Source organism: Nocardia panacis (assembly GCF_003598715.1).
Taxonomy (GTDB): Bacteria; Actinomycetota; Actinomycetes; order Mycobacteriales; family Mycobacteriaceae; genus Nocardia; species Nocardia panacis.
Map to the genome: position 1 here is coordinate 54,299 of NZ_QZFU01000020.1, position 53,073 is coordinate 107,371.

71 protein-coding genes and 1 tRNA gene (1 of these 72 running past the window's edge) are annotated in these 53,073 nt (G+C 66.3%); 59 read left to right on the forward strand and 13 right to left on the reverse strand.

Translation table 11 applies throughout. The features are described from left to right. Positions 1-452, forward strand: the 3' end of a protein-coding gene (locus D5S18_RS18415; RefSeq protein WP_120042294.1) for a sensor histidine kinase. The gene continues 1,243 nt to the left of window position 1, outside the view; only the last 452 of its 1,695 coding nucleotides appear in the window; the start codon falls outside the window, past its left edge; the stop codon is at positions 450-452. Positions 453-488: 36 nt separating this feature from the next. Here D5S18_RS18415 and D5S18_RS18420 read toward each other — a convergent pair whose 3' ends face one another. Then, positions 489-839 carry a winged helix-turn-helix transcriptional regulator gene (locus D5S18_RS18420; RefSeq protein ID WP_239003861.1) on the reverse strand — a complete coding sequence of 117 codons (351 nt, stop codon included), beginning with the start codon at positions 837-839 and terminating at the stop codon, positions 489-491. Positions 840-975: 136 nt separating this feature from the next. Between D5S18_RS18420 and D5S18_RS18425 the strand changes: the two genes are divergently transcribed. The 3 genes from D5S18_RS18425 to D5S18_RS18435 all read left to right on the forward strand — a co-directional run bounded on the left by D5S18_RS18425 (position 976) and on the right by D5S18_RS18435 (position 4,051). Then, positions 976-2,202: an MFS transporter gene (locus D5S18_RS18425; protein ID WP_120042296.1), complete on the forward strand. Its 1,227-nt coding sequence runs from the start codon at positions 976-978 to the stop codon at positions 2,200-2,202. Positions 2,203-2,398: 196 nt separating this feature from the next. After that, positions 2,399-2,483 (forward strand) — tRNA-Leu (locus D5S18_RS18430). Positions 2,484-2,677: 194 nt separating this feature from the next. Next, entirely contained in the window at positions 2,678-4,051 is a 1,374-nt protein-coding gene (locus D5S18_RS18435; protein ID WP_147403993.1) for a tyrosine-type recombinase/integrase, read from the forward strand. A 562-nt stretch (positions 4,052-4,613) separates the two neighbouring features. Here the strand turns inward: D5S18_RS18435 and D5S18_RS18440 are convergent. Next, positions 4,614-4,892 carry a helix-turn-helix domain-containing protein gene (locus D5S18_RS18440; RefSeq protein WP_120042298.1) on the reverse strand — a complete coding sequence of 93 codons (279 nt, stop codon included), beginning with the start codon at positions 4,890-4,892 and terminating at the stop codon, positions 4,614-4,616. A 141-nt stretch (positions 4,893-5,033) separates the two neighbouring features. Between D5S18_RS18440 and D5S18_RS18445 the strand changes: the two genes are divergently transcribed. From D5S18_RS18445 to D5S18_RS18545, 21 genes are all read left to right on the forward strand, one after another. Next, the gene (locus D5S18_RS18445; protein WP_120042299.1) at positions 5,034-5,261 is read left to right on the forward strand and encodes a helix-turn-helix domain-containing protein; all 228 of its coding nucleotides are present in this window, start codon (positions 5,034-5,036) and stop codon (positions 5,259-5,261) included. Beyond that, entirely contained in the window at positions 5,258-5,584 is a 327-nt protein-coding gene (locus D5S18_RS18450) for a hypothetical protein (protein ID WP_120042300.1), read from the forward strand. The genes D5S18_RS18445 and D5S18_RS18450 overlap by 4 nt, the downstream gene beginning before the upstream one ends. A gap of 137 nt (positions 5,585-5,721) precedes the next feature. Continuing rightward, the gene (locus tag D5S18_RS18455; protein WP_120042301.1) at positions 5,722-5,970 is read left to right on the forward strand and encodes a hypothetical protein; all 249 of its coding nucleotides are present in this window, start codon (positions 5,722-5,724) and stop codon (positions 5,968-5,970) included. Between the two features lie 33 nt (positions 5,971-6,003). After that, the gene (locus D5S18_RS18460) at positions 6,004-6,360 is read left to right on the forward strand and encodes a hypothetical protein (RefSeq protein WP_147403994.1); all 357 of its coding nucleotides are present in this window, start codon (positions 6,004-6,006) and stop codon (positions 6,358-6,360) included. A gap of 169 nt (positions 6,361-6,529) precedes the next feature. Further along, positions 6,530-7,084: a hypothetical protein gene (locus D5S18_RS18465; RefSeq protein WP_120042303.1), complete on the forward strand. Its 555-nt coding sequence runs from the start codon at positions 6,530-6,532 to the stop codon at positions 7,082-7,084. After that, positions 7,077-7,319 (forward strand): hypothetical protein, encoded by a 243-nt coding sequence (locus D5S18_RS18470; RefSeq protein ID WP_120042304.1) that lies wholly within the window; start codon positions 7,077-7,079, stop codon positions 7,317-7,319. The genes D5S18_RS18465 and D5S18_RS18470 overlap by 8 nt, the downstream gene beginning before the upstream one ends. Further along, positions 7,316-7,525 carry a hypothetical protein gene (locus D5S18_RS18475; protein WP_120042305.1) on the forward strand — a complete coding sequence of 70 codons (210 nt, stop codon included), beginning with the start codon at positions 7,316-7,318 and terminating at the stop codon, positions 7,523-7,525. The genes D5S18_RS18470 and D5S18_RS18475 overlap by 4 nt, the downstream gene beginning before the upstream one ends. Then, positions 7,522-7,803, forward strand: a complete 282-nt coding sequence (locus tag D5S18_RS18480) for a hypothetical protein (RefSeq protein WP_120042306.1) — start codon at positions 7,522-7,524, stop codon at positions 7,801-7,803. The genes D5S18_RS18475 and D5S18_RS18480 overlap by 4 nt, the downstream gene beginning before the upstream one ends. Beyond that, the gene (locus tag D5S18_RS18485; RefSeq protein ID WP_147403995.1) at positions 7,800-8,261 is read left to right on the forward strand and encodes a hypothetical protein; all 462 of its coding nucleotides are present in this window, start codon (positions 7,800-7,802) and stop codon (positions 8,259-8,261) included. Before D5S18_RS18480 ends, D5S18_RS18485 begins: the two co-directional genes overlap by 4 nt. Further along, positions 8,258-9,100 (forward strand): hypothetical protein, encoded by an 843-nt coding sequence (locus D5S18_RS18490; RefSeq protein ID WP_120042308.1) that lies wholly within the window; start codon positions 8,258-8,260, stop codon positions 9,098-9,100. The genes D5S18_RS18485 and D5S18_RS18490 overlap by 4 nt, the downstream gene beginning before the upstream one ends. Then, positions 9,097-10,116, forward strand: coding sequence for a hypothetical protein (locus D5S18_RS18495; RefSeq protein WP_120042309.1), 1,020 nt, complete (start codon positions 9,097-9,099; stop codon positions 10,114-10,116). Before D5S18_RS18490 ends, D5S18_RS18495 begins: the two co-directional genes overlap by 4 nt. Beyond that, complete coding sequence (locus tag D5S18_RS18500) at positions 10,113-10,394, forward strand: hypothetical protein (RefSeq protein ID WP_120042310.1); 282 nt, start codon at positions 10,113-10,115, stop codon at positions 10,392-10,394. The genes D5S18_RS18495 and D5S18_RS18500 overlap by 4 nt, the downstream gene beginning before the upstream one ends. Next, a complete protein-coding gene (locus D5S18_RS18505) occupies positions 10,391-11,140 on the forward strand; it encodes a hypothetical protein (RefSeq protein WP_120042311.1) in 750 nt (249 codons plus the stop codon). The genes D5S18_RS18500 and D5S18_RS18505 overlap by 4 nt, the downstream gene beginning before the upstream one ends. 98 nt (positions 11,141-11,238) lie before the next feature. Next, on the forward strand, positions 11,239-12,099 hold the full coding sequence (locus D5S18_RS18510) for an adenine nucleotide alpha hydrolase family protein (RefSeq protein ID WP_239003867.1): 861 nt from the start codon (positions 11,239-11,241) through the stop codon (positions 12,097-12,099). Continuing rightward, the gene (locus D5S18_RS18515; RefSeq protein WP_147403997.1) at positions 12,089-13,252 is read left to right on the forward strand and encodes a hypothetical protein; all 1,164 of its coding nucleotides are present in this window, start codon (positions 12,089-12,091) and stop codon (positions 13,250-13,252) included. The genes D5S18_RS18510 and D5S18_RS18515 overlap by 11 nt, the downstream gene beginning before the upstream one ends. Next, positions 13,245-13,466, forward strand: coding sequence for a hypothetical protein (locus D5S18_RS18520; protein ID WP_120042314.1), 222 nt, complete (start codon positions 13,245-13,247; stop codon positions 13,464-13,466). Before D5S18_RS18515 ends, D5S18_RS18520 begins: the two co-directional genes overlap by 8 nt. Then, a complete protein-coding gene (locus D5S18_RS18525) occupies positions 13,463-13,723 on the forward strand; it encodes a hypothetical protein (RefSeq protein ID WP_120042315.1) in 261 nt (86 codons plus the stop codon). Before D5S18_RS18520 ends, D5S18_RS18525 begins: the two co-directional genes overlap by 4 nt. Positions 13,724-13,809: 86 nt before the next feature. Continuing rightward, entirely contained in the window at positions 13,810-14,136 is a 327-nt protein-coding gene (locus D5S18_RS18530) for a RusA family crossover junction endodeoxyribonuclease (RefSeq protein WP_239003862.1), read from the forward strand. Positions 14,137-14,138: 2 nt separating this feature from the next. Continuing rightward, the gene (locus tag D5S18_RS18535; RefSeq protein ID WP_120042317.1) at positions 14,139-15,071 is read left to right on the forward strand and encodes a hypothetical protein; all 933 of its coding nucleotides are present in this window, start codon (positions 14,139-14,141) and stop codon (positions 15,069-15,071) included. After that, positions 15,068-15,373: a DUF6221 family protein gene (locus D5S18_RS18540; RefSeq protein ID WP_120042318.1), complete on the forward strand. Its 306-nt coding sequence runs from the start codon at positions 15,068-15,070 to the stop codon at positions 15,371-15,373. The genes D5S18_RS18535 and D5S18_RS18540 overlap by 4 nt, the downstream gene beginning before the upstream one ends. A 4-nt stretch (positions 15,374-15,377) precedes the next feature. Further along, positions 15,378-15,650 (forward strand): hypothetical protein, encoded by a 273-nt coding sequence (locus tag D5S18_RS18545; RefSeq protein ID WP_120042319.1) that lies wholly within the window; start codon positions 15,378-15,380, stop codon positions 15,648-15,650. Positions 15,651-15,699: 49 nt separating this feature from the next. On the opposite strand, the gene D5S18_RS18550 is transcribed toward D5S18_RS18545, so the two are convergent. The 3 genes from D5S18_RS18550 to D5S18_RS18560 all read right to left on the reverse strand — a co-directional run bounded on the left by D5S18_RS18550 (position 15,700) and on the right by D5S18_RS18560 (position 17,239). Then, the gene (locus D5S18_RS18550; protein ID WP_120042320.1) at positions 15,700-16,104 is read right to left on the reverse strand and encodes a hypothetical protein; all 405 of its coding nucleotides are present in this window, start codon (positions 16,102-16,104) and stop codon (positions 15,700-15,702) included. Between the two features lie 115 nt (positions 16,105-16,219). Beyond that, on the reverse strand, positions 16,220-16,642 hold the full coding sequence (locus D5S18_RS18555) for a helix-turn-helix transcriptional regulator (protein WP_120042321.1): 423 nt from the start codon (positions 16,640-16,642) through the stop codon (positions 16,220-16,222). A 195-nt stretch (positions 16,643-16,837) separates the two neighbouring features. Beyond that, positions 16,838-17,239, reverse strand: coding sequence for a hypothetical protein (locus tag D5S18_RS18560; protein ID WP_120042322.1), 402 nt, complete (start codon positions 17,237-17,239; stop codon positions 16,838-16,840). 373 nt (positions 17,240-17,612) lie between these two features. Between D5S18_RS18560 and D5S18_RS18565 the strand changes: the two genes are divergently transcribed. The 31 genes from D5S18_RS18565 (at position 17,613) to D5S18_RS18715 (ending at position 43,558) form a co-directional block, all read left to right on the forward strand. Further along, positions 17,613-18,356 carry a DNA-methyltransferase gene (locus tag D5S18_RS18565; protein WP_120042323.1) on the forward strand — a complete coding sequence of 248 codons (744 nt, stop codon included), beginning with the start codon at positions 17,613-17,615 and terminating at the stop codon, positions 18,354-18,356. 313 nt (positions 18,357-18,669) lie between these two features. After that, positions 18,670-18,933, forward strand: coding sequence for a hypothetical protein (locus D5S18_RS18570; RefSeq protein ID WP_120042324.1), 264 nt, complete (start codon positions 18,670-18,672; stop codon positions 18,931-18,933). 1 nt (position 18,934) lies between these two features. Continuing rightward, entirely contained in the window at positions 18,935-19,276 is a 342-nt protein-coding gene (locus tag D5S18_RS36395) for an HNH endonuclease (RefSeq protein WP_158607901.1), read from the forward strand. Between the two features lie 146 nt (positions 19,277-19,422). Further along, on the forward strand, positions 19,423-19,866 hold the full coding sequence (locus D5S18_RS18580) for a phage terminase small subunit (protein WP_120042326.1): 444 nt from the start codon (positions 19,423-19,425) through the stop codon (positions 19,864-19,866). Between the two features lie 3 nt (positions 19,867-19,869). Next, positions 19,870-21,504 carry a terminase large subunit domain-containing protein gene (locus D5S18_RS18585; protein ID WP_120042327.1) on the forward strand — a complete coding sequence of 545 codons (1,635 nt, stop codon included), beginning with the start codon at positions 19,870-19,872 and terminating at the stop codon, positions 21,502-21,504. Positions 21,505-21,516: 12 nt separating this feature from the next. Continuing rightward, the gene (locus D5S18_RS18590; protein WP_147403999.1) at positions 21,517-23,106 is read left to right on the forward strand and encodes a phage portal protein; all 1,590 of its coding nucleotides are present in this window, start codon (positions 21,517-21,519) and stop codon (positions 23,104-23,106) included. Between the two features lie 28 nt (positions 23,107-23,134). Next, on the forward strand, positions 23,135-24,358 hold the full coding sequence (locus D5S18_RS18595) for a hypothetical protein (protein WP_147404001.1): 1,224 nt from the start codon (positions 23,135-23,137) through the stop codon (positions 24,356-24,358). An 86-nt stretch (positions 24,359-24,444) separates the two neighbouring features. Next, positions 24,445-25,056, forward strand: a complete 612-nt coding sequence (locus tag D5S18_RS18600; RefSeq protein WP_120042330.1) for a hypothetical protein — start codon at positions 24,445-24,447, stop codon at positions 25,054-25,056. Positions 25,057-25,068: 12 nt separating this feature from the next. After that, positions 25,069-25,797: a head decoration protein gene (locus tag D5S18_RS18605; protein WP_120042331.1), complete on the forward strand. Its 729-nt coding sequence runs from the start codon at positions 25,069-25,071 to the stop codon at positions 25,795-25,797. Between the two features lie 14 nt (positions 25,798-25,811). Continuing rightward, positions 25,812-26,849, forward strand: a complete 1,038-nt coding sequence (locus D5S18_RS18610) for a major capsid protein (protein ID WP_120042332.1) — start codon at positions 25,812-25,814, stop codon at positions 26,847-26,849. After that, entirely contained in the window at positions 26,849-27,196 is a 348-nt protein-coding gene (locus D5S18_RS18615) for a hypothetical protein (protein ID WP_120042333.1), read from the forward strand. The genes D5S18_RS18610 and D5S18_RS18615 overlap by 1 nt, the downstream gene beginning before the upstream one ends. Continuing rightward, complete coding sequence (locus D5S18_RS18620; RefSeq protein WP_120042334.1) at positions 27,196-27,603, forward strand: hypothetical protein; 408 nt, start codon at positions 27,196-27,198, stop codon at positions 27,601-27,603. The genes D5S18_RS18615 and D5S18_RS18620 overlap by 1 nt, the downstream gene beginning before the upstream one ends. Next, complete coding sequence (locus D5S18_RS18625; protein ID WP_120042335.1) at positions 27,600-27,926, forward strand: hypothetical protein; 327 nt, start codon at positions 27,600-27,602, stop codon at positions 27,924-27,926. Before D5S18_RS18620 ends, D5S18_RS18625 begins: the two co-directional genes overlap by 4 nt. Further along, positions 27,926-28,267 carry a hypothetical protein gene (locus D5S18_RS18630; protein WP_120042336.1) on the forward strand — a complete coding sequence of 114 codons (342 nt, stop codon included), beginning with the start codon at positions 27,926-27,928 and terminating at the stop codon, positions 28,265-28,267. The genes D5S18_RS18625 and D5S18_RS18630 overlap by 1 nt, the downstream gene beginning before the upstream one ends. Further along, on the forward strand, positions 28,264-28,761 hold the full coding sequence (locus tag D5S18_RS18635) for a phage tail termination protein (protein ID WP_120042337.1): 498 nt from the start codon (positions 28,264-28,266) through the stop codon (positions 28,759-28,761). Before D5S18_RS18630 ends, D5S18_RS18635 begins: the two co-directional genes overlap by 4 nt. Positions 28,762-28,844: 83 nt before the next feature. After that, positions 28,845-30,116 carry a phage tail tube protein gene (locus tag D5S18_RS18640; protein ID WP_120042338.1) on the forward strand — a complete coding sequence of 424 codons (1,272 nt, stop codon included), beginning with the start codon at positions 28,845-28,847 and terminating at the stop codon, positions 30,114-30,116. A 97-nt stretch (positions 30,117-30,213) separates the two neighbouring features. Beyond that, positions 30,214-30,609: a hypothetical protein gene (locus tag D5S18_RS18645; RefSeq protein WP_120042339.1), complete on the forward strand. Its 396-nt coding sequence runs from the start codon at positions 30,214-30,216 to the stop codon at positions 30,607-30,609. 56 nt (positions 30,610-30,665) lie between these two features. After that, positions 30,666-31,043 (forward strand): hypothetical protein, encoded by a 378-nt coding sequence (locus D5S18_RS18650; protein ID WP_120042340.1) that lies wholly within the window; start codon positions 30,666-30,668, stop codon positions 31,041-31,043. Positions 31,044-31,055: 12 nt separating this feature from the next. Next, positions 31,056-35,057 (forward strand): transglycosylase SLT domain-containing protein, encoded by a 4,002-nt coding sequence (locus D5S18_RS18655; RefSeq protein ID WP_120042341.1) that lies wholly within the window; start codon positions 31,056-31,058, stop codon positions 35,055-35,057. Between the two features lie 11 nt (positions 35,058-35,068). Next, entirely contained in the window at positions 35,069-35,950 is an 882-nt protein-coding gene (locus D5S18_RS18660) for a hypothetical protein (RefSeq protein ID WP_147404003.1), read from the forward strand. After that, positions 35,947-37,647, forward strand: coding sequence for a Gp37-like protein (locus D5S18_RS18665; protein WP_120042343.1), 1,701 nt, complete (start codon positions 35,947-35,949; stop codon positions 37,645-37,647). Before D5S18_RS18660 ends, D5S18_RS18665 begins: the two co-directional genes overlap by 4 nt. A gap of 8 nt (positions 37,648-37,655) precedes the next feature. Next, positions 37,656-38,150 carry a phage gene 29 protein family protein gene (locus D5S18_RS18670; protein WP_120042344.1) on the forward strand — a complete coding sequence of 165 codons (495 nt, stop codon included), beginning with the start codon at positions 37,656-37,658 and terminating at the stop codon, positions 38,148-38,150. Then, positions 38,147-39,019, forward strand: a complete 873-nt coding sequence (locus D5S18_RS18675; protein WP_120042345.1) for a glycoside hydrolase family 25 protein — start codon at positions 38,147-38,149, stop codon at positions 39,017-39,019. Before D5S18_RS18670 ends, D5S18_RS18675 begins: the two co-directional genes overlap by 4 nt. Continuing rightward, positions 39,019-39,249, forward strand: a complete 231-nt coding sequence (locus D5S18_RS18680; protein WP_120042346.1) for a hypothetical protein — start codon at positions 39,019-39,021, stop codon at positions 39,247-39,249. The genes D5S18_RS18675 and D5S18_RS18680 overlap by 1 nt, the downstream gene beginning before the upstream one ends. Continuing rightward, positions 39,246-39,596, forward strand: coding sequence for a hypothetical protein (locus D5S18_RS18685; protein WP_120042347.1), 351 nt, complete (start codon positions 39,246-39,248; stop codon positions 39,594-39,596). Before D5S18_RS18680 ends, D5S18_RS18685 begins: the two co-directional genes overlap by 4 nt. 14 nt (positions 39,597-39,610) lie before the next feature. Beyond that, the gene (locus D5S18_RS36135) at positions 39,611-40,756 is read left to right on the forward strand and encodes a glycine-rich domain-containing protein (protein ID WP_147404005.1); all 1,146 of its coding nucleotides are present in this window, start codon (positions 39,611-39,613) and stop codon (positions 40,754-40,756) included. Between the two features lie 3 nt (positions 40,757-40,759). Next, complete coding sequence (locus D5S18_RS18695; RefSeq protein ID WP_120042349.1) at positions 40,760-41,353, forward strand: hypothetical protein; 594 nt, start codon at positions 40,760-40,762, stop codon at positions 41,351-41,353. Positions 41,354-41,457: 104 nt separating this feature from the next. After that, positions 41,458-41,700, forward strand: coding sequence for a hypothetical protein (locus D5S18_RS18700; RefSeq protein ID WP_120042350.1), 243 nt, complete (start codon positions 41,458-41,460; stop codon positions 41,698-41,700). Beyond that, complete coding sequence (locus D5S18_RS18705; protein ID WP_120042351.1) at positions 41,697-42,023, forward strand: LtfC-like domain-containing protein; 327 nt, start codon at positions 41,697-41,699, stop codon at positions 42,021-42,023. The genes D5S18_RS18700 and D5S18_RS18705 overlap by 4 nt, the downstream gene beginning before the upstream one ends. A 71-nt stretch (positions 42,024-42,094) precedes the next feature. Then, the gene (locus D5S18_RS18710) at positions 42,095-42,439 is read left to right on the forward strand and encodes a phage tail fiber protein (RefSeq protein WP_120042352.1); all 345 of its coding nucleotides are present in this window, start codon (positions 42,095-42,097) and stop codon (positions 42,437-42,439) included. Between the two features lie 3 nt (positions 42,440-42,442). Then, the gene (locus tag D5S18_RS18715) at positions 42,443-43,558 is read left to right on the forward strand and encodes a hypothetical protein (RefSeq protein WP_147404007.1); all 1,116 of its coding nucleotides are present in this window, start codon (positions 42,443-42,445) and stop codon (positions 43,556-43,558) included. A gap of 106 nt (positions 43,559-43,664) precedes the next feature. Here the strand turns inward: D5S18_RS18715 and D5S18_RS18720 are convergent, their stop codons facing one another. Continuing rightward, entirely contained in the window at positions 43,665-43,913 is a 249-nt protein-coding gene (locus D5S18_RS18720) for a hypothetical protein (protein ID WP_120042354.1), read from the reverse strand. 677 nt (positions 43,914-44,590) lie between these two features. Here D5S18_RS18720 and D5S18_RS35375 point away from each other — a divergent pair. Beyond that, the gene (locus D5S18_RS35375; protein WP_203236803.1) at positions 44,591-44,803 is read left to right on the forward strand and encodes a hypothetical protein; all 213 of its coding nucleotides are present in this window, start codon (positions 44,591-44,593) and stop codon (positions 44,801-44,803) included. Between the two features lie 33 nt (positions 44,804-44,836). Here D5S18_RS35375 and D5S18_RS18730 read toward each other — a convergent pair whose 3' ends face one another. The 6 genes from D5S18_RS18730 to D5S18_RS34920 form a co-directional block, all read right to left on the reverse strand. Further along, on the reverse strand, positions 44,837-45,256 hold the full coding sequence (locus D5S18_RS18730) for an NUDIX hydrolase (protein WP_120042356.1): 420 nt from the start codon (positions 45,254-45,256) through the stop codon (positions 44,837-44,839). Between the two features lie 14 nt (positions 45,257-45,270). Beyond that, on the reverse strand, positions 45,271-47,424 hold the full coding sequence (locus D5S18_RS18735) for an aminotransferase class I/II-fold pyridoxal phosphate-dependent enzyme (RefSeq protein WP_120042357.1): 2,154 nt from the start codon (positions 47,422-47,424) through the stop codon (positions 45,271-45,273). Between the two features lie 38 nt (positions 47,425-47,462). Further along, a complete protein-coding gene (locus tag D5S18_RS18740) occupies positions 47,463-47,930 on the reverse strand; it encodes a hypothetical protein (RefSeq protein ID WP_147404009.1) in 468 nt (155 codons plus the stop codon). Then, on the reverse strand, positions 47,920-48,219 hold the full coding sequence (locus D5S18_RS18745; RefSeq protein WP_120042359.1) for a hypothetical protein: 300 nt from the start codon (positions 48,217-48,219) through the stop codon (positions 47,920-47,922). Before D5S18_RS18745 ends, D5S18_RS18740 begins: the two co-directional genes overlap by 11 nt. After that, on the reverse strand, positions 48,216-49,082 hold the full coding sequence (locus D5S18_RS18750; RefSeq protein ID WP_120042360.1) for a nucleoside hydrolase: 867 nt from the start codon (positions 49,080-49,082) through the stop codon (positions 48,216-48,218). Before D5S18_RS18750 ends, D5S18_RS18745 begins: the two co-directional genes overlap by 4 nt. Before the next feature lie 202 nt (positions 49,083-49,284). Then, positions 49,285-49,461 (reverse strand): hypothetical protein, encoded by a 177-nt coding sequence (locus D5S18_RS34920; protein WP_158607902.1) that lies wholly within the window; start codon positions 49,459-49,461, stop codon positions 49,285-49,287. A gap of 333 nt (positions 49,462-49,794) precedes the next feature. On the opposite strand from D5S18_RS34920, the gene D5S18_RS18755 reads away from it, so the two are divergent. Together D5S18_RS18755 and D5S18_RS18760 are read left to right on the forward strand one after the other, a co-directional pair. Continuing rightward, positions 49,795-50,961 (forward strand): helix-turn-helix domain-containing protein, encoded by a 1,167-nt coding sequence (locus D5S18_RS18755; protein ID WP_120042361.1) that lies wholly within the window; start codon positions 49,795-49,797, stop codon positions 50,959-50,961. A gap of 154 nt (positions 50,962-51,115) precedes the next feature. Beyond that, positions 51,116-51,862 carry a GntR family transcriptional regulator gene (locus D5S18_RS18760; RefSeq protein WP_120042362.1) on the forward strand — a complete coding sequence of 249 codons (747 nt, stop codon included), beginning with the start codon at positions 51,116-51,118 and terminating at the stop codon, positions 51,860-51,862. A 33-nt stretch (positions 51,863-51,895) separates the two neighbouring features. Here the strand turns inward: D5S18_RS18760 and D5S18_RS18765 are convergent, their stop codons facing one another. Continuing rightward, positions 51,896-52,858, reverse strand: coding sequence for a hypothetical protein (locus D5S18_RS18765; RefSeq protein WP_120042363.1), 963 nt, complete (start codon positions 52,856-52,858; stop codon positions 51,896-51,898). Positions 52,859-53,073: the final 215 nt, after the last annotated feature.

A 53,073-nucleotide genomic window follows, 5' to 3' on the forward strand; every position in this document is an offset into this window, starting at 1 on the left:
TCGACCTGCAATCCATCGCCCAGGAGATCCGGCACTCGATCTTCGACCTGCACAGCAACACCGGCGCGGACACCCCCACCTTCCGCAGGCGGCTGCACGACATCGTCGCCGAGATGACCGCCGACGCCGGTCTGCGCACCACCATCCGCCTGGCCGGTCCGGTATCGGTGCTGGAGCCGCCGCTGTCCGACCACGTGGAGGCGGTGTTGCGCGAAGCGGTCAGCAATGCGGTGCGCCACGCTCAGGCGGGCACCGTCACCGTCCGGCTCGCGGTGCACGACGAGGTCACCATCGAGGTCGCCGACGACGGCATCGGGCTGCCCGCCCACCTGCCCCGCACCAGCGGTCTGGCGAATCTGCGGGCGCGCGCCGAGAGTGCGGGCGGTTCGTGCACCGTCGCGCCCGTGCCCACCGGTGGCACGCTGCTGCGTTGGTCCGCGCCGCTGCCATAGGCCCGCTATTCGTGGATGCGGGACAGAATGTTTCGACTACACATGCACCCGGTCCGCGCCGATCCGCTCAATGCGCCGCCGCCCCCACGCCCCCAGCGGTTCCAGCGCCGCGTTCAACGCCGCACCCGACTCGGTGAGCCGATACTCCACCCGCGGCGGAACCTCACGATAGATCTCGCGCGCCACCACCCCGTCCTCCTCCAATTCGCGCAACTGTTGGATCAGCATCTTCTCCGAGATCCCCGGCAGGCCGCGACGCAACTCACCGAACCGCCGCACACCCCGCTCCGCCAACTCCCAGAGAATCAGCGACTTCCATTTCCCCCCAACCACATCCATCGCCGCATCGATCCCGCAGAAATACGGTCCGGTCCGTCTCGCGCCCACGCCTCGACCTCCCATTCATCCGCCACGAACCTACCCACACAACACCTGATTGTGGCGCGCCGGTCAGACCGTTGTTTGATCCGCCACCATCGGTGCGCTTCCATTCGGCCGACGAAACGACTGAACGGAGCCGTCAATGGGATCGCTGGGACGACAGTTCGAATGGTTGTGGGCGGCGTACGGAATCAGCGCACTCGGCACCTGGCTCGCGTTCGACGCGTTCGGGCTCGTCGCGATCCAAGTGCTGCACGCCGGTCCCGGCGCGGTATCCGGATTGGCGGCGGCCGGACTCGCGGTCGGCGCGGCGCTCGCGGTGCCGCTCGGACCGTGGCTCGAATTCCGACGCAAACGACCGACCATGATCGCCATGGACCTGCTGCGCTTCATTCTCCTGCTCAGCGTGCCCGCCGCGTATGCCCTCGACCTGCTCACCTTCGGCCAGTTGCTGATCGTGTCCGTCCTCACCGCCGCCGCCGACATCGCCTGCACCGCCGCAACCGGTTCCTACCTCAAAATGCTTGTCCCCCAAGAGAACCTCCTCGCCGCCAACGGTCGCTTCGAATCCACCGCCTGGACCACCACCATGCTCGGCCCCCCACTCGGCGGCGCGGCCATCGCACTCTTCGGCCCGGTCGTCACCGTCACCGCCAACGCGATCAGCTTCCTGCTCTCCGCCGTCGGCCTGCACGCCATCGGCGGACAAGAACCTTCCCCGCCGCCACGCACCACCACACCGCGAACCCGCGACCTGCTGACCGGCTGGCACTGCCTGCTGTCCCACCCGACACTGCGGCCCCTGCTGCTCAACGCGAGCCTCGTCAACGGGCTCATCATGGCCACCGCACCCCTCATGGCCGTCCTCATGCTCACCCAACTCGGCTTCGCCACCTGGCAATACTGCCTCGCCTTCGCCGCACCCTGCCTCGGCGGACTCCTCGGCTCCAGACTCGCCCGACCACTCGTCGGCCGATTCGGTCCGCAGCGGGTGCTACGGGGCGCAGGAGCGTTGCGGGCGTGCTGGTTGATCGGGCTACCGTTCGTTCAGCCGGGCGCGGTGGGGCTCCTGCTCGTAATGGTCGTCGAACTCGGGCTGATCACCTGCTGCGGGGTCTTCAATCCGGTGCTGGCCACCACCCGGCTCGAGCTTCTTCCCGCCGATCGGGTGGTGCGCGCGCTGTCGGCCTGGTCGATCACCACCAAGGCGGGAACCGCTGCGCTCACCGGCCTCTGGGGGCTGATCGCGACCCTTATCGGAACCCGCCCAGCCCTCGTCCTCGCCGGGCTGCTGGTGCTGGCGAGTCCACTGCTGCTTCCGCGCCGCAGCACAATGCTTCACCGGGAATCGGTCACGAGTCGCCCCTAGCGCGGTCCCCACTACTCAACTACTCGACGTGAGTGATGAACCTCACCCACCCATCCAACGGCCCCTCGCGGCGTCCGAACCCCAACCAAGATCATCTTCCACCACCCCCCCCCCCCCCCCCGCTCACCAACAAACCCCCCGTAATCAGGCGATTTGGTCCACACAACCGTCATCCGATAATGTTGCTGACACACCGGTCCGGGTGGCGGAATGGCAGACGCGCTAGCTTGAGGTGCTAGTGCCCTTTATCGGGCGTGGGGGTTCAAGTCCCCCTCCGGACACAACGAAAGTGCAGGTCAGGGGCATAACCGTAAGATTGTGCCCTCTCTGCGTCAACATTGCGGTCAACAAACAGGGAATCTGAGGGGATTCGGCCTGACAGAAAGACCGAGCAATGCCACGCCCTCGCAAGACAACTCCCCGTATTCGTGTCCGCAGTGACGACACAACCTTCTCCCAGGTTTGCTACCGCATCGTGCGCCCCGGTCGGGACAAGCCGGTGCAGACCTCCCAGAGTTTCGACGATCCCGCCGCCGCGATCCGATGGGCCAAGCTCCTCGACCGCGTCGGCCCGATCGAGGCCGAGCGCGTACTCGCCGCGCAACTCGCCGCGGCACCCGAGGTGACCATGTTGACGCCGTGGCTGCACCGCCACGTAAAGCTGCTCGGCGAATCCGTCGAGGAAGAGACGAAACGTAAATACCGGCGGATCATCGACCACTCGATCACGCCGTTCTTCAACGGCAACCACCTCCCGGTCGACGCGGTCACTCCCGACCTGGATGTCGCGTGGGTGGAATGGCTCGCGCACGAACTCGGCAACTCACCGAAGACCATCGCCAACAAACACGGACTGTTGTGCTCGGCGATGGCCGCGGCGGCCCGGCGTCGACCGACACCACTGATCCCATGGAACCCCTGCGCGGATACCAAGCTGCCCAAACGGATTTCGCGCGAGGTCGACCATCTCGGTGAGGACGAGTTCGAACTCGTCGACGAGCTGCTCGCCCCGTTCTGGCGCTCCTGGTGGGAATTCGGGGTGATGTCGATGGCGCGACCGGGCGAGCAGGGCGCACTCACCGTCGGCGACATCAACCGTATGACAGGTGCCGTCTCGATCACGAAAGCATGGAAATGGGCCAACGGCAAACTCAAGCTCGGCGATCCGAAATCCGCCCGCGGCATCCGCACGACCTTCGTGCCGCTGGAAACCGTTGCGCGCCTGGATCTCGACCGCGACGCGAGCGCGCCCCTGTTCGTCGGGCACACCGGTCGCCCGGTGACAAGTATCAGGTTCTGGGACGAGGGTTGGGCACCGATGATGGACCGCCTCCGCGCACTCGCGGCCGACGATTCCACTCCGTTCGGCGGTCGAAAGGGGTGGGAGGGTTTGCCCTATGACGTTCTGCGGCAACGGTTCGGGCACCTCGCCAAACGCATGGCCGCCAAGAAACTCACCCCCTACACCAGCCGCCACACCGGCATCAGCTGGCGCCTGCAGGACGGTGAACCGATCTGGGTCGTCAGCCGCGACGCCGGACACTCATCGATCGCGATCACCGACGCACGATACGGGCACATCTCCGCCGCGGCGAGCGCGGCCAGTGCCGAGGCCATCGCGGGCAGGCTTCCGCGGCTGCGTGCTCACATCCTCGACCTGGAACAGGCACGGCGACGACGACTCGTGCGACTCGGGCAACTCGGCGAGATCGAGCGCGTCGCAGGCGGATTCGAAGCCGTCTGGATGGACGAGCACGGGCTCGTGCGATCGACCGTGTTCATCAAGTACGACGAGGCGGTCGACCACGTAGCCGAGCACGAGGCCGGCGACCTGCTCGCCGCCGCGTGACCTAGCTGTCGAAGAGGCAGCCGAGGCGAGAACCGAAGCGGCCGAGACGGTCTCGTGTATTCGGCGCGAGTGTGACCGCGCGGTCGCCGCGGTCACTACTGTGGCCGATACCGAAATCGCTTGCGCACGCAACGCGCACACGCTCGCCAAGCGCCACGCACGGTTAACCAGATAGAGACAAGACCCGAAAACCTAGGCCGCGCAAGGCATTGCGCGACCTAGGTCTTTCTGCGCAAACGCGGTTCAAACGCTTTAAAAGATAACAATTTCGGCAAATTGAGCATAGGGCATACCGGTCTCGATAATTGTAGTTACGATCACGTTACCGAGTGGTCCTACGATTCGGGCGGGGGACACCACACACGACGCACGGCACACGCCGCCCGGTGGTATCGAACATGTGTTCGAGCGAGCAAGTCGGGGTGCTCGCGGCCTGCGACAGGCAACGAGCGATCAAGGGCGCGGTATGGGGCAGATGACAGATCGACACGACGTAACCGCATCAACCAGCGTGGCGGCTCTAATAAGGCTCGCCAATCGCCTAGGCGTGCGGGCGAGTCGGCTACTCCCCGCCGCCAACACCCTTCTGTGCGGCGTCGACGAAATCACTGGCAGAGACGCCGAGCCCGCGAGCGATCGCGAGCACCTGCGTCACTGACATCTCCCGCTCCTGTGTCTCGAGGCGGGAGATTGTGTTGACACTCAGCCCCGCCCGCTTGGCGAGCTCGGACTGTTTGAGGCCCTTGCGGGCACGCTCGGCGCGCAGATGTCCAGCGAGCGCCCGATTCTCGGGGTCGTCGTACTTGGGGCGGCCCGCTTCGTGGTCACCATCTTTGCTCATTGGGTGATTGTCGCCCCCAATTGGGTGTCCAAGCAACTCTGGCGGCCCATATGGCCTCGATTCGACATGTCCACACCACGCCAGCAAGCAGTCACCTAATCGGAGTTGACGAACACCTAATTGGGTGTATCGTCCTCCACTATGGATAGCGACAATGCAGGGCGGATAGCGGCAACTCTCCGTGTCGCCCGCGCGCGCCGGGGGATCACCCAGGAGCAGCTAGCGACGCTGTCGACGCTCGCCCCGCAAACCATCAGCCGGTTTGAGCGCGGCCGGCGCGAACCGAGGGTCAGCCAGCTCATGCGCATCGCCGCCGCGCTCGGCACAACGCCGTCGGAGCTGTTGGCCGGGGTGGAGGCTGCCGCGTGAGCGCCGTACTCGAGTTCAAAACGTTCACCCTCGCAGAGGTTTGCGAGATCACGAACGCGCCGTCGGTCGACTGGCTCTCGCGCCGTATCACGAGCGGCGAAACCCCCGCCGTCCTCGCAGGGCAGTCCTGGGTGATGACCGAGTCCGACATGGCCGTGCTCGTCAAGCAGATGCGCGAGGCCGGGCAGGCCAAGCTCGCAAAGCTCGCCGAACGCCGTCCGGCCATTGAATCGAACTCCCCCACTGAACCCGCCTCGAACGCCGGGCTGAGCCCGCGCACCGCCCGCCGCATGGCTCGCCGAACCGCCGCCAACGCGGCCTGACTTCCCTGCGGTGGCTCGCCGAACGCCGCCACAGGGTTTGCGGGACCGACCGACGGACCGCCGGGTGCACCCCCTCACACCCGTACACGGTCGGCCCCGCACTCACCAACCGAACCGACAGACAGGAGACCCCGGAAATGGGCTGGGTCGAGGTCTACGAGCAGGCCGCCGAACGTGCGCACTCGCTCCGCGTCGACGGCGCGCCCGGCGTCAACGCCGATATCTGGCACCGGCTGTATGAGGCGATCGACGCCTCGGGCTGGGTATCCGGCCGCAGCCTCGCCCCACGACACATCCGAGAAATCGCGCACGCGGCCGTCGCCGTGCTGTGCCCACCCACGTCCGAAAGACGCCCCGACCGAATGCGACTCGGCCGGGGCTGGTGATTCCCGTTCCAGAGAACCAAGGAGATGCTACCGATGCAGTGGCTTGTCCCTGACGTCGACCGCACACACGGTCGTCGACCCAAGCACGCGCTCGACGTGACGAACGCCGTCACTGTCGCGGCCATCGCCGCCGTGCTCACCGCCGAACGCGCGGCCCGTGCCGCCCGGCGCGGCACCTCGGCGACCACGTGGCAGCGCTCGGCCGACACCATCCGCAACGCGATCGTCGTCTGCAATGGGGCGATTGTCCCGACGGCCCCACCGGCGAACATCGACCCGGCACCGACACTGCCGCTTTCGCAGCGCGAATTGTTCGGCCTGCTCGAGATCGACGGTGGGCGACCCATGCACGACCTCGATTACGCGCTGCGGATGGGTGGTGCGCGATGACTCCTGTTGAACTCGCCGCGTGGCTCGAGGAGATGGCGGAAGGCTGCCGAGCGCGGGCAGCTGCCGCCGAGGTCCGGTACAGCGGATCCCAGTACCCGCACCTGACCGGAGGGTACGAGCAGCTCCTCAACCATACAGTCGCCCACCTTCTTGAGATGGGTGATGCACGGTGACCGAGTTCTGCGTGCGCCCTGCCGTGCGGGTGGTCGAGGCATACACCGCTGCGGGGGACTCGCTGTATGGCGACCTCGTCGGCTATATCACTGTCTGCGACGCCCACAGTGGCGCGGCGAGCACGCATCTGCGCTCGCTGGGCTACACAAGTTTTGTCGGTGGCATCAACCGCGGGATGGTCGACCGCCGAGACCCTTGCGGGTGTTTCGGCCGCGTCGGCGTGGCGACCACCCTTGTGCCACTCGGTGCTCCGCCCGCCGATGTGCTCGCGCGGGCCACAAAACGACGCGCCGAAGCATCCGATGCGCTCGACGCGCTCGAGGTCTGGGCGCAAACCCACGCCGACGCTGAGCCACTCGCGCATTGGGGCTGGCTGGCCGAGAGCCTGCACAACACCATGCCCGAAGCGCTCGCCCAGCAGCTCGCGCTCGCCGTGCTGCGGTCGGTAGCCGCCGAGCAGGAGCGGCAGCGGCACGTCGAGGAAATCGCCCGCCTGAGAGCGCGAATCGACCTCGCCCACGCACACACAGCAGGAGCGCTCGATGTATGAGAAGACCAGCGCTGAATTCGATCAGGCGCATGCCCGCATCCGTGACGCCATCGACGGTCTCGTCGATGCCCTCGCGATGGGGCACGCGCTGTGCACGTGCGGCAATGAGATCACCTCGCAGCGGCACACGACGATCCTCGTCGGATATATCCAGACCCAATATCCCCCAGAGACATTGCCGCTACTGCTCGCCGAAGCCGTGATCCGTCTCGCCATCGCGAACGGGGCCAAGTGACCTGCCATGCCTGCGCCCGACACGCCGCCGAGGTCGCCCGCCTGACCGCAGCGATAGCGGTCGTCACGACGGGCGCCGCCGCTGCGGCCGAGAACTACCGGGACCGCATTCACCGTCTCGAGGCCGAGCTCGCCGCGCGGCGGGCGACCGGCAAGCGGACCCGCACGCGCCGTTCCGGCGTCCGTCCGTGGGCGGTGGCAGGGTGAGCCCGCTCGCGCACGTGGTGGAGGCCGCCGTCGTGGGCGGTGTGCTCGCCGCTGTGCTGCTGCTCGGCGTCGGCACAGTGATATCCGACTGCCTCGAGGCCGCCCGCGCCGCGGCCTCCGTAGACGAGGGCGACGACCCCGACGTGGACCTCGCCGAGAAATACGCCGACATCCTCGACGACGAGGTCGAGCTGCCCGAGCTCGACGAGCCCGATTGGGGTGCCGAGTGGGACCGTGCCCGCGACCGCGACCGCGACTACCGGTGGGGGGCGGCGTGATACAGGGGATGGATCAGCTCGGCGACCTCGCCGAACTGACCGAGGCCGATCGGCGAGCGGCGGCGCTGGCGGTGTGCGGCCACGCGACCGACGCCGCCGACGCGGCCGAGCTGCTCGCGATGCTCGGCCTCGTCGACAAGGCATCGGCCGGGCGAGTCGCGGCGCAGTGTCGGAAGTGCCTGCGCCCCATGAGCAATGTCGACTGCGTCGGCCACGCCCGTCGGGCAAGTGACGGCATGTGCGGTTCGTGCTACCAGCGCACTCGGCGAAGGCCGATCACCGGGCGGCAGAACGTCGTCGCTGTTCGTGACATCGAGACTCCCCTCGGCGTCATCGCGCAGGGTGCCGAGATGTCGGCGACGCCCTCCGGTGACGGCCTCGGCTGGCTGCTACACATGCCGGGCAGCCGCCGCGCGGTCGCCGTTCCGGTCGACGCCGTCGAGGCGGTGACCGCGTGACCACGTTCGTACCGCCGATCCGGCGCAAGGCCGCAGGGCGAAATCACTACTACGTCGACGGCACCGGTGCCCGAATGCCCGGCGTGACAACGATTCTCGGCAATGGGTTGCCGAAGAAAGCGCTCATCGACTGGGCCGCGAACGCCACCGCCGACGCCGCGGTGAACAACTGGGATGAGCTGGGCGATATGCCCGTAGCCGCCCGGCTGGCCAAGTTGAAGAAGGCCCGCTACGAGGACCGCGACGCCGCCGCCAAGCGCGGCACGGAGGTTCACGCGCTCGCCGAGCATCTCGTGCGTGGCGAGCGTATCCCCGTGCCGACCGAACTGCGCGGACACGTCGAGGCATACGTGCGGTTCCTCGATGAGTGGGATGTCGAGCCGGTGCTCGTCGAGTTCGTCGTCGCGTCCTACCGCTACGGGTACGCCGGGACCGCCGACCTCATCGCGGACCTGACCATGCCGGATGGACAGGTCGTGCGTTGGTTGCTCGATATCAAGACTACCCGGTCCGGTGTGTTCGGCGAGACCGCGCTACAGCTCGCGGCCTACCGGTACGCCGACATCTACATCGATACCACCACACCCGAGATGCACGGCCCGCTGGGCATCGAGGAGCCCATGTTGCCCGTGCAGGCGACCGGCGTCGTGCACGTCCGCGCCGACGGGTACTCGCTCGTCCCGGTCACTGCGGGCGAGCAGCAGCTCACCGACTTCCGGTACGTGCAGCAGGTCGGCCGGTTCGACGCCGAATCCCGCGATCTCATCGGCGAACCCCTCACCCCGCTCGACCCGAACGGCGAACGGGCTCGCATCGTGTACGAAAGGACCAGCAGGTGAACCAGATTCAGCCCTACGCCTTCGGCGAGGCCACCGCGACACAGCTCGCCGCGACCACCACGCAGACCCGAGGCGAGCGGTCGCGCGAATGGCTCGATTTGTTCTTTCAGACCGCCAAGGCCGCCGAGATCCTCGCGGGCACGGACTTCGTCCCGACCACCATGAAGGGCAAACCTGCCCAGGTCGCCGCCGCCATGATGAAAGGCTACGAGCTGGACATCGACCCGCTCGACGCACTCGGCAACATCTTCAGTGTTCACGGCCGCATCGGGTTCTACGCCGAGTTCATGCGACGGCGAATCTTGCAGGCAGGCCACGAATTCCGCCCGATCGAAACGAGCGACACCCGCGCCGTCGTCGAGGGCCGCCGCGCCGGAACCGAGGAATGGGTGCGCGCGAGCTTCACCGCGCAGCAGGCCAAGGCGGCGAAGATCGACCTCGGCGGGTACCCGGAAGACAAGCTGTTCGCCCGTGCTACCTCGCGACTTTGCAAGCGTGTGTTCCCGGACGTGCTGTCCGGCGCGGCAATTGCCGAGGATCTCATGGACGAGGAGCCCACCGCAGCGGTGCGCGTCCCGTCGCAGCGCGTCGACACCGACGAGGTTCCCGAGCCGGGAACCATTCAGCGCGCCCGCAAGCCGCGCCGCTCGGCCGCACCGAGACCGCCGGCACCCGAGGCCGAACCAGATCACACTCCGGTCGACGCGCCACCCCTTCCCGGCGACGAACCGACCACCGAGCCCGCACCGGCCGCTGAGCCGATGGCGACGACGGCACAGGTACAGAAGCTGAACATCCTGCTCGAGAAGGAGGGGCTCAAGGACCGCGCCGCGAAACTGGACTACCTCAGCGGGGAATTCGGCCGCAGCCTCGCTAGCTCCAAGGATCTGACCAAGGTCGAGGCGAGGCAGTTGATCGACTACCTCGAGCGGCCGGTCGAGCCCGATTCGGTCGCCGAGGCGGTCGCGCTCGGGGACGAGCCCATGCCGCGGCTCGAAGGCGGTGAGCAGCAGTGAGCACCGACCACCGCGCGGACGCCGTACGCGCCCTTCGTCGACTGCCCGCTGCCGACGTCGGCGCGGAAACCCTCACCGGCGCGAGTGAGGCCACAGCGCACGCCCTTCTCGCGATCGAGGCCCGTCTCGGCGAACTGCTCGCCGAGCAGCGCATGGCGAACACCATCGCGGCCTACGAGGCGCGAGTCATCGAGGGCGACAACGAGTACCGGCAGGCCCGCGACACCGTGCGCGCGGTGCTCGGGCTCGCCGACAATCCCGAAGGACGGTCGGAATGACCACGACAACGATCACGGTCGGCACCGCCGACCTGCGCCAGGCCCTCACCGCGGTGAAGGCACACGCCAGCAGTGACAAGGACTTTGCCGAGATCAACCGCATTCGGCTCACGATCGGCCCCGAGCACGTCACGGTGTCCGCGACCGACCGGTTCACCGCCGCGCTCGCCGATGTCTCGGTCTGGAGTCACAACGGCGAGCCCGTCGAAATCGTCGAACTGCTGCGCGATGACGTCGCCAAGTTGTTGTCGATCTTCCAGGTGCCCGGCAAGGATTCCAGCGCCGACGGCCCGCAATACCTGTTGCGCCTGGCGATCGGCGCGGAACAGGTCACCGCGACCGACTGCTCGGGGCTCGATATCGGCGTCGGCCGCGAGTACCTGTTCCCACGACTCGCCACCGAGGACGCGCTGAACGTGGTGCCCGAGTTGATCGCACGTGCCCATTTCGGGCAGCCCGTCATGCTTGGCGACCTCGCCGACATGACGGTCAGCGGCGACCATCTCGCCCGCTGGAAGGAGGCCGCGAGAGCCTATGGCGAGCGGCTGACGATCGAGCCCCGCCAAGGTCTCCCGCATGGGTCGAACACGATCCTGATCCGGTGCGGTGAGTCGTTCCTCGGCGCGATGGTCTCGCAACCGCAGATCGACGAGGACAAGGACAGGTCGCGCGAGCACGCCGAGCGTTGGACAGCGCGTCTGCCCGAAATTGTCGCTGGCGCAACCATATCCGGAGACCAGGGGTGAATTCGTTCGAGGAATACGAGCAGGCCGCCCACTCCGGGCGGCCTGCTCTCCAGCTTCTTTCGCTGGGCGCGGGTGTCCAATCGACGGCGCTCACGCTCATGGCCGTGGGCGGAGAACTCGGCCGACTCGACGGCGCGATCTTCGCCGACACCGGATGGGAGCCGCGCCGCGTGTACACACACGTCGACCGGCTCGAGGTCGAGCTGAGCAAGGCCGGTATCCCGCTGTACCGCGTTCGGAAGGGGAACCTCCGCGCCGACACACTCGATCCGGCAACACGATTCGTGTCCGTGCCGTACTTCACCCGAAACGCCGACGGGACCGAAGGGATGGGCCGCCGCCAATGCACCGCCGAATACAAACTCGGCCCGATCAACCGCAAGGTCCGCGAGCTGCTCGGCGCCGCCCCACCCAACTACCGCACGGTGCCCCGCGGTCGAACTGCCGTGCAGTGGATCGGGTTCAGCTCCGATGAGATCCATCGCGTCAACGACCGCCGCGAGAACCGCTACACCACCAAACGGTATCCGCTGATCGAGCTCGGGATGTCGCGCAAGGACTGCGAGCGCTGGCTACGCGCGCGTGGATGGGGTGATGTCGCGAAATCGGCGTGCCTGGGCTGCCCATACCACGGCAATGCCCAGTGGCGCGCCATTCGCCGCAACGCCGAGGAGTGGGCCGACGTCGTCGACTTCGATCACCGAATCCGTAAGGGCGGCATCAGATCCGGCCGACCCGAACTGGACGGCGAAGCGTTCCTACATCGCTCACGCGTACCGCTGGAAACCGCCCCGATCGGCCGGATCACGCGCACGGAGCGCGTCGACGCTCAGCTCGAGATATACGACGAGTTCGCCGAACAAGGAGACCCGAACGGTTGCTCGCCGTACGGGTGCCGGAGCGGCGTGCCCACCGTGGCGAAGCTGCGGCTCGGGGAGGAGGCACAACGTGGCGCGTGACCATGGCCGAGTGCTGTGCCGGATCTGGCAGGACAAGGATTTCCGCGCCCTGCCGCGGACCGCGCAGGCGCTCTATGTTCAGCTCGTCTCGCAACCGAATATCAACAATGCCGGCGTCGTGCCCCTGATGCTGTCGAAGTGGGCGAAGGGCTGCGACGAGCTGACCTCGGATCGGATCATCGCCGATCTGGCGGCACTGATCGATGGTCGGTTCGTGGTGGTGGACAGCGACACCGAGGAAGTGTTGGTGCGCAGCTTCATTCGCAACGATGGCGTGTTGAAGCAACCGAACGTGCTCAAGAACGCGTTGCGGTGCGCCGAGGCGGTCGAGAGTCACGCGATCCGCGAGGCACTCGCCGCCGAGCTGCGCCGCACGGGACGCAACGACGCGGCCCGAACCGCAGACATTCTCAGCCCTTCCGAGACTCGTTCGGGAGACACGGCGAACCCGTCCGAAACCCTTCAGGAAGGGTTCGAGCATCCCTCGGTAACCCTCCCACGGCATGCGCAAGAAAATCCCAGGTCAAACCCCTCGGAAACCCTTCCCGAACCCCGAACCCTTCGGAAACCCTTCGCCGACCCCAGCGGGGTAGGGGAAGGGGTAGGGGAAGGGGAGAACTCTAGTTACGTAGTTGGTCACCTTGGGGGGGTCGCGCGCGCGGACACGCGTGCGGCGCGCGCGCACGCACGCGAGGACACCCCCACCCCCGAAAACCCTCCGAGCGAAGAACCACCGAGCCCGAACTGCCCGCGCCACCCCGAGGGCACGACCGAACCGTGCGGCCACTGCGCTGATGCCCGCAAGCGCCGCGAGCGCTTCCACGCCGAACAGGCCGAGCGCGTCAACGCCGCACGCGCCGAGGAGATCCGGCGTACCGCCGAGGTGCGTCGCGCAGCGATCGACGCCTGCGCGATATGCGACGCCGACGGCTACGCCGGTGGTCGAGTCTGCGACCACGACCCCGGCACCGCCGCCCGCGCACGCCGAGGCATCGAGGCCGTCCGCGCCGCCCTGGCCGCCAAACGCGCCGAAACCGCCACGCCCACACCGGAACCCGAAGAGGCCCCGAAACGGCCGCCACGAGCCACGCAGGCCACCGGCAACAGTGCGGCCGACACAGCCAACGACCGCGAGGAGCCCGACGTTGCGTGACCGCACCGGCGAACCCGTCGAGCCCGACGACGATTCGGCACCGTGGCACGACCCCCGATGCCGAGGCACCGGCTGGCTCGGCGACGACAACGAAGGCCGCCCGATCCCGTGCCTGGTCTGCAAGGCACACCTGGCCACCCGCTCGACCGTCCACGAGACCACCCCCAGTCCGCGCGCGCAGGCCGCCATCCGAGCCCTGGAGAGCCGAGAATGACCGCACCGACCCCGAACCCCCACGCCGAGCCTGCCCTTTTCGAGGTGCCCGACGATCGCGCCGTACGGCATGTGATCGAAACCGCCGCGGAACTCGCGGCACTGCCCGTCGGCGCCGTGCTGATCGACCAGTGGCGCAGCGCATTCCGCAAAGGGTCGGGGCCGCACGGATGGGAACAGGTAGGCGACAATGCGCGCGGGCCGGCCAGAATCGTCCTCCCTGGTGTCGTGGTGTGGCAGCCCGAGGCGGGCAAATGACGCGACCACACAACAGTGCCATCCTCGAATTGCCCTGGACCGCACCACCACTCACACTCAACCAGAGGAGGGCGACAAAAGGCGCGATGTTCGCGCACGCCCGGAAGGTCGCCGAAGTCCGCGGTACGGTTCACCGCCTCGCCCAGGCCGCCGCTCTGCCGCGCGGACTCGGGCACGTCGTAGTGCAGATGCACTATCGGCCGCGTGACAACAGGCGCAGAGATACCGACAACTTGATCGCGACCTTGAAACCAGCCTGCGATGCACTCGCGGCCGGGACAACGCGCCATCCCGGCTACGGCATGGTGCCCGACGATATCCCGGCGCACATGGCCAAACCCGAGCCGATCATCCACCAAGCCGAGCGCGGCAAGGGCGGTGCGCTATGGCTCGAAATCACCTGGGAGGTTTGACCATGGCCGACATCCTGTGCGCCGAATGCGAGCGCCCCGTCAAGGACGGGCTCACCTTGTGCGTGTCCTGTGGGGACAGTTTGTGTGAGGCGCTGCTCGTAGTGCCCGAGCTGCTGCTCGATATCGCGATCACTCGAGCCCGGCTCGATCGGGTGCGGGGTGCGCGGACCGCTGGCCGCGCCGCCGAGGCCGCGCTGCCAGTACGCGCTGCCGGGCGGGGCACGCTGATGGTCGGCGACGAGGCGCTCGCCGCGATCGGCAACACGGTGACCACGTGGGCGCGCGCTCTCGCCGAGGATCTCGGCGTCAACCCGCCCATCAACGACGCGTGGCTGGTGCGCCTCACCGAGCAGCACCGTGACGCACCGCCACGGGACGGTACGACGTTGCCCCTGGTGAGCGTCGGCGCGGTCGAACAGGCCGCTGTCTGGCTCGCCCAGCATCGAGAACCATTGCGCGCCTACGAGGCCGCCCTTGAGCTGCTGCGCGATATCACCAACGCCGTCGACCGGCTGCGGTGCGCGGTCGACCGGCCGCGCGAACTGCGTTACCTCGGTCCGTGCTCGGAGTGTGGGGCAGAGTTGCGTGCCGAACGCGGCGAATCTTGGGTACGCTGCCGAGCCCGAACATGCCGAACCCAACACGAGATCGCCAGCATCGAGGCCGACGCCCGTGCCGCGGCCGAGGATCGGCTGTACACGCTGGCGGAACTGGGCGGGGTTCTCACCGCGGTCGGTGCCCGGATCGGTCGCGCCACCCTCTACCGGTGGGCTGGTGCCCGCCGTATCGAGCCACGGGGCTGGCAGCATGAGGACGAATACGGGCAGCGGATCACCGACCATCAGGTCAGCGAGGGCGACCGGCAGGTGTACCGACTCGGCGACGTGCTGCTCCTCGCCACCCGAGACGAGAAGCAGGGAGGATCAGCGGCATGACCGCCGACGAATTCGCCGAGGACGAGGCAGCGGCCAAGCGGTCTGTTCGATGGAATGAGAGCTGTAGGGATTGGGCTGATAACGGCGATCCCGATTGGGTGCACATCGCCCGCCACGATCCGGCGCGCGTGCTGCGGCACGCAGCGGCAGCGCGCCGCATCCTCAGCCGGTACGCCGAAGCGGAACGCGAAGCATTGCTCTCGGAACGAGACAGCGGCTACGCGACGGGAATGTACGGCGCTCTGGAGTATCTGGCTGCGACCTGGTCCGACCATGCCGACTATCAAAACGAGTGGAAGTGAGCGGATGAACGACGCATTCAACTTCAACGCGCCCGCCCGCACCTATGAGGTACAGCCCGACGGTCGCGCGATGCTGCGCGTGATGCTCACCTACGGTGAGCAGGCGCATTGCGTGACGCCCTGGCACACCGGCAAGGATCCGATGATCCTGTCGGCCGCCGAGATCGCCCGCGACGCTGACATTCCGGTGAACGAACTCCCAGGCCGCGAGTTCACTGCGACTGGAGACGAACACGCGTTGCGGGACTTCAGGCTGGTCGACGACCCTCGACTGTGAGCGCGGACAGGGCGAGGCCCGGCCGGTTGGCCGGGCCTCGCTGTGTTCGTTACTCCTTGTCGTCGTTCAGATCTCGCATCTCGACGACTTCGATCTCTCCGCGCAGGACGGCGGCAGTCATGGTCAGCTCCTGATCGAGCCGGAGCATCTGGACGAGCGCGGCCTCAAGCAGCCACAGTCCTTCGTCGCCGTCGGAATGGATCGCGCAGTGAATCGCCGCGAGCCACAGCGTTATCACTGTGTTCAGGGCCGCCCGGTGCGTGTCGGGCATCGGTGCCTCGTTGAGGAGGCTGCGGACCTTCACCATCAGATCGATGACCTCGTCGCCGGAGTGGTACTCGCTGACCTCCAGCTCGATCGGGATCTCGAGGGTCTGGAGCAGCTTCGCGAGCTTCCAGAACACCGTCGACGATTCGTTGCTGAACTTCAAGGTCAGAGCTTCATAGATCGACATCGGATCTCCATCACTGTTGTGTTTTCGATGTGCTGTCGGTGGGTTTCCACTCCCTCCGACACCTCATATATTACAGCACTCGACTCATGAAACGCAACAGGACCGAGATGTTCGATCACTGATTTCGGCGATACCTGCGCCGCTTGCCCATGACACCGTCGATCGTGTCGCGCCGCCAGCGCTTCACCCCGCCGGAGTCGATGTCGTCGGGGTTGCCAAGCTTGCCCGTCGAGGCGTCCGCGCGGATGGTGCCGTACGCGAGTCCGGTGTACTCCGCAATTTCCTTGGTGGTCAACAGGTCTGATGGATCGCTATCGATCTGGCCATCTGCGGGAGAATCGTGCACGGCGCGTCCGCCCCAGGACTTCACCACCTCTTCAACGGCCGCCTCGTCGTATTCGAGCCACTTGCCGCGCTTACCGATAGGGGCTGGCCAATCCGGCGCGACCTTCCATTGACGCTGCACGGTCGACTTCGCACGGCCATACTTCGCTGCGATCTCCGGGGCCGTCAGCCGTCGGTTCTGGGCTACCATCATGGTTCGGCCTCCTGTTGTGGTCGATGCGCTGGCCGACGGGGTTCCACCTCGAGGGTTCGCCCTTCCCCGTCGGCCGCAGCGCTTACGTCACATTTTGCATCACTTACCTCATGAATTACAACGCTTTGGTCTGATGCTCGGTGCCGAAACGGCGAAGGCCCGGCCCGAGTGGTCGGGCCGAGCCTTCGGTTCGTGCTACTCCCCGATTCCCTCAGTCGGGATCTTGCCGTCGAGGATTCCCTCGGCGAGGTCGATCTCGTTGGAGACTCGGCCCGCTTGAATCAGTGCGGACGCGAAAATCCATTCCGGGCTGTCCTCGATGTCGTCCTCCTCGCAGGCCAGCGCCGCCAGCGTTATCGCCGTGAGCCAATCCGTGCAGGCCGTCACGAGTGTGACTCGCAGGTGGGTGGACATCGGTGCTTGCTCGAGGAGCTTGCGCGTCGCCTCGATCGAATTGTGGTGCTCGATGCCGAAATGGTCGGGGTCGACCAGTGCCAGCCCGATCGGCACGTCGAGCCGGGCGGGAACCTTGCCGAGGCGGATGTATGCGATCAGGAGACGAACACTCAAGGTGGAGAGTATTGCTTCGCGATCCATAATCGGATCTCCTTGTCACTGTTGTGTTTTCGATGTGCTGTCGGTGGGTTTCCACTCCCTCCAACACCTCATATATTACAGCACTCACCTCATGCAATGCAACAGTGATTCCGAGTTCACTACCGCTGCTTGCGATATCGACGGCGCGCGCTCATGACCGCGTCGACCGTCGCGCGCCGCACACGCTTGACGCCGCCCTCATCGACATGTGGCCTTGCGAAGACCCGCAGATCAGGTAGGGTGAGACACAATCGTGCACTACAACAACTGTGTCCTCATCCAGTTGCAGCACGTATTCACGCCGACGCGACAGCACTCCACCGAAGCCACTGCGCACACCACGGACGGGACCACACCGCAAGGCAGGTCCCCAATGCTCCAGCACGACAACGACGCCCGAATCATCTGCGGCGAATCCCTGGGCACCATGCGGGGACTCGCCACCGCATCGTTCGACGCGCTGATCACCGACCCGCCCTACTGCAGCGGCGGCACCAACACCACCGATCGCACCAGCCGCAGCGCCGTCCAGAAGTACGTCTCCAGCGACTCGGCATCCGGCCGCGCGATGCCGGACTTCCCCGACAACCGTGACCAGCGCAGCTTCACCATCTGGTCGTCCATCTGGATGACCGAGGCTCTACGCCTGGTTCGCCCTGGCGGTCAGGCGCTCGTGTTCACCGACTGGAGGCAGCTACCCGCCGCCAGCGACGCCCTGCAGGTCGCGGGATGGCGCTGGCGCGGAATCGTGGTGTGGCGCAAGCCCGCCGCCCGACCACAGCCCGGATTCAAGAACGAATCCGAGTACATCCTGTGGGCGTCCAACGGGCAGATCGACCGCGACCACCAGCCGCCCTACCTCCCGGGCGTGTACACGCAGTCGAGCCCGAAAGGCAAAGACCGCCAGCACATCACGGCCAAACCGCCCGAGCTGATGCGCCACCTCGTCCGCACCGTCCCTGTCGGCGGCCGGATCCTTGACCCGTTCGCGGGATCAGGTACCACCGGCGTAGCCGCGCTCGCCGAAGGCCGCCGGTTCCTCGGAATCGAAGGCGTCGACGCCTACGCGAAGATCGCGACCCAACGCATCGCAGACCAACTCGGCACCGCCGAGTAACAGACCCTGCGGCGCGTCAAACCGGTCATATACCGGCAAAGCGGTCCAACGAGCCCGTATTCGATTCCCGTCCAACGGGTCTCCGCAATCCCGGCCAACGCAGTGCGCTGGGAGACGTTAGGCTGCGCGCCGCAGCCCTCTTCGTCCGTAGTCCAAACCCCCGATTAGAGGAGCAGCCATGCTGTCTACGCTGTCCGCCGCCTTGGGCGACGTCCCTTGGACCACCATCCTCGTTGCCATTGCGAAGATCGTCATCGCCGTCATCGGCATCCTGGCCTGACCGGCCACCGAGGAACGCACCGGCGGTAGCGCTATGGTCGGCGGGCAAGAAGCCACACCAGGTGACGCGAAAGCCACAGCGCGACTGCGCACCTACTGGACCAACGGAGAGGGCGCAGGCAAGATCGGCTGGGGATCGCCGGGCGACTTCGACCGCTGCGTCGTCCAGCTCGGCAAGTACGTGAGCGACCCCGATGGGCTGTGTGCCGAGTACCACCATGAGGCGCTCGGCATCTGGCCGGCCACGCATGCCGCGCTCGACCGCGCTGGCCACGGCGACATCAAGCCGAAGCGCTGAGATGCCGAAAGCTCCGCGCCGCTGTCCGAGTCCCGGCTGCCCGAACACCATCCGCCACGCCCGCTACTGCCCGGACCACACTCCGGCCTGGGACGTCCCGAGCGGATGGCGGCGGCCAGCGGGATGGGCGCAAGACCGCGAAAGCGTTCTCGCGCGCGACGATTGGACCTGCTACCTGTGTGGCAAGCCAGGAGCCGACGCCGTCGACCACGTCATGCCGCAGGCTGGCGGTGGGCCGGACCGGTTATCGAACTACGCGGCAGTCCACGACCGGAACCCTCCCCACTGCCACCGCGCCAAGACCAACCGGGACCGCCACGCACAACACCGAACGGCCAGCTGACCCCGAAACCGCTGCACCCCAACCAGGGAGCCCTCCCCCTGGGTCCAAAGGAACAGCGGGATGCTCTGCCGATTCCGGGCCGTACGGCCCGGACCCTCGGCCGCCGGGGCTGCTCGGCTGGCCGCTCGATCGCCCTGGAGGTGCCGATGGCTGAGAGCAAGCCCGCCGGTATTCGTCAGCGGCGCAATAGGACCGCGACCCGGGCGACCCTGCGTGCGGCCGTCAACCCAAATATCCCTGATTTGCCTGATCACGTCACATGGCACCCGGCGGTGTTGGAGTGGTGGGCCGATTGCTGGTCGTCGCCGATGGCGCCGGAGTGGACCGAGTCCGATCGGCACACGCTGTTTCTCGCGGCCCGGCTGATCCAGCAGGTTTGGGACGACGACACCTCTCCTGCGTCGAGGGTGACCTCGGCGACCGAGGCGAGGCATTTGCTGCGCGAATGTGGCCTGACGCCGATGGCGCGCCGTTCGCTCCAGTGGGAGATTGACCGCGGTGAGGCTGCCACCGAGCGCACCAACCAGCGCCGTGCGTCGTCGCGGCCACGGTCGGTCGTATCGGATCCGCGGATTGCGGCCGCGAAGTAGCCGATGCAGCTGATCGTTCCGCCGTTGGAGTCCGAGCCGTGGCCGACCCTTGGCGCGGCCGTGTGCGACTTCATCGAGGAACGAGCAGTGTTCGGGCCGGGATCGCTGAAAGGCCAACCGGCGCGGCTGAACTCCGACCAACGGCTGGTGATCTACAGGCTTTACGAGCTGTTCCCTCGCGGTCACGCTCGTGCCGGCCGCCGTCGGTTTCAACGCGGCGGCATGAGCGTTCGCAAGGGCTCGGCGAAGACCGAGCTGCTGGCGTGGCTGTCGTACGCCGAGCTTCACCCAGATGGGCCGGTGCGATTCAACGGCTGGGAGCGTGACGGCACGCCGCGGTTGGGTCGCCCGGTGAACGATCCGTACATCCCGTTGATGGCGGCCACGCAGGAGCAGGTAGCCGAGCTCGCGTACGGCGCGCTGATGGTGATCTGCGAGGACGGCGCGGATCCGGAGCTGTTCGACATCGGCCTCGACCGCATCCTGCGCATCGATGGCGGACGCCCGGACGGCAAGGCTGTCCCGATCGCGGGCGCACCGAACGCTCGCGACGGCGCGCGCACCACATTCCAGGGTATCGACGAGCCGCACCGACTTTACCTACCCAACCACAAGGCCGCGGTCGAGACCATGATCGCGAACCTTCCGAAGCGGCCGCTCGAGGACCCGTGGATGTTCTCGACGACAACCGCCGGCCAGCCAGGTCAGAATTCAGTGGCCGAGGACGAATACATCGAGGCGCAGGCGATCGCACGTGGCGAGATCGAGCGGCCCACGTTCTCCTTCTTCCACCGCCAGGCATCCGACGGCTACGACATGAGCCGCCCCGAAGACCGTGTCGAGGCCATCCGTGAAGCTTCCGGCCCGGATGTCGCCGAATGGTCCGACTTGGAAGGCATTGCCGCGCAGTGGGATCGGCCGAGGGCCGACAAGACCTACCTGGAGCGGGTGTGGTGCAACCGGTGGACCGCATCGGCGGCCCAGGCGTTCAACCCGAAGACCTGGGAGCGCAACGAACTACCCGGGGAACGGATCCCGCCCAAGTCGAAGGTCACCGTCGGATTCGACGGTGCCCGGATGCGCGACTCCACCGCGCTGGTGGTGTGCGACGTCGCGACCGGGTTCATGGAGCTGCGGGGTTCGTGGGGGTTCGGGTTGTGGGAACGTCACGAGGACGCCGACGAGGACTGGGAAGTCGATGAGTCCGCGGTCACCGAGACGCTGGCGGAGATCATGCGGACCTACCGCGTGGTGAAGATGTATTGCGATCCGCCGCACTGGAACAACACGGTTGGCGAGTGGAGTGTCCGCTACCCGGATCGGGTCGAGGAATGGTGGACGAACCGCCGCCGGCCGATGGTGCAGGCGATCGCGGCGTTCAGTGAGGCCATCGAGACCGGCCGGCTGTCCCACTCCGGCGATCCGGATCTTGCCCGGCACATCGCGAACGCGGGCCGCAAACCGATCAACCTGCTCGATGAGTCCACCGGTGAGCGCCTGTGGATTCTCGGGAAGCTGCATGAGACACGGAAATTCGATGCCGCAATGGCGGCGATCCTGGCGTGGCAGGCACGCATGGATGTCCTCGGCACGGTCCAGACGACGACAAGGCGGCGCGGTGCGCGAAGGATCCGGTAGGAGGTGCCCGCGGTGACGTTGCCCTCCGGTGTTGTTGGCGAGTTCGTCAACGGTGGCGCGATCGACATCACCGAGCAGGGTTCGCCGGGCTGGTGGGCGAACTATCTGTGGCAGAAGTTCACCCAGCGCGACCTCACCTACTACTTCGAGGGAAATCTGCTGCGGCAGATCCCAATCCGGACGCGCCGCGACCGCATGAACATGCTGTGGGCCTATTTCATCGGTCAGCCGCCGCTGCCGCAGGTCGCCGAGGGCTACACGGTCACCTTCCAGGACATCCTGCGCAAGGGCCGCGCCACCTACGCGCCGATGGCGATCAACCCAGTCGTTGACCGCATGGAGGTCACCGGGATCGGGTCGACTGCCACCGTGGACGTTGACGCAGCGTCATCGCCGGCCGGGCTGGCCAAGCAGATCTTCGACGGCTCGAATTTCCCGGCCGCGGTGAAGGACGCGATCACCTATGCGCTGGTGATGGGCGAGGGCTACCTGATGGCGGTCCCAGCCGCCGAGGGCTCACCGGACAAGATTCCGCTGATCACCGCGGAGGATCCGCGGCTCTGCATCGGCGAACCGGACACGATGAACCCGAACCAGCTGCGGGCGGCTCTGAAGATCGGCTATGACCCGGTCGCGGGCCGAGAGATCATGTGGCTGTTCGTTGGGGGCCAGCGCTTCTCGGCGTCGCGGATGTCGGTGCCGAACCCGAGCCCCGCCGGCCCCGGATTCGGCGGGTTCAAATGGGATGGCCCGCCGACGGATATGCCCGAGATCGCCGGATTCGGCGGTGTGCCGGTGGTGCGGCTGGTGAATGTGCGCGGCCTGGGTGAATTCGAGCCGCATCTGGACTTGCTGGACCGGATCAACGACACGATCCTCCAGCGCATCGTCATCACCTGGTACCAAAGTTTCCGGCAGCGGGCGATCAAGGGCGATCTGCAAGGCGACGAGGCCCAAGACGGTGCGCCCGAACCGGATTTCACCGATGTGTTCAAGGCCGACCCAGGCGCGCTATGGCATGTCCCCGATGGTGTGGACTTCTGGGAGTCGTCACAGGCTGACATGACCCCGATCATCACTTCGATCAGGGACGACGTGAAAGAATTCGCCGCGGTCCTGGGTATCCCGCTGTATCTGATCACCCCGGACGCGGCGAATCAGTCCGCGGAGGGCGCGGTGTCGCAGCGGGAAGCGTTGCGGTTCAAGGTCCGTGACCGGCGAGCCCGTTCCCTTCCGCTGCTCCGGCAGGTGCTGGCGATGGCTTTCGCATTCGCGGGCAGCCCGCAATCGGCATCCACGATCGATATCCAGTGGGGCACGATCGAGGGCCGTTCGCTGGCTGAGATGGCGGCCGCGGTCGCGCAGACCACGAATGTCCTGTCCAAGCGTCGTCAGATGATCGACATCATGGACATGACGCCCGAGGAAGCTGCGCTGAATATCCAGGAGCTCTTGCAGGATCTGCTGCTGTTCCAGGCCGCGCTCCCCGCACCACCCGTCGCCACCACCCCAGTCGACGCTTCGGGCAATTCATTCGCTCCGAACACCTCGGCCGCCGATCAAACGGCGAATCTACATGCGATGTCCACGGCTGGGAACTGATGGTCGCAGCGAAGGAGAATGTGCCACAGTGACTGCGCCCGCCGGTGACCAGTCGACACAGCAGCGGACCGCAGTTGTGGTTGCCGCGGCTGCCGCGGCGATCGCGGCAGCCAGCACGCAGGCTGGCGTGTTGTCTCTAGCGGCGGTTACGAATAGCACTGCTGCCGTGTTGGATCGGGTGCGGTCGGTGACACAGGCACAGATCGCGGCTCGGTGGCGGTCGGTAAACCCGTACAAGGCGGACGAGGTGGCCGCGTTCGCCGCCGACGCTGCGAAGATCCTGGCGGCAGCGCAGCAGCAAATGGGCACTGCGGCCGCTGCCGGGCAGGGCGCCGCGTTGCAGGCTATGGGAATCCCGGTGAAGATCGCGCCCCCGACGATTCCGACTGACGTCCGTGTGGCGCAGCGCAGGGCGACTGGCGCAGCGTACGCGGTCCAGGTCACCTATCAGGGCCAGTCTGAGAAGCCCGCAGCGGAATCGACCAGTGCGGCGACGACCACGGTCGCGGAGGCCGCAGCATCTGAGCCGACGAAGCCAGTGACTGTGGATGTGCCGCTGGAGGACTCGACGACCGAGGCTGTTCTTCAACGGCCGGCCTCGACCTTCCGCTATGAGGTGTCGACCGGTTCGGCGCCGGAGCAGGCGGCCAATCGTGCAGCGGCGCGGCTGGATTCGGTGGTCGACGGCAACCTGTCGTTGGCGATGCGCGACGGTCAGCGCCAGGCGCTTCAGCAGGCCGAGGAGCAGACGCGCGGCACCGATCAGCATGTGACGCACTGGCGGCGGGTGTTCCACCCCGAGCTGTCTAAGGGCGGTACCTGCGGATTGTGCATTGTCGCGTCCGACCGCACGTACACCGTCGAGGACTTGATGCCGATCCATGACCGGTGCAAATGCACGGTGGTCGCCGCGGGCGAATTCACCTCCGATCTGGGTCGTGAGCTGAACAAGTCCGACTTCCAGAAGCTCTACGGCGACGCCCAAGCCGCCGCTGAGCATGGATCGAGCGCGAAGTTCGAGAGCCTATGGTCGAAGTACGTGGCCAAGGGCCGCTACAAGACTGACAACCGGGCATCGTTCGCCAGCACTCGCCCCAAGTTCCTGAAAAAGAACCGCTACAAGGTCGAGCACCACCATGAGCTCGGCCCGCAGCTGGTGCGCGCCACCGGCAGCCACGTCGAGCAACTCCATGCCAACGAGGTGCCTTCCGGTGTGGTCGATCTCGACGCGTTCATGCATCACCACGCGTAATCACTGATTTCCCGCCGCAGAGTCGGCGGGTTGCGCCCGTCAGGGCACCCATCCAGGAATCCGTGCCCGACAGGGAGAAATCACCCATGGCCGAAAACGTCGTTCCCGCTGAACAAGCCGCGCAGACTGACAGTGAGACGCCCGCGCCCGTCGCCGCATTCCCCGCGGAGACACCGATCATCGAAATGACGGCCGAACAGCAGGCCGCGTACTGGAAGCATCACGCCCGCCGCCACGAAGACAACGCCAAGGCGTACAAGGGCGTCACCCCGGATCAGGTCCGCGACATGCAGACCGAACTGGCGAAGCTGAAGGACGACAAGCTCACCGCCGACGAGCGTGCCGTGAATCAGGCCCGCACCGAAGCCCGCGCCGCGGCGGAAGCGGAGCTGCTGCCCAAGGTGCGGGCCGCCGAGGTGAAAGCGATTGCCTCCGACGTCATCTCGGGGGATCGACTGCGCAACTTCATGGACTTCGCCGACCCGGCGAAGTTCATCGGCGACAACGGCGAAATCGACGAAGCCAAGGTCATGGGCGCGCTCACCGGCATGTTCGGTGCGCAACCAGCCAAGACCCCCGTTGTGCAGGCGCCCCGATGGCAGAACGCCGGCCAATTCGCGCCGCCCCCCGCACCGGCCAAGCCCGGTGAAGCGGGGCGCGCGGAGGCCGCACGCCGACACAGCGCCAAACCCAAGTAGGAAGGATGAGCTATGTCTGTTGACCTCTCGTTGCAGACGACGACCTATCAAGTCGCCGACCGGCGGTGGCTGCTTGCCGAACCGGACGTCAAACTCAATGTCACCCTCGACATTTCGAAGTTCTCGCAGACCGGCACCAGCGCGGTCCAGACGGTTTCGATCACCGGCGCCCCCACAGGCGGCACCTGGACTGCGACGTTCAACGGCCAGACCACGTCCGCGATCGCGTACAACGCCACTGCGGCGGCCGTGCAGTCCGCGCTGACCGCGTTGTCGAGCGTCGGCGCGAACAACGTCACTGTTACCGGCACCGGCCCGTACACCGTTACTTTCACTGGCGCGCTGGCCTCGAAGGCGGTTCCGGTCATGACCGCGTCCGGCGCGGGTCTGACCGGCGGCACCAGCCCGGCCGCGTCGGTTGCCAACACCACCCCGGGCAGCAATGCCCATTATCCGAACGGCTACATCCCGTCCGGTACCGCGATCGGAATCGTCACCGCGACCGGTTTGGCGGCCCCGTACAACGCGGGTGCCTCCGATGGCAGCCAGACCTGCTACGGCATCACCTACGGCGACTGCCGGGCGGTCCGCCAGAACGGCACCATCGCCGCGAAGGTCGGCACCGGCGCCGTGGTGAACATGGCGGTCGTGTCGCTGATCCGTCTGCCGTTCCAGGCCGGTACCGGCTCCATCGATGCCGCGGCGAAGACGTCGCTGGCGCAGATCCGCTTCGAGGCGTGAGGAAGGACTGAATCATGGCTCTGTTTCTCGATGGTCCTATCCCCCTTGAGGACACCATCACCTTCGTGCAGGCGCTGCCGCTGCCGAGCAACAACAAGCTCACCCAGATGTTCGGCACCAAGACCTACGCCACCGATGAGATCGACATGGCGACGATCTACCAGACCAACCGGGCGGCGAAGTTCCGCAACTGGGACGGCAACTTCTGGATCTCGCCGCGTGACACCGGCCTGGAGAAGCGCGTGCGGATGCTGCCCCTGGGCGGTCAGCTCGCTCAGGGCGAATACGAGCGTCGCCAGATGGAATTCGCCCGCTACGGCGGCACCATCCAGTCGGTGCTGACCGACGCCATCTACAACGACCTCGAGCGCCTCACCGCTTCTATCCTCAACCGGATCGAGCTGGCCTGGGGTGACGTCCTCGCCGATGGCGTGCTCACCATCAACGAGAACGGCGTCAGCCAGCAGCTCGATTACGCCATCCCCACCAATCAGGTCGTGACCGCGGCCACATTGTGGTCGGACACCACCAACAGCAACCCGTTGCTGGATCTGATCGCCTGGTATGACGTCTATGTCGCGCTGAACGGCAGCGGCCCGGGCCAGTTCCTGATGTCGCTGCCCACCTCGCGGCAGTTGCAGGCGAACAAGAACCTGATCAACCAGATCAAGGGTGCGCAGACCGGCGTCACCAACGTGAGCCTGGAAGACATCTCGACGCTGTTCATGAGCTACGGCCTGCCGCCGATCTCGATGGACAACGTCTACAACTCGAAGTTCGACGTTGATGGCGTCACCACCTCGGCGATGCCGACCAACAAGTTCCTGTTTCTGCCCGAGGACCTGTCCACGCTCGGGTTCACCGCATGGGGCACCCCGACCACGGTCATGGAGCTGGCGTCGAACAACGTGCAGGTCGAGACGGCGTCCGGGATCATCGGCATCCTCGTGCGCGAGGATCAGCCGCCGTTCCAGAAGCGCACCTTCGTCGACGCGGTCGCGCTGCCGGTGCTGGCGGATCCGCGCAAGATGCTCGTCGCGACGGTCGCCTGATGCGCCGCCTCGGAGGCCAGCACGCCGTGCACCTGCACCACGAAGGCGAGCTGCACAGCTTCCTTCCCGGCGACACCGTCCCGGAATGGGCGGCCGAGCGCATCACCAACCCACACGCTTGGGAGCCGCCAACCGGAGCGCCCGCGGTGTCGGTCACTGCGGAGGAAGATGAGGACGCCGACAGTGATCAGGGCGACCTCGACGGTATCCCGGCCCAGGCCGGTCCCGGCGCCAGCCGCGCCCGCTGGGCGTCCTATGCCGTCGCGAATGGTGTTGCGGTCGAGGAGGCTTGGAAACGGGACGACATCATCGCCGCCTGTGAGGCGGCCGGGGTACGGGTGGCCTGATGGGCCAATTCGCCGGCCTCGATGATGTGACCGCCCGATTCGAGGGCGTGATCCCGGCAAGCCGTCAGGCATGGGTCACCACCCGCATCGCCGATGCCGAAGCACGACTGGTCGAAATGCTGCCATCGCTGGCGACCGAGACGAGCCCGGTCCGGTTGGCGCAGGCCAAGCAAGTCATTTGCGACGCCGTGCTGCGCCTGTACCGGAATCCGGCCGGCGCCCGCAACGAAGCCGCCCAGGACTACAGCGTTGGCCGCTCCGACCCGGCCGCATCGGGCGAGCTGGTGTTCACCGACGCCGAGATCGCCTCGCTGCGGATCGCGGTGCGGCGCCGCGGTTTCGGGACGATTCCGATCACCCCGTTCCGACCGCACCAGCCCAGCCCAGCGGATCGGCTCTACTGGTGACATTCTTCGCGAACGGGCAGACCGTCACGGTCATCCCGCCCGGCACCCGAGACCGCGTCGGCGACACCGTGCCCGGTATCCCGTTCCCAGTCGACAACGTGTCGGTGGCAATCCACGGCTCGACCCAAAATTTCGACCGTCGCACCACGGTGGAAACCCCGGCGACGCTGGAATTCCCATCGGGCACTGTGATCGCGTTGAACAGCCACTTCGTTCTAGCTAACGGGTCGAAATGGGTGATGACCGGCAGGGCTCACACCCCACGGAATGGGTTCACCGGCTGGCAGCCGGGGGTCACCGTCTTGGCGAAAGAGGTCCTGTGATGGCGGAACTGACCAATATCCGCATCCCGAAACCGAACCCAGCACTCGCCAAGATCCTGCGCGGACCACAAATGAAGACCCTGGTCACCCGGAAAGGGTTGCGCGCCAGGGCCATCTACGCCGAAGTGGTCGCCAAACGCACAGGCGAACTCGCGGCGTCCGCACGGGTCGAAACGGTGCTCGGTGGGCTCCATGGCGACCGGTGGATCGCCCGCGTGCGGGCAACCGCACCGCATGCGGCGTCTCACGAATACGGCACCGGCCGCACCGATCCCGCCTACACCGCGCCCGCCGCACACGACATGATCAAGGTCCTCGAAGCCCTGGATATCGGGTCATGATCACGTTCCCGACCTGGTACAGCGGAGGATTCCCCGACACCGAGCTCGTCGTGCTCGACCTGCTCACACCGTTCGCGAAGCTCGTCACCCCGCAGATCACCGTCTGCACCTGGCTGCCCGATATCAACGCACTGTCCCTGCCACAGGTGGGCGTGTATCGGGTCGCGGGCGGAATCAGCGATGACGGTCAGTTCGACCACGCCCAGCTGCAACTCGACACGATCGCAGCCTCGCGTGCGGACGCATGGGCTGTCGCGGAATTCCTGCGCCAGATCATGCTGTCCTATGCCGATGGCGGACCGGTTCGCCGCCTCGACGGAACCACCACCAACGTGCATTCCGTCGCTGAAGTCGTTGGCCCGGAGCAGATACCGGAAATCAATCCCGATAGCCGTCTAGTGCCGATGCGGTTCCAGGTCACCCTCACCCGGCTGCGGCCGATCCCCGACTACCAGGGGATCCGCGCCGGACTGCAAGCCGCACAGGTGATCTGACCCATTTCGTGTTTCCGCCCGCCTCGGCCCGAGCGGCGCGGCAGATCTTCATGCCCGCTCGGGCCACCCCGGAAGGAGTAGAAATGACAATCTTGCAGTTCAAGGACAAGAACGACAGCTTGGTGATCGTCCCCCAGGACCTCGCCTGCCTCGTAGCCCCCTACGGTACCGCCATCCCACCCAAGCTGACTGTCGACAACACCGGATCGCTGCCGTGGATCCCCGGATTCCGGTCCCTGGGCGAGTTGCAGCGCAAGGCTGGTGCCGGGATCTCCCCGGACACCAAGACCGCGAACGTCGAGGGCTACGGCAGTCTGCCGCCGCGGCGAATCCTGAAGACCGACGAGGGCATCACCCTCGACGTCACCTTCCAGGAAACCCGCGACATGGCCTACGAACTGTTCTTCGGCATGCAGATGGCCGCGGTACAGGCCGACGCCAACGGGGAATGGCGTGCAACCCGCTCCGCACAGGCGGCGGTGCTGTACTACTCGGTCATTCTGATCGGGCAGGACGGTTCGCCCGGCTCGGAGATCTACCCGTACATGATCCTGCCCAAGACCATGGTGTCGCAGTCGCAGAAGTTCCAGTTCCAGATGGACTCCGCGATCGAACTCGGCGTCACCTTCACCGCCTTGCAGGACAACACCTCCGGCGGCTACGTCATGTTCGGGCAGGCCGGTAAGGGAAGCCAGGCGATCATCGGCGATCAGGGCTTCACCACGACCACCAACGAGGTGCAGACCCTGACACTTGGTGGCACCGCCGCCACCGGCGGCACGTTCACCCTCAGCTTCGCCGAACGAACCAGCGCGCCGATCGCCTACAACGCCACCCCCGCCGCCGTACAGAGCGCGCTCGCCGCGCTCCCCACGATCGGCACCGGCAATGTCGCGGTGTCGTCGGTGCCGTCCGCCACCACACTGTCGCTGGGCACCACCTCCACCACCGGCGGCACGCTCGCCGCCGGCACCTACTTTTGGAAGGTCACCGCCGTCGGCGCGGTCGAATCGACCGGCTCCAACGAGGTCACCGCGACCACCACCGGATCCACCAGCTCCCAGGTCCTCACCTGGACAAGCGTGTCCGGCGCGACCGGCTACAAGATCTACCGCGGCACCAGCGCGGGCGCGGAGAACGTTCTCGTCGCCACCCTCGGCACCGTGTTGACCTACACCGACACCGGCTCCGCCGGTTCGGCCAGCACTCCGCCGACCACCACCGGCACCTGGGCAGTGACGTTCCAGGCCGCCCTGGCCGGGCTGCACACCCGCCTGCTCGTCGCCAACTACAGCCAGCTGCTGCCGGTCGGCGCGACCGTCACCGTCACCGAAACCACCCCGGGCGCACCGTAACCCGGACACACGTCGGTCCGCGCCGTCAACTCCCCGGCGCAGCGCGGACCGGCGACCCAATCAGACCGGGGAGATCCACAAGACCGGGGAGACAACCATGCCACCGAGGAAGCGAGCCACCAGCGCGCAGGCCGAGCCCGAATTCGGCACGAAGTTCGAACGGCTGCGCCGCCGAGCCGCCGAGTTCAACGACGGCCGCCCCAAGATCGCCGACTACATTCTCGGAGCCGAGGAAGGTTTCGATCCGCCTGTGCGCGTCCGGTTTCCGCTGAAGATCCAGCAACGCGAGGACTACTACGCGGCCCTGCATCGCAACGACGTGATGGGAATGATGATCGCGCTCATGGGCCACGACGAATACCAGCGGGTCAAGCGCACCCTCGACGCCTTCGACGACGGCGGAGACCTGTTCGACGGCCTGGCCCTGGATCTGGTCGACCACGTCAACGGCCGCGGCGCCCAGGACATCCCGGGGGGATCGCCGGCCTCGTAACCGAGATCGAGGAGTACCACGCCGAACTCCGGTGGGATCTTCACCGGTACCTGCGATTGGACCTCAACGACTGGCTACGAGGCGAACGCGACTGGCGCGACCTGTGGGATCTGAAAGACCTGCTGCCCATGGGATCGCGCTACCGGTCAGCGAAGCTGCGGGATCCCGACATCGTCGATCACATGGCAGCCCAACCCGATCCCGACGACATCGACGTCCCGATCGAGGGCTTCGACATCTACATCCAGCACCTCGTCGGCATCGAGGACCGGCTCACCCAGCTGCTCTATATCACCGGAGCAGCCGACCCTTCCACGGCGCCGCGGTCGCCACGACCGCGATGGCCGCACCTCAAGCGCCGTGAGGAACTGCGCAAACAGCACACCTCGAATCTGACCAATGTCTACCGGCTCCGCGAAGCCGCACAAGGATGAGGGAGGTGGCTCGTGGCGTCGTACTCGGCCGGTTCGGCTGACATCGAAATCGTTCCCTCCCTGGAAGGTTTCGCGGAGAAGCTGCGCAGGAAGCTGCGCGAGATCGACACCGAGTTCACGATCGACATCGACGCCGATGTGGCGCGGGCACGAGAACGGATCGATGCGCTGGCCCGCGATCGGCGGCTGAACGTCGATGTCACGCTCGACACCGAAGCTGCTCGCGCCGAGCTCGATGAGCTTGCCCGTGCCCGGACCGCCCGCGTCCAAGCACGAGTGGAGGGCACCAGCGAGGCCACCGTCTCGATGCAGCGGTTATCGGAGTCGGTTCGTGGCATCGGCGCCCACACCGTGGCCGTGGGCGCTGTGGCCGCGAAGATCGCGGCAATCGCGGCGGCGGCCGGTGGAGCGGCGGGCGCGGCCGGTGGGCTGGCCGCAATTCTCGGCGGCATCGGTGCTGTGGGTGTTGTCGGCATTCACGGTGTGGGAGCCGCATTCTCGGCGATGAAGAGCGCGTCCGAGGGAGCGAACCAGGCGGCATTGGATCAAGCCCATGGATTGAGTCAGGTCGCCGATGCGCAGAACGCGGTGGTCGTCGCCCAGCACAACGAGATGGAAGCGCTGCGCAACGTCGAAGACGCGCAGAAATCGCTCACCGAGGCCCGCAAGGACGCCAAGGATGCCATTGACGACCTGAACCTCTCGGTCAAAGACGGAGCTCTGTCCGAGCGCAGCGCTGAGATCGCCTATCGGCGTGCCGTGGTGAATCTGCAGAAGGTCAAACAGCAAGCGGCGAAAGGTCAAGCGACGCACCTCGATATCGACGACGCGCAGCTGACCGTCGATAGGGCCGGGCAGAACCTCACCGACACGAAGGTCAAGAACGACCAAACCAAACGCAAGGCCGAAGAAGCCAATGCCAAGGGTGTCGAGGGCTCCGATCAAGTCGTGGCCGCACAGAAGACCTTGGAGCAGGCCCAGTTCGCGGCACAGCAGTCAACGATCGCGACCGCGAAAGCTGTTGCGGAACTGGCGAAGGAACAACGCACCACCAGCGGAGCCACCGACCAGTTGGCGCTCGCGATGGCCAAGCTCACACCATCGGCACAGGAATTCGTCCGCCAGATGCGGGCACTCGGCCCGCAGTGGAAGGACCTGCGGTTGGCGGTGCAGGAGAACCTGTTCGCCGGGCTCGGTGACTCGGTCACCTCACTGGCACACGACCAGCTGCCCGCCTTGAAGGACGGGCTATCGCAGATCGCGACCGGCATGAACACCGCCATCAAATCGACGCTGTCCAGCCTCGACGCCCTGTTCACCGCGCTGACCAGCAACGGCGCGATGCAGGCATTCGTCGACGGCGTCAGCCGATCCCTGCAGGGGATGGCACCGTTCATCACAGGGCTGACCAGCGCGTTCATCACCCTCGGAGCCGAGGTCGGTCCGCATCTGGCCCCGCTGTTCACCGCGCTCGGGCAGACGCTCGCGGCGATCGCTGGGCCGCTCGGGCAACTCGGCGGCACCTTCGCCGACACCCTCACCTCGATCATGCCGCCCCTCTCACAGCTGGTGTCGACGCTGGCCTCCGGTTTGCTGCCGGTGCTGCCGGTGATCGGGCGGCTGCTGAATACTGTTGGGCAGGCATTGATTCCGCTGATCGGACCGTTCTCACAGATCGCGCGGATCGTGGGCAACGCGCTGGCCGACGCGATCACCGCGATCGCCCCGTATCTGCCGCAGCTCGCGCAGGCACTCGCCGACGTCCTGGCCGCCGTATCGCCGCTGATCGCGCCGCTGGCGCAGATCATCGGAATCATCGCAGGCGCTGCCGCCCAAGGCATTTCCGCGCTCGCCACCGCACTGAGCCCGGTGATCAAACAATTCGCCGAAGGACTGCAACCGGTGATACCGGTCATCGCGGACGCCTTCTCGAAGCTCGCCCCGGTGTTCGCGCAGATCGCGCAGACGATCGGGCAGGCGCTCTCGCAAGCACTCGACAAGATCCTGCCGATCTTGCCGGACCTGGCGACATCGTTCGCGAATCTGATCGTGGCGGTCGCGCCGCTGCTGCCGAAGCTGGTCGAGCTCGCAGTCCAGATCCTGCCGATCCTCGCCGACATCCTCGTCGCCATCGCACCGTTGGTGGAAAAGCTGCTCGACAAGTTCACCGACCTCGTGAATTTCATTGTCCCCAAACTGATCCCGGCGTTCGACTCGTTGAAGGACGGCATCGTCAACGGGTGGTCGCTGATCAAAACGGCATGGGATGCGATGAAAGAGGGCCTGGGCCAGCTGCACGACAAATTCTCCGACCTCATCGGCAAGCTGAAGGAACTGTGGAACGGATTCATCGACACGATCGAAAAGCCGTTCAAGGCCGGTGCGGGCGGCGTGACCGGCAGGCTGTTCGGATCCCTGCTGGACAAGGTCACCGGCCACGCGGGCGGCGGTCCGATCAACGGACCCGGCACCGCGACCTCGGATTCGATCCTGGCGCGGCTATCCGACGGCGAGTACGTCATCAACGCCGCTTCGACGAAGAAGTATCGCGGACTGGTCGACGCGATCAACGCCGACGCACTGCCCAGGTTCGCCGAAGGCGGCGCGGTCGACGCCAGTGGCCAATCCGATGTCGTGAAGTCCATGGCCGCGGTCGTTTCCACGCATTTTCCCGGCATGACGCTGACCTCCGGGGTGCGCAACAGCAACGACTGGCACGGGCAAGGCAAGGCCGCGGACTTCTCCAACGGCTCCGATGACACCCCGGAGATGCAGTCGCTGGCGTCGTGGATCTCGACCAACTTCCCCAACAGCCTCGAACTGATCCATGCCCCGTTCTCCCACAACCTGAAGAACGGCAAGGATGTCGGTGACGGTCTGAGCGTGTACGGCGCGGACACGCTGAACCAGCACCGCTCACACGTGCACTGGGCAGTCGCGTCCGCAGTCAACGATCCGGCCACGCCATCGACGCCCTCGACGACGCCCAGCGGAGCCGGTGACCCGTCGAATTACAGCCCGACCGGCACTTATATCGGGCCGAGCACAGTCGACACCACCAAGGATCTGAACGACGCGAACAAGGACAAGCTGCCCGAGAAGTACTCGCTGCAAGGGATCTTCTCCAACGCCGGAACGATTCTCGCTGACGGGCTGCTCGGCGCCTTCGGGCTGGAGAACTCGATCCTGTCCTCCAGCAACACCTACAACAAGGCGATCCAAACCACCGCCGACTTCTACAAGAACAAGAACACCAACACCCAAACAACGTCCCCCACAACGACAACCGACACCGGTGTCGCGACCGCGCCGGGCACGGACGGCAACACCACGCAGGCAGGCCCGTCCGGCAAGCAAACCTATGACGCGAGCCAGGGTGCCGAACAGTGGCGCAGCACCGTAGTCACCGTCCTGCAGGGCACCGGCCGCGCGCTGGCTCTCGCAGATCGGACCGTCGCACAGATCAGGATCGAGTCGGGCGGAAATCCCGAGGCCCGCAACGACAGCGACGCCAACGCTGCCGCCGGCACTCCCTCGATCGGTCTGCTGCAGATCATCAAACCGACCTTCGACGCCTACCTCGATTCCCGCTTCCCCGGCACCCAAACGGACCCCGAGGCCAACATCGCCGCCGCCTTCAACTACGTCGACAAACGCTACGGCGGCGCGGACAAGATCTGGCCGACCACCGCCGGATACGCATCGGGTGGATGGGTTTTCGGACCCGGCAACTCCACCTCGGACTCGATCCGCGCGTCCCTGTCACACGGCGAGTTCGTCGTCAACGCCCAGGCCGCCGCAGCCAACGCCGCATGGTTGCAAGACATCAACGCAGGCCGCGCCCCCGTGGTGTCGGTCGGGCAGGTACCCGGCCGTGCCGCCGGTGGGGCGGTCACTCGTGACCACAGCATCAACTTCAACGGGGATGTGCACGTGATGAACAACGATGAGCTGATCCGGTCCCAGAACCGTTGGGCCGAACAGCAATCGATGAGCGCGCTGGCGGCCTACTGATGAGCGACTGCATGTCTATCTGGCTCACCGGCGCCGACGGCTCGATCTGGGACCTCGACGGCGACCAAGGCGTGGAACTGCGGCCCGGCCCGAAACGGATCATCGACGCACCCGCGAAAACGTTCTGGATCGCCGGAGCCGCGAACATGCACTACCAGGGGCGCCAGTTCGAACGCCGCGACCCCACCTTCGCGGTGAACATCTTCGCCACCGACGGCAACCCGGACACCTGGCGCGATATCGACTCCCAATTCCGGCGCGCGCTGGGCATGTACGACCAGCAGTTCACGCTGCACATCGAAACCGATGACGGCGTACGGCATCTGGACCTGCGGTTGCTGTCGGAGCCGACCGCGTACGAGAACGGAAGCTGGGAAGGCAAGAACCCGCACCTGTACGCGACATCAACGCTGCTGATCAACGCCGCCGCCGAGCAACCATTCTGGTACGCGGACGATTTCACCTTCACCTGGACCACGGCGACCGGCAGCGGATCCACCACGTTCCGCGCCCAGAACCTCGGCGATATCGAGGTCTGGCCGAAGTACTTCGTGAACGCACCCGGAACCTGGACGCTGCCCGACTACAGCTGGGGACAGGAAGGCGCATATCAGCGCCCGGCCAATATCGATACCGCGCGCACGGTGACATTGCCGGCGCTGGTGGCGGGCGAGGACTGCGCCATCGATTCCGACCCTGACCAGGAAGCACTCGTCGCCGCGAACGGTTCGCCGATCTGGGCACGGTGGAACGGCAACAGCCTGCTTTACCCGATCGCCGCCGGCACCAAGCCCACCGCGGTCCCGATCTCGGTGACCGGCGCGAACGCGAATGCCGCTGTGACGGTCCGGATCCCGCGCCGCTACTCGCGCCCGTTCGGAGTGAGCCTGTGAGCACCACCCTCGCCGACCATCCGAGACTGTGGCAGCAATGCGACGCGATCCGTGATCAGCACCGCCGGATACGCTCCGCCGCACCGAGAATCCGGCTCTGGACCAACAAACCCGACGGCAGCCCCGGCCTGATCCTGCGCGGCACCGCCCAGGACACCGTCAACGGCAAGTTCCCATTCCGCAAGAACACCGCCACCACCGGCACCCTGCGGCTACGCATGGACCACTACCTCGCGCGATGGCTCGTCTCCATCCCGAACACGGCCGCCGCGAAGAAGAATGTGGTCATCACCGTCGACAGCATGGGCGGCAAGGTCCGCTGGTCGGGTCTGTTGAAGAACTGGAAAGCGGTCCGAGACTCCCAGGGCCTGAACTACCTCGACGTCACCTTCGTCGATGACCTGCAATTCCTCCAGTTCATGCTCGGGCCACCGAACCCGTTGCTCCCGATCCCGATCTTTCAGTTTCCGCGGGTGCTGCCGCTGTTCGGGCCGTCGAAATGGTGTATCTCCCTGCTCATCTGGATCAACCTGCTGCGCCTCGAAGGCAACCTCTGGACCCCGGCCGACGATCCGTTCGCGCCCGGCAGCAACGGCGACATGTCCGGCTGGCAAGTCCATGTGAAAGCAAAGGCATTCGATCTCGACGACAGCAGCCTGTGGACGATCCTGGCAACGAGAATGAACCGCCTCGACACAGTCATCGCCGATGCACTCGACGACGCGCAGCTGGTCCTCACCTACAGGCGAATCCTCACCGTGGACGGTGAAACATCGCCACTGCCAGACGTCCCCAACATCGCCAACGGCGCGCTGATATTGGAAGTGATCGACAAGTCCGGGTACTGGTCACAGGCCGGCACCGGCACCGGCGGCGGGATCGCGGCGGGGTTCGCGCGCAGCGTGCAGTCCTTCCTGGCCGGGTTCGTCGAGGACACCCAAACACTGGTCACCGACAACCAAGCGACCCGCCCGCAGCAGTACTACACGCCCGGCTACTACGGCACCGTCCCCGAATATCCGTGGATCGTGGTCCGCGACAGCCAATGGACCACGATGCAAACCTCCCAACTCACCTGGGCACCGGCCACCGCGGTCCGCGTCATCGTCGGCGGCGACAACCCGCTCGTCGACAACCTCGCGAGGTTGACCATCGAAAGCATCGGTGCCTTGATCGGATATTTCTTGCTGGGAGGCTTCTCCGGGCTCGGATCGATTGCGGCCGATATCGTCATGCCGTTCCTGACTGGAACCATAGCTGCGTGGCTGGAATGGCAGAACCATTCGCGCGCATCCCAATTGGGTTGGGTGCATTTGTTCGAGGTGTTCGCCACCGGCGCGGAGAACAATGCATGGTCACTCTCGGCGATCGCCGCACTGCGCTCGGGGTTCTTGTCGACGAGGTCGGAGACCGCGCACCAGTTCTCGATGGGCACTGGCGGCCAGTTCATGCCCGGCCTGCACTTCGGAATCGGTGACCGCATCGGATCCACCGTCGCCGCGGTCAACGACGTCATCTTCGTCGACCAGGTCGAAGAAATGACCCTGTCGTGGGATTACACAGCCGGCAAGAACCATGACTGGACCGTCACCGTCGGCACCGCGAAAGCCGCGATGTCCCAGGTCGAACGCTCCTCGAGGCTGCTCAACAAGGCCCTGCAAACGCTGTCGAACATCGGCGTCCACCTCATCTCCTAGGAGCACACATGACCGACGCCCCTGTCGGGTTCGAGGGCATCGACATGAGCGACCCCTACCAGGCGTTGGCCTGGGCGCTCGGATCGATGCCGTCTCACCAAACTGGCGGAATACCCGTCCCCATTCCACCGAAAGTCGTTCCGGCCTGGTCGAAATTCCTCACCGACCTCGGCCTCGAATACAACCCTGCCAAACAACGCCTGTTCCCGATCACCTCGGCCAACCCGGACATGGGCTGGCTCTCACCCGTGCAGTGGGTGAACCGCGAGGAATACGACCGCCACCAAGCCGAGAAGCAAGCGAAGGCCGACGGCATCGACCTCGAGCAGATGCTCGCGACCTTCAATCCCGGCCTCGCGCAACGCATCGCCGACATGACCGATGTCGAGAAGCGCGACGCGATGGCCGCGCAGGCACACAAATTCGCCTCCACCTTCGACCAGATCCAACGCCTGCGCTCCGGCACAGACACCGATCCCGAAACACCCACGGAGACACAATGACCCTCTACGGCATCGACATCTCGAACAACAACGGCCCCGACATCGACCTCACCCGGGTCAGAGCCGAGGGCTTCGACTTCGTCTTCGCGAAGGTGTCCGAAGGCGACTACTTCATCGACTACACCTGGCCTGCCTACCGCGACGCCGCGCGCGCGGCGGGTCTCGCGCTTGCCGGGTACCACTATGTGCGCGCGGACAGCGACCCCGACGCCCAGGCCGAGATGTTTGTGCGCCAACTCGACGGCGCGGCCGTCATGCTGGACTTCGAGGCCAACTCCGGAGGCATCGACACCTTCTGGGCCGTCGTGCGCGCGATCAACGCCCGCGGCGTCGCGGTCGCCCTGTCATACATCCCGCGTTGGTACTGGCAGCAGATCGGCTGCCCGGACCTCTCCGCGGTCCCCGGCCTGATCCAGTCCTCGTACGTGAGCGGATCCGGTGGCACTGCCTCGGCAATGTACCCCGGCGACGACTCCACGTCCTGGACCCCCTTCGGCGGCAAAACTCCTGACCTTCTCCAGTTCACCGACGCCGCATGCGTCGCCGGACATCTCGTGGACGCCAACGCCTTCCGCGGCAGCCGGGCCGACCTCGACACCCTGCTTCGAGCCCCTTCCACCCCGACGAATGGATCTCTCATGGCTTTGACCGATGCCGAACAGCAGGAACTGCTGTCCAAGACCCGCGATATCTGGGACCAACTGCGCGGCCCGAACGGCGAGGGCTGGCCACAACTCGGCCATAACGACAGCGGCCAGAACTTCACCGCCGTCGACAAGCTCGTCGCGATCGACAACGGCCTCAACGAGGTTCGCGGCGACATCAAGCAGCTTCTGACCGTCAACTCCAATCCACCGAAGGCGGAATGATGACCACCCGAACCCCGACCCCACGAGTCCCTGAACCCGCGCTGGTGCGTTCCACGCTCGTTGCCGTCACCGGCATCGTCGCCCTGATCGTGGGGCACGCCATCAACGTCGAATGGATCGACTCCGCGGTCACCGTCTACACGATGCTCTCACCAATCATCGCCGGGCTGCTGATCCGGGCCGTCGTGCGTCCGGTCAAAGGGGCGAACGCTGCGACAGGAGGCCAATGAGCTTCGACGCCTGGCCCGAGATCCTCTCCGGCATCGGTGGCGCGGGAGTCGGTGGCCTGGTCAGCGGAGTCTTCGGCCGCCGCAAAGCCAAAGCCGACGAGGCCGCCGTACTATCCTCCGTCGCAGTCGGTCTCGTCCAGCCGTTGCACAACGAGTTGACCGACCTACGGGGCGAACTCGACACCGTCCGCGCCGAGCTCGACGCGCACAAGCGCGCCACCGATGCCCGCGAAGCGGTTCGACGGGCGGCGATGGCCGCGCACGCCGAATGGGACACCACGATGGCCAACCGGCTGCGCGCCGCAGGTTTCGACGTCCCCGAACCCCCGCCGCTGGCCGCGGTCTGACCGGAGGTCTGGTCATGACTTTCCCGTCCGGTGCCGGCGGATTCACCCCCGGCAACTGGGGACTCTCGGCGAACGGCTCAATCCCGTCCATGACAGGCCGCACCCAGAACACCATCACCGACAAACTGTCGAAAGACGTTGCCACATCAGGTTCTTGGTCGGGGATGGGCGGGATGCTGGTCGGGATGATCCTGTCGCTGATCGCGGGCGCGATCGGCGCGGTCCTCGGTGGCTTCGCCAGTGTCCTCGAGGCCATCTCGGGGACTGTGAACGATCACTATGTCGCGACGTTGCCGACGATCACTGATCACAGCCACTCCATCACGACGTTGCGGCAGCAGTTCGACCAAGTGCTTCTGCAAGGTGTCGCCATCGTGTTCACCAGTAACAACACCTATACGCCGACCGTGGGGATCCATTCCATCGATGTGATCATCATCGGTGCCGGCGGTGGCGGGTCGAGTGGCAGCTTCGACGCCTTCTCCACCGGAGCCCGTTCCGGCGGTGGTGGGGGCGGCGGCGGGGAAACCCACACCACTATCCCGGCGTCCCTGCTGCCGAAGAACGCAGATGGATCGTTCAAGGCCGTGCAGATCGTCACCGGTGCGGGTGGTGCGGGCGCGGTTTCCGACCGCGGTGTCGGTTCAGGTGGGGGCGACAGCAAGTTCGGTCCCGAGGTCGGAAGCTCCGGTGGCGCTTGGCTACTGGCAGGTGGCGGCAACGGCGGATCGTGGGGCACGCCTGGGCCGGTCGCGATCGGCGGAGTCGGCATGATCCCTGGCGGCAACGGCGGCGTTGGCGGCTACAGCTCCACACCACCTACGGCGCCCACTGCGTCGGTGTCCGCCTACGACCTGCATGGTGGTGGTGGAGGAGGAGGCGCGGGTGGGGCAGCCAATGGCATCGGCACCGCAGGGGCCGCCGGAGGGATTTCGCCCGGCGGCGCGACGGGCAATCCCGGCGCGGCGGGGTCGTCCCCGGCGTCGATCGTCGCCACCGGTGGTGGTGGCGGCGGCGGCGGTATCAGCGGCACCGTCGCCGGAGGCCCTGGGGCGTTCCCTGCGGGTGGTGGCGGCGGCAGCGCCTGTGGAACGGGTGGTGCGACCAGCGGCGGCGCAGGCAGCAACGGGATCATTTTCGTGATCGAACGCTCGAGCTGAGCCGTGCATATCAGCGTCTCGGTCTACACCGCCAATGACATTTGGACCCAGCCCGCAGGGTGTTTCGGCGTCGACGTGATCATTCGCGGCGCTGGCGGCGGCGGCGACGCCACCGGGGGCGGCGGCGGAGGGGCGGCCGTGGCCAGCGCCAAACGGATCCCCGCCACGGCCCTCACCAGGACCGTCGTAATCACCGTCGGTGCAGGCGGCAGCGCGGGCCGCGACGGTGGCGCGAGCAGCTTCGGCACCTACTACACCGCCCCTGGCGGCTCCGGAGCCAACAACGGCGGGGGCGGCGGACTGTCCTACATCCGCGGCGGCGCAGGAGGTTCCGGCAGCGGCACACCCGGCGCGAGCGTCACCTCCGCGCCGATCCGTCTCCTGGCGGGTGGAGGCGGCGGAGGCGGTCCGAACGCATCCGGCGGCGCATCGGGCAGCGTCCCGGCCGGAGTCTCCAATCCACCGCTGTGGCAAGCCTGCCAGTCCGGCGGCGGCGGAGCGGGAGGCAGCGCGGGCGGTTTCCCGGCTGGCGGCGGCGGGTCGGCTGCCAGTGGTGCCAATGGCTGCGTGACCGTCATCCAATACCTCTTCGACTGAGGAGCAAAATGCCCACAGCCACAGTGCATCTCGAATCTGTTCCCGGATTTGCCGGTCAGGCGCGATGTTTCGCCGTCGACCCGCCGGTCCATGGAACTAGCTACGTGACCGTCTGTGTCACACCAGGATTCGGCGACGTCGTCAAACCCGAAGCCAGTGTATTCCCCGCGACCGAGACCGGGGCGTGCGCGGAGACGTCGTTGCAGCGGCGCGGCGGATCCTTCGTCCTGCACGCCGAGGCCGACAGTGCCGAACGCCTCGAAGGCGCGTACTGGATGGCCCTGCAACTGCTCGGCGGCTACCAGATCACCCCGAGCACGGCCACAGACGCCTCCGAGGCATCGTGACCACACCACTCGGGTGGGAGCCGTCACGGCGCCCGCTGGTCCTGTCCGTCGGCGCGAACTTCACCCACAGCATTAAATCCGCGACATCGGCCTTCCCCGCAGGGATCTCGGCGTGGATCGAGATCCGCGACAGCACCTCGACGACCGTGCTGGACACCTGGAACGCCACCAACATCTCCACGACATCCGTCGACTGGATCGTGGCCGCTGCTGCTGCCGCAGCGATCCCCACCGGTGCCCGATATCGGCTCTACGTGACGATCCCGACCAGCCCGGCGACCACGTTCGAATGGTTCTACGGACAAGTCGTGCGCAAACAGTAACGCCCACAACCGAACACCCACCCCAGCAAACCTTCGATCGGCTCGGGGGTTCGTCATGTAAGGAGTCCGCCATGGCAATCGCTGTTGCCGCAACCCGCCAGTCTCTCGCCGACAACTACAAGGGGCTCGGTGCCTGGGTTTCACTGCACACCGGCGACCCGGGCACGACCGGGACATCCGAGGCGTCCGGCGGCACCCCCGCCTACGCCCGCAAACAGACCACCTGGACCTCCTCGACCGGCGGCGTCGTGAACGGCAGCCAGGTCACCATCGACGTCCCCGCCGGCACCTACACCTATGCCGGGCTCTGGTCGGCCGCCACCGGCGGCACCTTCATCGACAAGGTGCTCATCACCTCGACCGCGCTGGGCGCGCAGGGCCAGATCCTGGTGACCCCGTCGATCACGGTGTCCTGACCCGTGTCGTTCGCTGCCGACTCGCCGCGGCCCGGCTCGACCGTTACGGACATGCCCAATTCCACCTGGCTCGCGGACGCTCCCCGCGCACCGGTCGATACGGCACTGGCCCAGTGGATTCCGGCGATCCCCGACGGGGTGGTCGCGAACTTCACCGGCTCCGCCGCAGCAGCCGCGACCGTCATCGGCAAGCCCGGGGTGTCTGCGGACTTCACCGGCCGCGGTCAGCTCACCGCAATGGCGCTGGCCAAAATTGCGGTCGCCGCGCCGTTCACCGGTGCCGGCCAGTTCACGGCGATCGCATCGATCCCGGCCCGGTTCACCAGCGCGGGCACGTTCACCGCGACTGCGTGGCCGGGCGCGACCCGCACCGCTGCGCTCACCGGCTCCGGCGCACTGCGCGCGAGCATCACACCGATCGGTGTCACCACCGCCCCGTTCACGGGATCCGGTTCGGCGACAACGGCAATCGCAGTCCCGGTCTCGTCTGGGTTCACCGGCTCGGGCACGATGGCGGCGGCTGCCATCGGCGGATACCCGGTCTCGGCTGGGTTCACCGGCATGGGCGTGTTAACCGCTGCGGTCGTCCCGGTGGTGCCGGTCTCGGCTGGATTCACCGGAGCAGGAACCCTCGCCGTCGTCCAATCGACCTATTCAATCGTCGGCGGATTCACCGGAGCAGGAACCCTCGCCGCGGCAGCGGTTGTCAACAAGCCCGCCAACCAGCGCATGTATCTGACGGCCGACGCGTCACCGGCCGGCTCGACCACGCAGGTCACCGGCTGGACCGCGGACTCCGCCTATCCGGCCACCAGCATCAGCTCCTCCGCGCTGGTCATCGACCGGTCGGGCACGATCAACATCACCGCCCAGGCCGTGATCAGCCAGAACACGTTCAGCCAGGCTCTCACGGTCTACCTGTACAAGAACGGGTCGTCGGGCACGTTGATGAAGTCGGCAACAACGAGCGGCACCGGGACGCTGAGCTTGTCGACGACCGGCGTCAGCGTGGCAGCGGGCGACACACTGGGCGTGTGGGCCAACGGCGGCACCTACGCCGCCTATATCGTCTTCTCCAGCGGCACCTCGAACACCTATGTCCAGATCAACGGCGTCTAACCCGGTCGCAGCGAAAACACCTCGCCCCGACCTTATCGGCTGGGCGAGTTCCTCGTGGTTTGGACGAGGGGCGATGCTCGCGTGACAGGCCAGGCCGACCGTGGATCTACCCGAAGCTACCGGTCGACGGCAGGCTACTCTGCCCGCTCCGGTGGTAATCGACCTGATAGCTATCGCCCTGAAGTTGGAAACAATAGGCGGTGTAGCCGGCCTTCTGATAGGCGCGCGCAGTGTCCTGGCACGCCTGGTAACCGACAATGATGCCGGTGCGATCCGCTGCCGCGTTGCCCGCCGCGGCACCGATCCCGATTCCGCCCAAGGCGATCAACAATACGACTCGCGCAATGCGATTCATCCCGTAACCCTCATGTTCAATGCGTTCCGGCCATTCGGGGAGATGCCGCGAATGTGCCACGGCAACCCCGGATCCTGCTGGGGTGCCATAGGCGCTGTGATCACGAAACCCCCTGCTGTAAAGATATATTCGCGGCAGCCTACCTATGAAGTGAAGGACATGTGCGTTCTTTGCTGTACCGGCGATGAGTTGGTCGCCGGCTTGTCGCAGCTGCCGAGGCGACGGGCGGCACGGTGCCGCTGAGGCACCTTCCCGTCCGCCTCGTAATCGGGAGCGTCCAGTGTGCTCGCGAGGGTCAGAGACCCGCTCGGGCCGCGACGAGATAAGCGGCGATCGACGTTGCGCCGATTTCGACTACTGCCGAGGCGATTTCGACTACGGTTCTCTCTGCTCCCCTCCTTCGGGATCGCGCGGTCGCGCGGGCCGAACGACTTCGTGCCGTGATCGGTCAGGAGACGACGGAATGAGCCGCAAACCCCCGCGACGGGGACCCCGACCGGAAGGCGATACGGGCGGCGGCCGACCGGCTGCTGGCAGGGACGCCTCCGCGCTCGTCGACCGGAAGCCTGACCGGCAGCGAGCTGATCGTCGAATCGGGACTACGTCGGGACGTCGTCTACGGCAGCCACAAAGACCTCGTCGAGGAGTTTCAAGCGAGGGTCAAAGCCCAGCACGACGTGCCTGAGGCGGTGGCGAAGGTCAACGACGAGAACCGGGTATTGCGGGAGGAGATCATCACTGTCAGAGCGCAATTGGCCGATGGACGGCGCAAAGGGAAGACACTCGCCAAATTCATCGCCGAACTGTCGCTGGAGCTGGAGCAAATCAGGGAAGAGTTGGAGCAGGCGTCGTCGATCACTCAACTGTCCTCGCGTCGCGAGGACAGTTGAGTGCGACTTCGATCGAGAAGTCTCGCAGCGATGTCAATCGGCATCGACTGGCACGGCCGCCGGCGGCGTCGCGAAGAACTCGGCCAGTATGGCGTTGTCCTCATATGCCAGTCCCGTCGCGGCGGCGTCGGACTCTCCGAACCAGCCGAGCCGCTGGCCTTCGGTGAGCACGACGTCGTCGATTTCGAAGGCGATGCGGGCGAAGAAGGTGTGTTCCACGCCGTAGTGCAGGTCTCGGGTGCGAACATGCTGGATCTCGGTCGGGTCGAGTATGACGCCGATTTCCTCCTCGATCTCGCGGCGCACGCACTCGGCCGGCGTCTCTCCGTCCTCCAGCATCCCGCCGAGAAGGGACCACATTCCGGGGTAGGGGATCTCGGGTTTGTCGTCGCGCAGGTACATCAACACTTGACGTCGTGGGTTGACCAGGATGATCTGGGTGCCTTCGCGCATGGTGCCGGGCGCTCCTATCGCTGGTGGGCCGAGGCGACCTTGCGGACCGCGTCGGCGACGTCGCGGACGTCGTTCTCAGTCATGGCGGGATACAGCGGCAGCGACACGATCCGAGCCGAGGCGTCCCGCGCCGCCGGCAACATGTCGGGGTCCATGCCGCGGTCCAGATGATAGGGCTGAAGGTGCAGCGAGATGAAGTGAACGCCGACCCCGATGCCTTCGGCGCGCAGGGCCTCGATGAACCTGTCGCGGTCGATGACCAGCCGGTCCTGGTCCAGCGCGATCACATAGAGGTGGTGGGTGTGGCGCACGCCTACTCGGCGTGTCGGCAGCCCGATGCCGGGGACGTCGGCGAGCAGCCGGTCGTAAAGATCTGCGTGGCGGGTCCGGGTGGCGATGAACTCCTCGAGGCGTGGCAGTTGGTGGATGCCGATCGCGGCGGCCAGATCGGGCATGTTGTACTTGAATCCGGGTTCGATCAGTTCCCAGTGGACCGCCCCGCCGGGGGCGTAGCGCCGCCAGGCATCCTTGCTGATGCCGTGCAGCGACAGCACCCGCGCCCGCTCGGCCAGCTCGTCGTCGTCGATGACCAGCAGCCCGCCCTCGCCGGTGGTGAGGTTCTTGGTGGCGTAGAAGCTGAACGCCGCCATCGTGCTGGTTTGGCCGATCATCTTCTCACCCCAGTGGGCGCCGAAGGCGTGCGCGGCGTCCTCGATCACGATCAGGCCGTGATCGGCGGCCAGCGTGCCGATCGCGTCCATGTCGCAGGGCTGCCCGGCCATGTGGACCGGCATGACCGCTTTGGTCCGCGCGGTGATCGCGGCCTTGACCGCGGCGGGGTCGATGTTGAGGGTATCGGGCTCGACGTCGGCGAATACGGTGGTCGCGCCGACGTGGTGGATCACGTTGGCGGTCGCGGGCCAGGTGATCGGGGTGGTGATCACCTCGTCGCCCGGGCCGATCCCGGCCGCGGCGAGCGCCAGGTGCAGCGCGCCGGTGCCGGAGTTGGTGGCCACGGCGTGCTCGACGCCGAGGTAGTCCGCGCACATCGCCTCGAACTGCTTGGTGCGCGGCCCGGTGGTCAACCAGCCCGACCGCAGCACGGCCAGCACCTCGTTCTCCTCCTCGCGGCCGATCGTGGGTACCGCGAACGGCAGCGGTTTCCACCGCACGGGCGCGCCGCCGTCGATGGCAGGCAGCTTGCGCACTCGGTCGATCATGGTGACGGTGTGGTGGCGCGGATGCTCCCAGTCATCGGGATCCATCGCTTCCAGCGCCGCGCGGACCTCACGGATGCCGTCGGCGACCGTATGGGCTGGCCGGAACCCGGTCAACGCCGCGAACCGGGCACCGTCGACCCGATAGGAACGCGCGTCGACCCGCTCGGTGCCCGAGGTCACGACGGCGGCGGGGAACTCCACGGCGACCAGGGCCGCCAGCTCGCAGATCGCCAGGTTCTCACCCACGACGTTGAACACCGCGCCGTCCGGCAACAGTTCGTCGGGTGTCTCCACGCACAGGCGATAGGCAGTGGCGGCATCGGCGACGTGCAGGAACGGCCGCCATTGGCGGCCATCGCCGTCCACGGCGATCCTGCCGCGGGCCATGGCGTGGTGGGTCATCGTGTTGACCGCCAGGTCCAGCCGCATCCGCGGCGAAACCCCGAACAGGGTGGCCTTGCGCAACGACACTGTCCGGAACAGCGAGGTCTCCAGGTTCCGCAGCGCCGTTTCGGTGCTGACCTTCGTACCGGCATAGATCGTCAACGGCCCCAGCGGCGCGTCCTCGGTCAACGGCATGGTGTCGTTGCTGCCGTAGACGCTGCACGAGGAGGCGTGCACGAACCTGCGCACCCCGGCCGCCCGCGCGGCTTCGGCCAGGCGGATCGTCGCGCGCTGGTTCACCTCGATCGTCCACACCGGATCGAGTTGTCCCGCAGGGTCGTTGCTGATCGCGGCCAACGCGATGACGACATCGACATCAGTGAGCAGTCCGAGGTCCATCGTCCGCATGTCGGCGCGGTGGATGTCCAGGCGCGGATGGTCGGCGAGGGTGTCGCCGAACCAGTAGGTGTCCACCGCCGTGACGGTGTGACCGTCGGTGAGCAGTTGCGGCACCAGCACCGCTCCGAGGAAGCCGCCGGCTCCCGTGACCAGGATCTTGCACATCGTGTTCAGCCTTTCTCCGTGGTGTGAGGTGGAGGGAGTCACTGATCCCAGCTGGCCGGCTCCTTCTTGCTGGCGAGTTGGTAGGCCGTGACGTGGTAGAGACGGCGGTGGCGATACAGCCAGGCCAGAACCCGATGCACGTCTGTTGCTGATTCACCCGCCCGCCAAGCGATTTCATCGCCGGTGCGCGCGCCGCACCGGTACAGGGCCGTGACCGCGACACGTTGCAGGTAGCTGAACGTCTCGGGCCTGGTAGACAACTCGCTACGGGTCGCGGCCGTGATCGCCCACGCGCCGACCCGCCGCACCGATCCTCGGCGTTCCAGCCAGTCCAGCGCGGCGGCCGTCGCCGCAATCGAGTAGCCGGTGATGTGAGAGATGTCGCCCACGGTGCGAGCACCGGGCAGCCGACCGAGCATGACGAGTATTTCCAACGCGCACGCGGCCACTACATTGCCGCCGTCGCGCAGCCGGAGCACGGGATAGGTGGGGACGCTAGAACGCACGCGCGTCACCGCCCCCGCCCGCCCCGAGAACCTGCCCGGGGCGGGCGGGGGCGGACCAGCCGGGCGGCTGCTCGCGTGTCGGGATCCGGAAGTCCAGGCCCCGCTCGGCGCGTTGTTCGAGGAGCCACCACCGCATCCCGCACTCGGATTCGGTTGTGCCGCCAGATTTTTCGGTGCAGTGCCAATGCCCGCTCAGCCAGACCTCGATCTCGCCGTCGAACATGCGGCGGCTACCGGCGGCCGGTGCGGTGTGGCTGTGGCGGCGCTCGCCGAACGGGGAATCGTTCACAGGCCGATCACCGTGCGCTGCCACGCGTTGAAGGCGTCGTAGTCGACGCCTGTCGAGACGAGCATTCGGCGCGCGCCCGGCTCGCGGCGAAGGAACGCGTCGCCGCTGACGGCGATGTCCTCGGCGGCGAAGCGCACGAATTTCTGCCCGAGCGCAGCGGACAGGGTGAGTGGATCGTGCAGGTAGAAGTGTGGACGTTTCGAGAGCCAGTTGCGGACGTTCGCGAACAGCAACCGCGCCCAGGGGGCGTCGTTGCCCGCCAACTCCTTGTAGAGGTCGCTGTCGGTGGTGACGCGGATTTCGGGGACTCCGGTGTGGTCGGAGAGCACCAGGCGCGGGCGATGCAGCATCCGCAGTCCGACTCCCGCGGCGCGCACATCGACGCGCAGGTTGTGGCTGGTCTTCGTGGGGCCGCTGTGATAGGTGTCGAGCCATCCACCCTGCTGGGTGACCGCGATCTTCTCGGTGAGATGCGGTCGTTCGGTGAGGACCGAGACCACGTTGCTCAGCGGTCCCTGCCCGGCCCATTGGACGGGTCCGTAGGTCGACCTGCACGCGCTCTCGACCGCGTCGTGGAAGGCACCGGGTTGGGCTGGGGCGGTGAGGGCTTCGTCGTGGACGACGAAGCTCTCGCTCCCGAGATCGATCCCGACATGGACCGGCACGTCTGGGCGGTCGAGCGCGTCCAGCAGCGCTCGCGCGTAGCGGGCGCGGTACCCGCCGCGTACCTCGTCGGCGGTCACCACGATCAGCTGCTCGACCGAGCGCGCCGCCGCGACAAGCGCGAACGCGTCGTCGGGGTCGTAGCCGATATCGGTATCCATGATCACGGACACGGCCGGATCAACAATCACGGAATTCATGAATCCCCTTTGTTGGCAATCGATGTGGAGTCGATGTGGGCGAGAAGCCCACCGATGGGCGGTGACAGAGGCGCGTGCAGTGCGGCCGAGACCCGACGCGGGCACGGCGGATCACACGTGCGGTGAATACGGAGGACGCCTGCCACCCGCCCCGCTGACGAGCCGACGGGCATGGGCTTCTCGCAGTGGTCGTTGATCCAGCTCATTGACACACCGACGACGCGCGCCCGAGAGCGGCCAGATAGGCGTTGCAGCCGGGGCCGTGGCCGCCGTGCACGGTCAGGACGACGCGGGCGTGATCGAGACCGGTGATCCATGTGTCGCCGCACTGCTGGGAAGTCCAGGCATGACGCTCGGGGGAGGTCGGCGACGCGCTCATCGCTGGTCCTCGTCGCGGTGATGGCCGTGGTCGATGAGCCACGGCATCACACACTGCACAATCGCGGTGACCGCGGCGAACACTCCAACCACAACGAGAGCGGTGGTGTCGCCGGCTAGCGGTGAGATTCCCTGTGGTGCAACACTAACGATCACTTCCATGGAAGCCCTCAAGTCGCGTCGGTATGGTGACGGTGCGCTCGATGCCCCGGCGATATGGTGCCGGCACTCGATGAGTGAGACGCATCGAACTGGGATGCAACACAGACGTTAACGCTGGTTGAAGCCTTGAATGTTCGGAGAATGTTCGAGATTTGAGTGATACCGTGAAGCGGTGAGGCAATCGGATTCGGTGGGCGCGCGCATCGCTCGCTACCGCAAGATCAAGGGCATGACCGCCCAGCAACTCGCCACTGCCGCTGGTGTCGGGCACTCGACTCTCCGGCAGGTCGAGACCGGTCATTCCGGCCCATCGACGTTCTGGGTTGGACGGATTGCGGATGCACTGGGCATCGATGCGTCCAGGTTGTACGCCGAGGACACCGAGGACGTGCAGACGTTGGACGTGCTGCCGGTTATTCGCCGCACCCTCGCCGCAGTCGACCTGATGGACGACGACGTCGAACCCCTCGCGCCGACCGAGCTCGCGCCGCTGGTCGCAAAGGTGGGCGACTGGCGACGCGGTGCGCGGTATCGCAAGATCGGCGATGTCCTGCCCGGCCTCGTCGACCAGTTGCTCGTCTCCGCACAAGAACACGGCGAGCCTGCGTACGCACTGCTCACCGATACCTACCGCGCGGCAAACAGCCTCGCGCATAAGTTCGGATACTCGGATCTGTCCATGACCGCGACCGAGCGAATGTTGTGGGCCGCCGACAAGTCCGGCGACCCGCTGCGGGTGGCGTCGGTGTCCTACCTCAAGGCCGCGACCCTCGCCCGCATCGGTGCCGGTCGACAAGCCATGAAGCTTCTCGATCGAACGGTCGCCGACATCATTCCGCTCGCCGCCACGGACCGGACCGCCGCAGCGGTGCTGTCCAGCCTCCACATGCGCGCTGGAACGATTTCGGCCACACTCGGACAGGCCGATATCTCGCGTGACCACCTCGCCGAGGCCGGACGACTGGTCGAGACCATCGCCGACACAGTCGTACTCGACACGGTGGTCGGCCCGACCAACGTGCGACTGCATCGCATCGCCGCCGAGGTCGACCTTGGCGAGGCGGGGGCCGCGCTCGATATCGCCCGAAACACCCACCTCCCCAAAGGCTTCGCGCCCGAGCGCCGCACCTACTTCTGGGTCGACACCGCACGGGCGCATCTGCTCGCCGGAGACCCGGACGCCGCAATCGAAGCCCTGCTCGAATCCCGCGAAGCCGCGCCCGAGCACTTCCGAGCATCCGGCACCGTGAAAGCCACGGTGCGCGCCACCGCCGACCAGCAGCGCCGAGCGTCCCGAACGCTGCGCTCGCTCGCGACCGCCGCAGGCGTCGACGACTGAATTCCGTTCCAACGGTGCAGTGTCATCGGCCTCACCGTTGGTGTTCATCCCCAGCGCCTCCCTGCTCGCTCGGTTGTGTCCGCTATCCAGTTAAGCTCGCGAGTTCTGAACACTGAAGATGTGTGCGGAATGAACACTTGGTATTCTGAACAGTATGGCTGCTCCTGCGTATCGCAATGTCGCCGATGCCATCCGTGCCGACATCGCCGGGCGGCGTTTAGTCGAAGGCGACAGGCTGCCCACCGTCCGTGAACTGGCTGAACGATTCGATGTACCCGTCGGCACGGTGTCTCGGGCCATCGACTTGCTTCGCGCCGAAGGCGTCGTGGTATCGCGCCACGGTCGTGGCCTCTACGTGCGAACGTTCTCCCGTGTTCGACGCACCTCGCCGCAACGGCTACACCGGCAGCATTGGGGGCAAGGTCGGTCCATCCAAGACGCTGATACCCACGGCCGTATGCGCGTCGAGCATGTCGAAGTCACAGAAGTCCCCGCACCGGCCACCGTCGCCGAGGCGCTCGCCATCACCGAGGGCGCCGCCGTGCTGACACGGTCTCGCCGATTCGCCATCGACGATCGGGTAGTCCAAACCGCCATCTCTTATCTACCGCTGGACGTAGTCGCCGCCGCGCCGGCCGTCGCCTACACCGGCCCGGGTCCGGGCGGTATTTACGCCAGGATGGCCGAAGCCGGACTTGCACCCGTGAAGTTCACCGAGAACATCGTGTGCCGCATGCCCACCCAGCAAGAGGCAACCGAATTGGACCTTCCCACCGGAACACCGGTCATCGCCATCACCCGCCACGCTCACATCGCCACCGGCCGTTGTATCGAAATCAACCAAATGCTGCTCGACGCCAGCGCATACGATCTCGAGTATCACTTCACAGCGGACTCGTAGCCCATCCAATCGAGCTGGTGGAACGATTCGGACTCACCGACCGTCGAACGCTCGATGATCGCATTCTCGGCCGATTGCCGGTACATAGACCGTGTCGCCGCACTTTCGGCAGTAGTAGGTGTGGTGGACGCCGTCGATTGCTCGGCACATCACCGTGCCAACGAGCATCCGTCCGGGGCCGAGGCGATGTCGGTTGCGGCAGAAGACCGGTGTCGGCCGCGTCCATCCTCCGTCGCGGGTCCGGTACAACCGGTCGTCAGCGTCTCGCGCGACGCGCCCGTCGATTTCCAGGATTGGCGTCCACTCCTCATCGTCTACCGAACGCATGTTCACATGATATTGGCCTTGAGAGGCGTTGAGGGGCTTGTTGACCCGGTCAACAATCAGGGTTAATCTCGCCCCGGACACCCCCTTGCCGTCCCGAACCATCCCAAGGAATCCCAAGGTCGCGGGCCGTGAGCAGGGCGGACACAGCGGTTCAAGTCCCCCTCCGGACACAACCAGTACGCCCACGGGCGGTTTTGGCCCAGCTTCGGCCAGGACCGCCCGTTTCTTATGGTCGTAGGTCAGCTTCAAGCCGAGTTGGCGATAGACCTCCAGCTTATCGGCAGGGTCTGCCGAACGCAGGACAGTCAACAAGCCACCGACCGAATCCACGAGTTGCCGGATCTCGTCCCTGCTCATCTTGTGGGCCACAACGGTTTTCGCCTCGATGGCGGCGATCTGCGCCAGCACCAGTGCGCGTTCCCGCTGCGCCTCACGGCTCCATTCGGCGATGAGCGCGGGGTCGGCACCGGATTCGAGTGCGGCCCTGTGGCGAGCGAGTTTCCGATCGTGTTCGGACAGCGACAGGCGCGCGGCATCGAGGGTGGGCTGTTGGGTGGCGGGCTGGGCCTGCTCGAGACGCGACAGACTGTCCCGGATCCGATCGGGATGGAACACCTCGGCCAGCCAAGCGTCCAGCGGCGCGCCGATCTGATCCTCACGCAGATACACCGAAGGCGGATAATCGAGTTCATTCGCGAGTGCGTACTCCGACGAGTAACGGCACCGATAGTACGCCCGGTGGTGGTTCCAGGTGCCCCCAGCATGGTGGTGACCTGGCCGTGGAACAAACCACCCGCCGCAGCACCCAGGATCAGGCGAGTGGCAGCAGCGAGCGCGTCGGGCCTGGGATCGAAGAACCGATCCCAGTGCGGCACCAGCTTTCT

Coding starts and splice junctions, on each gene's coding strand:
- D5S18_RS18425 (WP_120042296.1), top strand. CDS start 976: ATGGGATCGCTGGGACGACAGTTCGAATGGTTGTGGGCGGCGTACGGA.
- D5S18_RS18440 (WP_120042298.1), bottom strand. CDS start 4,892: ATGAGCAAAGATGGTGACCACGAAGCGGGCCGCCCCAAGTACGACGAC.
- D5S18_RS18445 (WP_120042299.1), top strand. CDS start 5,034: ATGGATAGCGACAATGCAGGGCGGATAGCGGCAACTCTCCGTGTCGCC.
- D5S18_RS18455 (WP_120042301.1), top strand. CDS start 5,722: ATGGGCTGGGTCGAGGTCTACGAGCAGGCCGCCGAACGTGCGCACTCG.
- D5S18_RS18460 (WP_147403994.1), top strand. CDS start 6,004: ATGCAGTGGCTTGTCCCTGACGTCGACCGCACACACGGTCGTCGACCC.
- D5S18_RS18470 (WP_120042304.1), top strand. CDS start 7,077: ATGTATGAGAAGACCAGCGCTGAATTCGATCAGGCGCATGCCCGCATC.
- D5S18_RS18505 (WP_120042311.1), top strand. CDS start 10,391: ATGACCACGACAACGATCACGGTCGGCACCGCCGACCTGCGCCAGGCC.
- D5S18_RS18510 (WP_239003867.1), top strand. CDS start 11,239: ATGGCCGTGGGCGGAGAACTCGGCCGACTCGACGGCGCGATCTTCGCC.
- D5S18_RS18525 (WP_120042315.1), top strand. CDS start 13,463: ATGACCGCACCGACCCCGAACCCCCACGCCGAGCCTGCCCTTTTCGAG.
- D5S18_RS18530 (WP_239003862.1), top strand. CDS start 13,810: ATGTTCGCGCACGCCCGGAAGGTCGCCGAAGTCCGCGGTACGGTTCAC.
- D5S18_RS18535 (WP_120042317.1), top strand. CDS start 14,139: ATGGCCGACATCCTGTGCGCCGAATGCGAGCGCCCCGTCAAGGACGGG.
- D5S18_RS18540 (WP_120042318.1), top strand. CDS start 15,068: ATGACCGCCGACGAATTCGCCGAGGACGAGGCAGCGGCCAAGCGGTCT.
- D5S18_RS18545 (WP_120042319.1), top strand. CDS start 15,378: ATGAACGACGCATTCAACTTCAACGCGCCCGCCCGCACCTATGAGGTA.
- D5S18_RS18550 (WP_120042320.1), bottom strand. CDS start 16,104: ATGTCGATCTATGAAGCTCTGACCTTGAAGTTCAGCAACGAATCGTCG.
- D5S18_RS18555 (WP_120042321.1), bottom strand. CDS start 16,642: ATGATGGTAGCCCAGAACCGACGGCTGACGGCCCCGGAGATCGCAGCG.
- D5S18_RS18560 (WP_120042322.1), bottom strand. CDS start 17,239: ATGGATCGCGAAGCAATACTCTCCACCTTGAGTGTTCGTCTCCTGATC.
- D5S18_RS18565 (WP_120042323.1), top strand. CDS start 17,613: ATGCTCCAGCACGACAACGACGCCCGAATCATCTGCGGCGAATCCCTG.
- D5S18_RS18570 (WP_120042324.1), top strand. CDS start 18,670: ATGGTCGGCGGGCAAGAAGCCACACCAGGTGACGCGAAAGCCACAGCG.
- D5S18_RS36395 (WP_158607901.1), top strand. CDS start 18,935: ATGCCGAAAGCTCCGCGCCGCTGTCCGAGTCCCGGCTGCCCGAACACC.
- D5S18_RS18580 (WP_120042326.1), top strand. CDS start 19,423: ATGGCTGAGAGCAAGCCCGCCGGTATTCGTCAGCGGCGCAATAGGACC.
- D5S18_RS18585 (WP_120042327.1), top strand. CDS start 19,870: ATGCAGCTGATCGTTCCGCCGTTGGAGTCCGAGCCGTGGCCGACCCTT.
- D5S18_RS18600 (WP_120042330.1), top strand. CDS start 24,445: ATGGCCGAAAACGTCGTTCCCGCTGAACAAGCCGCGCAGACTGACAGT.
- D5S18_RS18605 (WP_120042331.1), top strand. CDS start 25,069: ATGTCTGTTGACCTCTCGTTGCAGACGACGACCTATCAAGTCGCCGAC.
- D5S18_RS18610 (WP_120042332.1), top strand. CDS start 25,812: ATGGCTCTGTTTCTCGATGGTCCTATCCCCCTTGAGGACACCATCACC.
- D5S18_RS18615 (WP_120042333.1), top strand. CDS start 26,849: ATGCGCCGCCTCGGAGGCCAGCACGCCGTGCACCTGCACCACGAAGGC.
- D5S18_RS18620 (WP_120042334.1), top strand. CDS start 27,196: ATGGGCCAATTCGCCGGCCTCGATGATGTGACCGCCCGATTCGAGGGC.
- D5S18_RS18630 (WP_120042336.1), top strand. CDS start 27,926: ATGGCGGAACTGACCAATATCCGCATCCCGAAACCGAACCCAGCACTC.
- D5S18_RS18635 (WP_120042337.1), top strand. CDS start 28,264: ATGATCACGTTCCCGACCTGGTACAGCGGAGGATTCCCCGACACCGAG.
- D5S18_RS18640 (WP_120042338.1), top strand. CDS start 28,845: ATGACAATCTTGCAGTTCAAGGACAAGAACGACAGCTTGGTGATCGTC.
- D5S18_RS18645 (WP_120042339.1), top strand. CDS start 30,214: ATGCCACCGAGGAAGCGAGCCACCAGCGCGCAGGCCGAGCCCGAATTC.
- D5S18_RS18660 (WP_147404003.1), top strand. CDS start 35,069: ATGTCTATCTGGCTCACCGGCGCCGACGGCTCGATCTGGGACCTCGAC.
- D5S18_RS18670 (WP_120042344.1), top strand. CDS start 37,656: ATGACCGACGCCCCTGTCGGGTTCGAGGGCATCGACATGAGCGACCCC.
- D5S18_RS18675 (WP_120042345.1), top strand. CDS start 38,147: ATGACCCTCTACGGCATCGACATCTCGAACAACAACGGCCCCGACATC.
- D5S18_RS18680 (WP_120042346.1), top strand. CDS start 39,019: ATGACCACCCGAACCCCGACCCCACGAGTCCCTGAACCCGCGCTGGTG.
- D5S18_RS18685 (WP_120042347.1), top strand. CDS start 39,246: ATGAGCTTCGACGCCTGGCCCGAGATCCTCTCCGGCATCGGTGGCGCG.
- D5S18_RS36135 (WP_147404005.1), top strand. CDS start 39,611: ATGACTTTCCCGTCCGGTGCCGGCGGATTCACCCCCGGCAACTGGGGA.
- D5S18_RS18710 (WP_120042352.1), top strand. CDS start 42,095: ATGGCAATCGCTGTTGCCGCAACCCGCCAGTCTCTCGCCGACAACTAC.
- D5S18_RS18720 (WP_120042354.1), bottom strand. CDS start 43,913: ATGAATCGCATTGCGCGAGTCGTATTGTTGATCGCCTTGGGCGGAATC.
- D5S18_RS18730 (WP_120042356.1), bottom strand. CDS start 45,256: ATGCGCGAAGGCACCCAGATCATCCTGGTCAACCCACGACGTCAAGTG.
- D5S18_RS18735 (WP_120042357.1), bottom strand. CDS start 47,424: ATGTGCAAGATCCTGGTCACGGGAGCCGGCGGCTTCCTCGGAGCGGTG.
- D5S18_RS18750 (WP_120042360.1), bottom strand. CDS start 49,082: ATGAATTCCGTGATTGTTGATCCGGCCGTGTCCGTGATCATGGATACC.
- D5S18_RS34920 (WP_158607902.1), bottom strand. CDS start 49,461: ATGAGCGCGTCGCCGACCTCCCCCGAGCGTCATGCCTGGACTTCCCAG.
- D5S18_RS18760 (WP_120042362.1), top strand. CDS start 51,116: ATGGCTGCTCCTGCGTATCGCAATGTCGCCGATGCCATCCGTGCCGAC.